59 protein-coding genes (2 of these 59 only partly in view) are annotated in these 56,532 nt (G+C 58.5%); 33 read left to right on the top strand and 26 right to left on the bottom strand.

The window, feature by feature from the left end; genetic code table 11:
* The 3 genes in view from AVI_RS16400 to AVI_RS16410 are tightly spaced (at most 9 nt apart) and all read left to right on the top strand, a layout consistent with a single transcriptional unit that may run on beyond the window.
* A protein-coding gene (locus AVI_RS16400; RefSeq protein ID WP_015917414.1) for a heme biosynthesis protein HemY crosses the window boundary here: on the top strand, window positions 1-1,011 show its 3' portion. The gene continues 570 nt to the left of window position 1, outside the view; only the last 1,011 of its 1,581 coding nucleotides appear in the window; the start codon falls outside the window, past its left edge; it ends in the stop codon at window positions 1,009-1,011.
* 9 nt (window positions 1,012-1,020) lie between these two features.
* Complete coding sequence (locus tag AVI_RS16405; protein ID WP_015917415.1) at window positions 1,021-1,530, top strand: tellurite resistance TerB family protein; 510 nt, start codon at window positions 1,021-1,023, stop codon at window positions 1,528-1,530.
* Window positions 1,523-2,287, top strand: a complete 765-nt coding sequence (locus AVI_RS16410) for a glutamine amidotransferase (protein WP_015917416.1) — start codon at window positions 1,523-1,525, stop codon at window positions 2,285-2,287. The genes AVI_RS16405 and AVI_RS16410 overlap by 8 nt, the downstream gene beginning before the upstream one ends.
* A gap of 6 nt (window positions 2,288-2,293) precedes the next feature.
* Here the strand turns inward: AVI_RS16410 and AVI_RS16415 are convergent, their stop codons facing one another.
* On the bottom strand, window positions 2,294-3,523 hold the full coding sequence (locus AVI_RS16415) for an MFS transporter (protein WP_041697197.1): 1,230 nt from the start codon (window positions 3,521-3,523) through the stop codon (window positions 2,294-2,296).
* Window positions 3,524-3,663: 140 nt separating this feature from the next.
* Between AVI_RS16415 and AVI_RS16420 the strand changes: the two genes are divergently transcribed.
* Complete coding sequence (locus AVI_RS16420; RefSeq protein WP_015917418.1) at window positions 3,664-3,954, top strand: YggT family protein; 291 nt, start codon at window positions 3,664-3,666, stop codon at window positions 3,952-3,954.
* Window positions 3,951-4,265 (top strand): DUF167 domain-containing protein, encoded by a 315-nt coding sequence (locus tag AVI_RS16425; RefSeq protein ID WP_015917419.1) that lies wholly within the window; start codon window positions 3,951-3,953, stop codon window positions 4,263-4,265. Before AVI_RS16420 ends, AVI_RS16425 begins: the two co-directional genes overlap by 4 nt.
* Before the next feature lie 6 nt (window positions 4,266-4,271).
* Here AVI_RS16425 and ppa read toward each other — a convergent pair whose 3' ends face one another.
* The 5 genes from ppa to AVI_RS16450 form a co-directional block, all read right to left on the bottom strand.
* Window positions 4,272-4,805: an inorganic diphosphatase gene (gene ppa / locus AVI_RS16430; protein WP_015917420.1), complete on the bottom strand. Its 534-nt coding sequence runs from the start codon at window positions 4,803-4,805 to the stop codon at window positions 4,272-4,274.
* A 134-nt stretch (window positions 4,806-4,939) separates the two neighbouring features.
* On the bottom strand, window positions 4,940-5,446 hold the full coding sequence (locus AVI_RS16435) for a GNAT family N-acetyltransferase (protein WP_015917421.1): 507 nt from the start codon (window positions 5,444-5,446) through the stop codon (window positions 4,940-4,942).
* Between the two features lie 247 nt (window positions 5,447-5,693).
* Window positions 5,694-7,523, bottom strand: coding sequence for a translational GTPase TypA (gene typA, locus AVI_RS16440; protein ID WP_041698252.1), 1,830 nt, complete (start codon window positions 7,521-7,523; stop codon window positions 5,694-5,696).
* A 159-nt stretch (window positions 7,524-7,682) separates the two neighbouring features.
* A complete protein-coding gene (locus AVI_RS16445; RefSeq protein ID WP_015917423.1) occupies window positions 7,683-9,263 on the bottom strand; it encodes an alkaline phosphatase D family protein in 1,581 nt (526 codons plus the stop codon).
* Window positions 9,264-9,392: 129 nt separating this feature from the next.
* Window positions 9,393-11,477, bottom strand: coding sequence for a M3 family metallopeptidase (locus AVI_RS16450; protein ID WP_015917424.1), 2,085 nt, complete (start codon window positions 11,475-11,477; stop codon window positions 9,393-9,395).
* Window positions 11,478-11,724: 247 nt separating this feature from the next.
* On the opposite strand from AVI_RS16450, the gene AVI_RS16455 reads away from it, so the two are divergent.
* Window positions 11,725-12,903, top strand: coding sequence for a multidrug effflux MFS transporter (locus AVI_RS16455; RefSeq protein WP_015917425.1), 1,179 nt, complete (start codon window positions 11,725-11,727; stop codon window positions 12,901-12,903).
* 46 nt (window positions 12,904-12,949) lie between these two features.
* On the opposite strand, the gene AVI_RS16460 is transcribed toward AVI_RS16455, so the two are convergent.
* Window positions 12,950-14,179 carry an argininosuccinate synthase gene (locus tag AVI_RS16460; RefSeq protein WP_015917426.1) on the bottom strand — a complete coding sequence of 410 codons (1,230 nt, stop codon included), beginning with the start codon at window positions 14,177-14,179 and terminating at the stop codon, window positions 12,950-12,952.
* Window positions 14,180-14,502: 323 nt separating this feature from the next.
* Here AVI_RS16460 and AVI_RS16465 point away from each other — a divergent pair, with 323 nt between their 5' ends.
* The 3 genes from AVI_RS16465 (at window position 14,503) to AVI_RS16475 (ending at window position 17,033) form a co-directional block, all read left to right on the top strand.
* Window positions 14,503-15,357 carry an SDR family NAD(P)-dependent oxidoreductase gene (locus tag AVI_RS16465; protein ID WP_015917427.1) on the top strand — a complete coding sequence of 285 codons (855 nt, stop codon included), beginning with the start codon at window positions 14,503-14,505 and terminating at the stop codon, window positions 15,355-15,357.
* A 137-nt stretch (window positions 15,358-15,494) separates the two neighbouring features.
* Window positions 15,495-16,310 carry a hypothetical protein gene (locus AVI_RS16470; RefSeq protein ID WP_015917428.1) on the top strand — a complete coding sequence of 272 codons (816 nt, stop codon included), beginning with the start codon at window positions 15,495-15,497 and terminating at the stop codon, window positions 16,308-16,310.
* An 81-nt stretch (window positions 16,311-16,391) separates the two neighbouring features.
* The gene (locus tag AVI_RS16475) at window positions 16,392-17,033 is read left to right on the top strand and encodes a LysE family translocator (RefSeq protein WP_015917429.1); all 642 of its coding nucleotides are present in this window, start codon (window positions 16,392-16,394) and stop codon (window positions 17,031-17,033) included.
* A 6-nt stretch (window positions 17,034-17,039) separates the two neighbouring features.
* Here AVI_RS16475 and AVI_RS31725 read toward each other — a convergent pair whose 3' ends face one another.
* The 8 genes from AVI_RS31725 to AVI_RS16510 form a co-directional block, all read right to left on the bottom strand.
* Window positions 17,040-17,168 (bottom strand): hypothetical protein, encoded by a 129-nt coding sequence (locus AVI_RS31725; protein ID WP_272481455.1) that lies wholly within the window; start codon window positions 17,166-17,168, stop codon window positions 17,040-17,042.
* Entirely contained in the window at window positions 17,165-17,389 is a 225-nt protein-coding gene (locus AVI_RS16480; RefSeq protein WP_015917430.1) for a hypothetical protein, read from the bottom strand. Before AVI_RS16480 ends, AVI_RS31725 begins: the two co-directional genes overlap by 4 nt.
* 14 nt (window positions 17,390-17,403) lie before the next feature.
* Window positions 17,404-18,582 (bottom strand): dual-specificity RNA methyltransferase RlmN, encoded by a 1,179-nt coding sequence (rlmN, locus tag AVI_RS16485; protein ID WP_409065482.1) that lies wholly within the window; start codon window positions 18,580-18,582, stop codon window positions 17,404-17,406.
* Between the two features lie 298 nt (window positions 18,583-18,880).
* Complete coding sequence (locus tag AVI_RS16490) at window positions 18,881-19,390, bottom strand: invasion associated locus B family protein (protein ID WP_015917432.1); 510 nt, start codon at window positions 19,388-19,390, stop codon at window positions 18,881-18,883.
* 281 nt (window positions 19,391-19,671) lie between these two features.
* The gene (locus AVI_RS16495; RefSeq protein ID WP_049777323.1) at window positions 19,672-20,097 is read right to left on the bottom strand and encodes a YkvA family protein; all 426 of its coding nucleotides are present in this window, start codon (window positions 20,095-20,097) and stop codon (window positions 19,672-19,674) included.
* Window positions 20,098-20,179: 82 nt separating this feature from the next.
* Window positions 20,180-20,482, bottom strand: coding sequence for a 4a-hydroxytetrahydrobiopterin dehydratase (locus AVI_RS16500; RefSeq protein ID WP_015917434.1), 303 nt, complete (start codon window positions 20,480-20,482; stop codon window positions 20,180-20,182).
* A gap of 115 nt (window positions 20,483-20,597) precedes the next feature.
* The gene (gene thpR / locus AVI_RS16505) at window positions 20,598-21,185 is read right to left on the bottom strand and encodes an RNA 2',3'-cyclic phosphodiesterase (RefSeq protein WP_015917435.1); all 588 of its coding nucleotides are present in this window, start codon (window positions 21,183-21,185) and stop codon (window positions 20,598-20,600) included.
* Window positions 21,186-21,251: 66 nt separating this feature from the next.
* A complete protein-coding gene (locus tag AVI_RS16510) occupies window positions 21,252-21,860 on the bottom strand; it encodes an arylesterase (RefSeq protein ID WP_234895277.1) in 609 nt (202 codons plus the stop codon).
* Window positions 21,861-22,114: 254 nt separating this feature from the next.
* Between AVI_RS16510 and AVI_RS16515 the strand changes: the two genes are divergently transcribed.
* The 4 genes from AVI_RS16515 to AVI_RS16530 all read left to right on the top strand — a co-directional run bounded on the left by AVI_RS16515 (window position 22,115) and on the right by AVI_RS16530 (window position 27,017).
* Entirely contained in the window at window positions 22,115-22,831 is a 717-nt protein-coding gene (locus AVI_RS16515) for an ABC transporter ATP-binding protein (protein WP_041697201.1), read from the top strand.
* Window positions 22,828-25,374 carry an ABC transporter permease gene (locus tag AVI_RS16520; protein WP_015917438.1) on the top strand — a complete coding sequence of 849 codons (2,547 nt, stop codon included), beginning with the start codon at window positions 22,828-22,830 and terminating at the stop codon, window positions 25,372-25,374. Before AVI_RS16515 ends, AVI_RS16520 begins: the two co-directional genes overlap by 4 nt.
* Window positions 25,375-25,562: 188 nt before the next feature.
* Entirely contained in the window at window positions 25,563-26,333 is a 771-nt protein-coding gene (locus tag AVI_RS16525; RefSeq protein WP_015917439.1) for a Bax inhibitor-1/YccA family protein, read from the top strand.
* 126 nt (window positions 26,334-26,459) lie between these two features.
* On the top strand, window positions 26,460-27,017 hold the full coding sequence (locus AVI_RS16530) for a GNAT family N-acetyltransferase (protein WP_041697204.1): 558 nt from the start codon (window positions 26,460-26,462) through the stop codon (window positions 27,015-27,017).
* Between the two features lie 7 nt (window positions 27,018-27,024).
* Here AVI_RS16530 and AVI_RS16535 read toward each other — a convergent pair whose 3' ends face one another.
* From AVI_RS16535 to acnA, 3 genes are all read right to left on the bottom strand, one after another.
* Window positions 27,025-27,444 (bottom strand): DUF2794 domain-containing protein, encoded by a 420-nt coding sequence (locus AVI_RS16535; RefSeq protein WP_015917441.1) that lies wholly within the window; start codon window positions 27,442-27,444, stop codon window positions 27,025-27,027.
* Window positions 27,445-27,774: 330 nt separating this feature from the next.
* A complete protein-coding gene (locus AVI_RS16545) occupies window positions 27,775-28,527 on the bottom strand; it encodes a DUF1223 domain-containing protein (protein WP_139192362.1) in 753 nt (250 codons plus the stop codon).
* Between the two features lie 440 nt (window positions 28,528-28,967).
* Window positions 28,968-31,661 carry an aconitate hydratase AcnA gene (gene acnA / locus AVI_RS16550; protein ID WP_015917443.1) on the bottom strand — a complete coding sequence of 898 codons (2,694 nt, stop codon included), beginning with the start codon at window positions 31,659-31,661 and terminating at the stop codon, window positions 28,968-28,970.
* 251 nt (window positions 31,662-31,912) lie between these two features.
* Here acnA and ccmA point away from each other — a divergent pair, with 251 nt between their 5' ends.
* The 5 genes from ccmA to AVI_RS16575 all read left to right on the top strand — a co-directional run bounded on the left by ccmA (window position 31,913) and on the right by AVI_RS16575 (window position 34,878).
* The gene (gene ccmA / locus AVI_RS16555; protein WP_015917444.1) at window positions 31,913-32,578 is read left to right on the top strand and encodes a heme ABC exporter ATP-binding protein CcmA; all 666 of its coding nucleotides are present in this window, start codon (window positions 31,913-31,915) and stop codon (window positions 32,576-32,578) included.
* Entirely contained in the window at window positions 32,575-33,234 is a 660-nt protein-coding gene (ccmB, locus tag AVI_RS16560; RefSeq protein ID WP_015917445.1) for a heme exporter protein CcmB, read from the top strand. The genes ccmA and ccmB overlap by 4 nt, the downstream gene beginning before the upstream one ends.
* A 68-nt stretch (window positions 33,235-33,302) precedes the next feature.
* Window positions 33,303-34,085: a heme ABC transporter permease gene (locus tag AVI_RS16565; protein ID WP_015917446.1), complete on the top strand. Its 783-nt coding sequence runs from the start codon at window positions 33,303-33,305 to the stop codon at window positions 34,083-34,085.
* Complete coding sequence (gene ccmD, locus AVI_RS16570; RefSeq protein ID WP_015917447.1) at window positions 34,082-34,252, top strand: heme exporter protein CcmD; 171 nt, start codon at window positions 34,082-34,084, stop codon at window positions 34,250-34,252. Before AVI_RS16565 ends, ccmD begins: the two co-directional genes overlap by 4 nt.
* Window positions 34,252-34,878 (top strand): DsbE family thiol:disulfide interchange protein, encoded by a 627-nt coding sequence (locus tag AVI_RS16575; RefSeq protein WP_015917448.1) that lies wholly within the window; start codon window positions 34,252-34,254, stop codon window positions 34,876-34,878. The genes ccmD and AVI_RS16575 overlap by 1 nt, the downstream gene beginning before the upstream one ends.
* Here AVI_RS16575 and AVI_RS16580 read toward each other — a convergent pair.
* The 6 genes from AVI_RS16580 to AVI_RS16605 form a co-directional block, all read right to left on the bottom strand.
* Window positions 34,853-35,443, bottom strand: a complete 591-nt coding sequence (locus AVI_RS16580) for a DUF2585 domain-containing protein (RefSeq protein WP_015917449.1) — start codon at window positions 35,441-35,443, stop codon at window positions 34,853-34,855. The genes AVI_RS16575 and AVI_RS16580 overlap by 26 nt on opposite strands.
* Window positions 35,440-36,090: a septation protein A gene (locus AVI_RS16585; protein ID WP_015917450.1), complete on the bottom strand. Its 651-nt coding sequence runs from the start codon at window positions 36,088-36,090 to the stop codon at window positions 35,440-35,442. The genes AVI_RS16580 and AVI_RS16585 overlap by 4 nt, the downstream gene beginning before the upstream one ends.
* A 73-nt stretch (window positions 36,091-36,163) precedes the next feature.
* Window positions 36,164-37,528, bottom strand: coding sequence for a signal recognition particle-docking protein FtsY (ftsY, locus tag AVI_RS16590; protein WP_015917451.1), 1,365 nt, complete (start codon window positions 37,526-37,528; stop codon window positions 36,164-36,166).
* A gap of 22 nt (window positions 37,529-37,550) precedes the next feature.
* Entirely contained in the window at window positions 37,551-38,825 is a 1,275-nt protein-coding gene (gene mtaB, locus AVI_RS16595; RefSeq protein ID WP_015917452.1) for a tRNA (N(6)-L-threonylcarbamoyladenosine(37)-C(2))-methylthiotransferase MtaB, read from the bottom strand.
* Window positions 38,822-39,733, bottom strand: a complete 912-nt coding sequence (dapF, locus tag AVI_RS16600; RefSeq protein ID WP_015917453.1) for a diaminopimelate epimerase — start codon at window positions 39,731-39,733, stop codon at window positions 38,822-38,824. Before dapF ends, mtaB begins: the two co-directional genes overlap by 4 nt.
* 71 nt (window positions 39,734-39,804) lie before the next feature.
* Entirely contained in the window at window positions 39,805-40,800 is a 996-nt protein-coding gene (locus AVI_RS16605; RefSeq protein ID WP_015917454.1) for an MBL fold metallo-hydrolase, read from the bottom strand.
* Window positions 40,801-40,893: 93 nt separating this feature from the next.
* Between AVI_RS16605 and AVI_RS16610 the strand changes: the two genes are divergently transcribed.
* The 6 genes from AVI_RS16610 (at window position 40,894) to trmD (ending at window position 45,529) form a co-directional block, all read left to right on the top strand.
* A complete protein-coding gene (locus AVI_RS16610) occupies window positions 40,894-41,487 on the top strand; it encodes a hypothetical protein (RefSeq protein WP_041697209.1) in 594 nt (197 codons plus the stop codon).
* A 262-nt stretch (window positions 41,488-41,749) separates the two neighbouring features.
* The gene (gene ffh / locus AVI_RS16615; protein ID WP_015917456.1) at window positions 41,750-43,330 is read left to right on the top strand and encodes a signal recognition particle protein; all 1,581 of its coding nucleotides are present in this window, start codon (window positions 41,750-41,752) and stop codon (window positions 43,328-43,330) included.
* Between the two features lie 12 nt (window positions 43,331-43,342).
* A complete protein-coding gene (locus AVI_RS16620; protein WP_015917457.1) occupies window positions 43,343-43,675 on the top strand; it encodes a chorismate mutase in 333 nt (110 codons plus the stop codon).
* Window positions 43,676-43,739: 64 nt separating this feature from the next.
* A complete protein-coding gene (rpsP, locus tag AVI_RS16625) occupies window positions 43,740-44,111 on the top strand; it encodes a 30S ribosomal protein S16 (RefSeq protein ID WP_015917458.1) in 372 nt (123 codons plus the stop codon).
* A gap of 124 nt (window positions 44,112-44,235) precedes the next feature.
* On the top strand, window positions 44,236-44,808 hold the full coding sequence (rimM, locus tag AVI_RS16630; RefSeq protein ID WP_041697211.1) for a ribosome maturation factor RimM: 573 nt from the start codon (window positions 44,236-44,238) through the stop codon (window positions 44,806-44,808).
* A 1-nt stretch (window position 44,809) separates the two neighbouring features.
* Window positions 44,810-45,529, top strand: coding sequence for a tRNA (guanosine(37)-N1)-methyltransferase TrmD (trmD, locus tag AVI_RS16635; protein WP_041697213.1), 720 nt, complete (start codon window positions 44,810-44,812; stop codon window positions 45,527-45,529).
* On the opposite strand, the gene AVI_RS16640 is transcribed toward trmD, so the two are convergent.
* On the bottom strand, window positions 45,511-46,254 hold the full coding sequence (locus AVI_RS16640; protein WP_015917461.1) for a sulfite exporter TauE/SafE family protein: 744 nt from the start codon (window positions 46,252-46,254) through the stop codon (window positions 45,511-45,513). The two genes, trmD and AVI_RS16640, sit on opposite strands and share 19 nt — an antisense overlap.
* 274 nt (window positions 46,255-46,528) lie before the next feature.
* On the opposite strand from AVI_RS16640, the gene rplS reads away from it, so the two are divergent.
* From rplS to AVI_RS16675, 7 genes are all read left to right on the top strand, one after another.
* The gene (rplS, locus tag AVI_RS16645; protein WP_015917462.1) at window positions 46,529-47,071 is read left to right on the top strand and encodes a 50S ribosomal protein L19; all 543 of its coding nucleotides are present in this window, start codon (window positions 46,529-46,531) and stop codon (window positions 47,069-47,071) included.
* Window positions 47,072-47,321: 250 nt separating this feature from the next.
* The gene (locus AVI_RS16650) at window positions 47,322-47,699 is read left to right on the top strand and encodes a hypothetical protein (protein ID WP_234617682.1); all 378 of its coding nucleotides are present in this window, start codon (window positions 47,322-47,324) and stop codon (window positions 47,697-47,699) included.
* A 237-nt stretch (window positions 47,700-47,936) separates the two neighbouring features.
* Window positions 47,937-49,349, top strand: coding sequence for a PepSY-associated TM helix domain-containing protein (locus AVI_RS16655; protein WP_015917464.1), 1,413 nt, complete (start codon window positions 47,937-47,939; stop codon window positions 49,347-49,349).
* Between the two features lie 64 nt (window positions 49,350-49,413).
* Window positions 49,414-49,791 carry a copper homeostasis periplasmic binding protein CopC gene (copC, locus tag AVI_RS16660; RefSeq protein ID WP_015917465.1) on the top strand — a complete coding sequence of 126 codons (378 nt, stop codon included), beginning with the start codon at window positions 49,414-49,416 and terminating at the stop codon, window positions 49,789-49,791.
* Window positions 49,788-50,666, top strand: a complete 879-nt coding sequence (gene copD, locus AVI_RS16665) for a copper homeostasis membrane protein CopD (RefSeq protein WP_015917466.1) — start codon at window positions 49,788-49,790, stop codon at window positions 50,664-50,666. Before copC ends, copD begins: the two co-directional genes overlap by 4 nt.
* Before the next feature lie 104 nt (window positions 50,667-50,770).
* Window positions 50,771-51,568, top strand: a complete 798-nt coding sequence (locus AVI_RS16670) for a transporter substrate-binding domain-containing protein (protein ID WP_015917467.1) — start codon at window positions 50,771-50,773, stop codon at window positions 51,566-51,568.
* A gap of 17 nt (window positions 51,569-51,585) precedes the next feature.
* Window positions 51,586-52,410: an amino acid ABC transporter permease gene (locus AVI_RS16675; protein WP_015917468.1), complete on the top strand. Its 825-nt coding sequence runs from the start codon at window positions 51,586-51,588 to the stop codon at window positions 52,408-52,410.
* On the opposite strand, the gene AVI_RS16680 is transcribed toward AVI_RS16675, so the two are convergent.
* Entirely contained in the window at window positions 52,407-53,426 is a 1,020-nt protein-coding gene (locus AVI_RS16680; protein WP_041697216.1) for a glycosyltransferase family protein, read from the bottom strand. The two genes, AVI_RS16675 and AVI_RS16680, sit on opposite strands and share 4 nt — an antisense overlap.
* Before the next feature lie 240 nt (window positions 53,427-53,666).
* On the opposite strand from AVI_RS16680, the gene AVI_RS16690 reads away from it, so the two are divergent.
* A complete protein-coding gene (locus AVI_RS16690) occupies window positions 53,667-55,334 on the top strand; it encodes an O-linked N-acetylglucosamine transferase, SPINDLY family protein (RefSeq protein ID WP_041697221.1) in 1,668 nt (555 codons plus the stop codon).
* 308 nt (window positions 55,335-55,642) lie between these two features.
* Window positions 55,643-56,532: the 5' portion of a 3-isopropylmalate dehydratase large subunit gene (gene leuC, locus AVI_RS16700; RefSeq protein ID WP_015917470.1), read on the top strand. 520 nt of this gene lie beyond the right edge of the window; the window shows 890 of its 1,410 coding nt (coding positions 1-890); the start codon lies at window positions 55,643-55,645; its stop codon lies off the right edge, out of view.

Here is a 56,532-nt window from a genome sequence, read left to right on the forward strand (position 1 = left end):
GCCAAGGCCGCCTTGGAATATCGCTGCCAGACCAGTGCCTGGAACGAGGCCATTCATCTTCTGGATCAACAGCGCGTCGCAGGCGTCCTTGCCCGGGCGGAAGCCGACCGGCTGAAAGCCGTGCTGCTGACCGCAAAAGCCATGGACCAGCTGGACGGCGATCCGGCAGCGGCCCGCGACAATGCCATGAATGCGCTGAAACTCGCCAAGGATCTCGTCCCGGCCTCCGTAACCGCCGCCCGCGCCCTGCTGCGGGAGGATAATCTGCGCAAGGCGGGCTCGGTGCTGGAAACCGCCTGGAAGCTTGCTCCCCATCCAGACATCGCAAGCCTGTATGTGCGGGCACGGGGTGGTGACGGCGCGGTTGACCGCTTGAAGCGGGCCGAGCGGCTGGAACAGGTCAAGCCCAACAATGTCTACTCGCTGCTGGTGGTTGCGGAAATGGCGCTTGAGGCGCGGGACTTCACCAAGGCACGCGCCAAGGCCGAAGCGGCAGCCCGGATGCAGGCGAGCGAACGGGTTTTCCTGCTGCTGGCCGATATCGAGGATGCCGAAACCGGCGACCAGGCCCGCATCCGCTACTGGATGGCGCAGGCTCTCAAAGCCCCCCGCGATCCCTCCTGGGTGGCCGATGGCCAGGTCTCGGAAAAATGGCTGCCCTATTCGCCCGTCAGCGGCAGGCTCGACGCCTTCGAATGGAAGATCCCCTACGCCCAGCTCTCTGGACCGGTCGAAGACGGCACAGTGATCAGCGGTGCTGCCGCCTTGGCCGAATTGCCGCCGCTTGGACAGGGCGAAAAACCCGCATCCTCCATTCCGGCACGCAAGATCGACACGCTGCCGGAACAACCTGAGGCCTTGGCTCCCTCATCCAGCCAGCCGACCGCATCGCCAAAGCCTACGCCGAAAAGCCACGAACCGGAGCCGTTCTTCGGCGGCGCACCGGACGACCCGGGCGTGCGCGACGCCAGCCGCAGTTCGGACGAGAAAACCCGGCTCAATCTGTTTTAAGGACCATTCATGCTGGAGCGCCTCAATACTTTTTTCCAAAGCTTTATCGCTGGCGAACAGGACAATGAATTCGACGGCAACGACACGAGGGTGCTGATCGTCGCCCTGTGTTTCCAGGTGATGGAAGCTGACGGAACCATTAGCGCCGCCGAACGGAAGAGCCTGAAAAAGAGCATCAAGGACCATTACGATCTGGATCGCAGCAAAATCGACGCCTTGCTGGAGGCTGGCCAGCAGGCGGAAAGCGAAGCGGTGGACTATTACCGCTTCACCTCTGAATTGAAGCGCCGTCTTGATGAAAACCAGAGGCTGGAACTGGTCAGCGTGCTCTGGGACATCGTGTATGCCGATGGCATGCGCAACGAGATGGAAGATCACATCCTCTGGCGGGTCGCCGACCTGCTTGGCGTCTCGGACCGGGATCGGATTCTCGCCAGACAAAAGGCGGCGGAGCGGGCCGGACAAAATACGGATGGCCAGGCCGGAGATGAAGCAGTCGCCGGAGATGCGGATGCTTGATGATCCGACACGAATACGGCCTGCGCACCGCCCTGTCCTGGTCGTCCTGCATCAGGAGCGATCAAGCGCCGGTCGTGTCGGCCAATTGCTGGTGGAAAAAGGCTTCCCCCTCGACATCCGTCGCCCGGCCCTTGGCGATCCCCTGCCCGACACGCTGAGCGGTCACAGCGGTGCCGTTGTGTTTGGCGGGCCGATGAGTGCCAATGATCCCGATCGTTTCGTGCATGACGAGATCGACTGGCTATCCGTGCCGCTCAAGGAGAATCGGCCCTATCTCGGCATTTGTCTCGGTGCGCAAATGCTGGCCCGGCATCTGGGCGCCAAGGTCAGGGGTCATGACCGGGAACTGGTCGAGATCGGCTGGTATCCGATCCAGCCAACCACCCATGGCCGCTTGCTGATGAAATGGCCGAAAATGGTCTATCATTTTCACCGCGAAGGGTTCGACCTGCCGCATGGCGCAACGCTGCTGGCCACCGGCGATATCTACCCCAATCAGGCGATCCGCTACGGCGAAAAGGCCTTCGGCATCCAATTTCACGCAGAACTGACCCGTGCGATGATGCAGCGCTGGGTGGTGCATGGTGCCTCACGCTTTTCCATGCCCAATGCCCAGGCTGGCCGCGACCATCTGGAAGGACGCATGCTGTTCGATGCCCCGCTCAAAGCCTGGCTATCGGATTTTCTCGATCTGGTCTTTGCCGAGGAACACCAGGCTGCCAACCTGCGTCAAAACACCGATAAACAGCCAGCCTGATCGCAATCAGGTCTTGTCCGGGGCTTCCAGCGTGTCGATGGTGCGCAGTTTCGGAAAGGTCAGCGCCCAGATGATCGAGACGGCCAGCGTTCCGACGCCGCCGATAACCACCGGTCCGATCAGATGCGCCATGGTCCCGGCCCGGAACTCCCCCAGCTCGTTGGAGGCACCGATGAACACCGAATTGACGGCATTGACCCGGCCACGCACCTGATCCGGCGTCCAAAGCGCCAGCAGCGTTTCGCGCACATAGACCGAGATCATGTCGCCCGCACCAAGCACAGCGAGGGCGATGGCTGAAATCCACCAGACTTTGGAAACACCGAAAACAATCGTTGCAATGCCGAAAATTGCCACCCCGACGAACATCAGCAGTCCAGCCTTGTGGCGAATAGGAAAGGTCGCAAGGAAAGTTGCCATCAAGATCCCACCGATACCGGGAGCAGAGCGCAAAATTCCAAGCCCGAGAGGTCCCATGGTCAGGATGTCAGATGCATAGATCGGCATCAGCGCCAGCGCACCGCCCAACAGGACTGCGAAAAGATCCAGTGAAATTGCCCCCAAAACCACTTTCTCATGGCGGATGAACTTAAATCCAGCCAGCAGATACGTCAGGGTCTTTGGCTCATTGGATGTTTTTTTCGCAGACTTTGGCACCAATATAATAAACACCAGACCTGCTGCCATGAACGCAAGTGACACGCCATAAGCAACATTCGCCCCAAACCCATAAAGCAAACCGCCTGCGACCGGCCCCAGGATGGACGCTATCTGCCAGGAAGATGCATTCCAAGCAAAGGAATTGGCGAGGTCCTTTTCAGGCACCATATTGGCCGCCAGGGATTGCACTGCGGGGCCCATAAAAGCCCGCTCAATGCCAAAAATCGTCATAATGATCAAAACGGGAAGGGGCGCAAAAGCGCTGTTGATCGTCATAACCAACAACAGGGCGACACAGGCCGCGCTCACACCCAAACAAATTGCGACGATCATCCGTCGATTGAAATGGTCCGCGACCGTCCCCGTCACAAGCACCAGCAATAGCGCTGGAAGAAACTGCACCAGCCCGATCAGCCCGAGATAGAGCGCATTGCCAGTGACCTCATACATCTGCCAACCCACCGCCACGCTGACGATCTGCATGGCAAAAGCGGCCAGGAAGCGTGCGAAGAAGAATTTCGTATAGGCGGAATGGCGAAAGGCGGCGAAACGATCTTCGGACTGGGAAATGGACATCAGCTATTTTCCTGGCCGGATGGGTCCGGCATTCTCTGCGCAACTTGCGTTAAACATGAATGGCGATAGCTGGCAAGGCGACACTTGCCCGTTTCGGCCTCAATGTCTACATGTCTGTCAACTGACAAATGGAGACAGACATGCTTGCCCTGCTGCAGACGATTGATCTCGCCCTCAATCTTTATACCTGGATCCTGATCGCCAGCGCGATTTTTTCCTGGCTCTACGCTTTCAACGTGATCAATTCCAGCAACCGATTCGTCAACCAGATCGGCCTGTTTCTGTTCAACGTCACGGAACCGGCGCTACGCCCCATCCGCCGTATCATGCCCAATCTTGGCGGCATCGACATTTCGCCGATCATCCTGCTGCTGATCATCTTCTTCATCCGCTCACTGATGTGGAACACGATTGCCCCCATGCTGCTGTGAGCCATTGCTATCGGCGTTTCGATGATCACATTCGCCTTGCCGTCCGGCTGACGCCGAATGGCGGACGTGACGGCATTGATGGCGTAGACGTCAATGCGAATGGCGAAGCCCACTTGAAAGTGCGGGTCAGCGACGTGCCGGAAAAGGGGCGTGCCAACAAGGCATTGATCGCCCTTCTGGCCAAGCGCCTCGGCGTGGCTAAATCCGCCGTCAGCCTGATATCAGGAGATGCCGCCAGACAAAAAATCCTCCGGATCGATGGCGACCCGGAGGATTTGATTGGTAGGCTGGAAACGATCACTGCCGAATGAGGCAAATCACGCTTCTTTCTTGGCGCGCTCAATCGATTCGACAATCAGCTTCTTGGCCACATTGACATCGCCCCAATCGCCGATCTTCACCCATTTGCCGGGCTCCAGATCCTTGTAATGCTCGAAGAAGTGCTTGATCTGAGCCAGCGTGATTTCCGGCAGGTCGGTATAATTCTGCACCTTGTCATAACGACGGGTCAGCTTGGGAACCGGAACGGCCAGGATCTTTTCGTCCATGCCGCCATCATCTTCCATCATCATCACGCCGATTGGGCGGACATTGATGACGCAGCCGGGCACCAGCGGACGGGTATTGCAGATCAACACGTCCAGCGGGTCGCCATCCAGGCACAGCGTATGCGGCACGAAACCGTAATTGCCCGGATAATGCATCGGCGTATAGAGAAAGCGGTCAACAATCAGCGTACCGGCTTCCTTGTCCATCTCATACTTGATCGGCTGGCCACCGACCGGCACCTCAACGATGACGTTGATATCTTCCGGCGGATTCTTGCCGATCGCAATCGCATCAATACGCATGTCTAACCCCATGGGATGGTTGAAATCCCGGGTGTCGTAAAGGGTTTCTTAAACCAAAGCAACCATTTGCGACAGGCGGCCCCAATAAAGGACGCAATCAAGGTAAACATTGCGGGCCTGCGCACCAGAGCCGATCAGGCCCAGACAAAGCCTAGCTTTTTCAAACTGACAGCGTCGAAATCCTCCATGCCCTCCACGCTGTCCGTGCCGCCATTCGAGCGGAAGAAATTGACGGCGCCCGCACAGTCCTCCAGGCACCAGACCACCAGTCCCCGGCAACCAAGTGATTTGAGCAGGCGGCGGCATTCGGTAAACAGCGTGAAACCCAGGCCAACGCCCTGGTATGCCGGCCGCATATAGATCTCGTAGATCTCGCCATCATAAGGAAGGCCCCTGGCCCGGTTGAGGCCGAGCGTCGCATATCCGGCAATCACCCCGCCGATATCCACCACCAGCACTGTCGCCGGTCCATTGGTGGCCTTGCGCCACCATGTCTCGCCACGGCGTTCCATCATCCGGATCAAAGCCTGATGCGGGATAAGACCGCTATAGGTGGACTGCCAGGCTTCCCGATGCGCCTCGGAAAGCGCTCTCCCATCATCCGGCGCAGCCGGACGTACATCAATCGATAACGTCTTCATAACGTCACTCTCATCCGACTGGGGTAATGACAATCAGTGCGGGATCATTCCCGCTGGCAAGTCCGCCCCCTCCTCGTGCTTGCCCCACAACCACGGCTCAGATTAACGCTTTCTTAAACAATCAAGCAAGAGTGGTCCTTGCAAAATTCCAATGATCAAAATCATCTTGAAGGTCTATGCACAAAAAAACCCCGGCCAACAGGCCGGGGTTGATGATCTCTCAGAAATGAAAGAGCAGAAGTGGCAATTAAGCCTGGGCGACGCGGGCCTTGCCGAAGCGCTTGCGGTCGTTGGCGTCCAGGTAGAACTTGCGCAGACGGATCGACTTCGGCGTCACTTCCATCAGCTCGTCGTCCTGAATCCAGGACAGCGCGCGATCCAGCGTCATGCGGATCGGCGGGGTCAGCTTGACGGCTTCGTCCTTGCCGGCAGAGCGGATGTTGGTCAGCTGCTTGCCCTTGAGAACGTTGACTTCCAGATCGTTGTCGCGCGAGTGAATGCCGACGATCATGCCTGCATAAACCTTTTCGCCTGGCTCGATAATCATCGGGCCGCGATCTTCAAGGTTGAACATGGCGTAGGCCACGGCTTCACCGGACTGGTTGGACAACAGAACGCCATTGTTACGGCCGGAGATTTCACCCTTGAACGGCTGGTAGTTGTGGAACAGGCGGTTCATGATCGCCGTACCACGGGTATCCGTCAGCAGTTCCGACTGGTAGCCGATCAGGCCACGGGTGGGCGCATAGAACACCAGACGAACGCGATTGCCGCCGGAAGGCCGCAGCTCGGTCATTTCAGCCTTACGCTCGGACATTTTCTGCACGACAACGCCGGAATGCTCTTCATCGACGTCGATGACGACTTCTTCGATCGGCTCCATCAGGGTGCCGTTCTCGTCCTTGTGCATCACGACGCGCGGACGTGACACAGCCAGTTCGAAGCCTTCACGACGCATGGTTTCGATCAGAACGGCCAGCTGCAATTCGCCACGGCCAGACACGAAGAACGAATCCTTGCCTTCCGATTCTTCAATCTTCAGGGCAACATTGCCTTCGGCTTCCTTGAACAGACGGTCACGGATAACGCGGCTCGTGACCTTGTCACCTTCGGTGCCAGCCAGCGGGCTGTCGTTGACGAGGAAGGACATGGTGACGGTCGGCGGATCGATCGGCTGGGCTTCCAGCGCTTCGGTCACGGACGGATCGCAGAATGTATCGGCAACCGTACCCTTGGACAGACCGGCAATCGCCACGATGTCACCGGCATGGGCTTCATCAATCGCGGTGCGCTCGATACCACGGAACGCGAGGATCTTGGAAATACGACCGGTTTCGATGATCTTGCCGTCCTGGCTCAGAACCTTGACCGACTGGTTCGGCTTGATCGAGCCGGAATGGATACGACCGGTGATGACGCGGCCGAGGAAGGGGTTGGCTTCCAGCAGCGTGCCGATCATGCGGAACGCACCGTCTTCGTCGCCAACGCTCGGCTCAGGAACGTGCTGCAAAACCAGGTCCAGCAACGGGGCGAGGCCCTGATCCTTCGGGCCTTCAGGGGCGATATTCATCCAGCCATCACGACCGGAACCGTAGAGGATCGGGAAGTCGAGCTGCTCGTCGGTGGCGTCGAGGCTGGCGAACAGGTCGAAGACTTCGTTGATGACTTCTTCATGGCGGCCATCGGGACGGTCAATCTTGTTGATCGCAACGATTGGACGAAGACCAACCTTAAGCGCCTTGCCGACCACGAATTTGGTCTGCGGCATCGGGCCTTCCGAGGAGTCGACGAGAACGATAGCGCCGTCCACCATCGACAGGATACGCTCGACTTCGCCGCCGAAGTCGGCGTGGCCGGGGGTATCGACGATGTTGACGCGAACGCCCTTCCATTCAACCGAGGTTGCCTTGGCGAGAATGGTGATGCCGCGCTCTTTTTCCAGATCGTTGCTGTCCATGACGCGCTCTGCAACGCGCTGGTTTTCGCGGAACGAACCGGACTGTTTCAGAAGTTCGTCAACGAGGGTAGTTTTCCCATGGTCAACGTGCGCGATGATCGCGATATTGCGAATCTTCATGATTAGGATCTCTGATGGCTCTGGCGCGAAGTCCATGCCGGTGCCGTTGATGAAACCAAAGACCGCGCCTGTTACTTTGGGGCGCTCATACCCTGTTTTTTGCATTTGCGAAAGAGGCAAAGCGTCTTGATGACGCTCTGCCGCATTTTCACCGCAGAATCAGGCGCTGCGCACCGGATCGAGCACGACCTTGTAAAGCTCATTATCGTCCCGGTCCATCAGCCGCACGCTGAGCTGTTCGCTCACGCCATCGACATCGACGATGCCGAAGAACTGAAGCCCTGCTGACGGCGGCAGGTTCTGGCCCTGCTCCGCCGTCGGTGCCTTGACGAATTTCAGCTCCGGCCCGAAGGTCATGTCCAGATCACTGGGCCCGAACGTGCCTGCATGCAGAGGACCGGAGACAAACTCCCAGAACGGGTCAAAATCCTGGAAAGCCGCCTTGTCAGGATTGTAGTAATGGGCAGCGGTATAATGCACATCCGCTGTCAGCCAGACGGTGTTGCGGATGCCTGTCATCTTCATATGCCGCAGCAGTTCGGCAATTTCCAGCTCACGGCCACGCGGCTCGCCATTATGGCCCTGGGCCACGGCTTCCGTGCCTTTCTTGTTGAGAAAGTCGTCCCAGACGATCAGGCCCAAAGGCATGTCGGCGGCGATGATTTTCCAGGTTGCCTTGGAATTGGTCAGCTCCCGCTTCAGCCAGGCCACTTGCTCGGCCCCGAGGATGCGCGATTCCGGCGTCTGGACCGTTTCCATGCCGTCGTGATTGGAACCACGATAGCTACGCATATCGAGGAAAAACACATCGACCAGCGGACCGTGGGAAATCTTGCGATAAACCCGGCCCGGCTCGGCAGGCGTGTAGCGGATCGGCGTCATTTCATGGAAGGCACGGGCGGCACGCGCCGACAGAAGAGCGATGGATTTTTCGCTATAGCGGCTGTCGGCTGTCAAATCCTTGCCTGAGGACCAGTTGTTCAGAACTTCGTGATCGTCCCACTGGTAATGGGTCGGACAAATAGCCGACAGCTCCAGCACGTTCTTGTCCATCATATTGTATTTCCACTGGCCGCGATATTCGTCCAGCGTTTCTGCCACCTTGCGCTTTTCATCGGTGACCACGACATTTTTCCATTTGGTGCCGTCCTTCAGATCGACCTCTTCCTTGAGGGGACCATCGGCATAGATGGTGTCGCCGGAATGCAGAAAGAAATCCGGCTGATGCTTGGCCATCGTGGCATAGGTCTTCATGCCGGTTTCATCGATGCCCCAGCCCTGGCCCACCGTGTCACCCGACCAGACGAAGCGGACATCACGCCGGGAAGCGGGCGCTGTGCGGAACCGGCCGATGATCGGTTCCGAGACACTGTTGATATGGGAAAGATCAGCCGCCGTGAACCGATAGAAAATCTCCTGATCGGACGGGAGGTCCGCCAAAAGCCGCTTCACCGCATAGTCACTATCCGGCAGCGCATTGAGGGCAGGCAACCGCACCGGATTGGCAAAGCTTTCGGTGGTGGAATATTCCATCATGATCCGCGAAGGGCGGTCTACCCGCGTCCAGATCATCCCGGAATTCAGATCGACATCGCCGGATTGGACACCGTGGGTGAAAACGGGGCGGTCCGCCGCCCGGGCATAAAACGGGAGCGCCAGACCGGACCCGGCAGCAAGCCCGGCAGCACTGGTGCCGAGCAGAAACGAACGGCGGCTCAGCGCCTTGAAGGATGTGGACATCAAACCTCTCCTTGGAAAAACGACGCCGGTTGCATAGAACCGACGTCGGAGCCAAACAGAGAGACATGTCAGGCGCTTAACCGCGCCGTGACAGTTTCGTTAAATTTCCTGCAACAGCAGCCAAAGGGCTTATGCCGCAAGCCCGCGCTTCTTCAACATCGCTTCCGGGCTCGGCAACCGGCCACGGAAAGCCTTGTAGGTTTCTTCCGGGTCCACTGCACCGCCAATGGCGTAGATATTGTCCTTCAGGCGCTCTGCCATATCAGGGTCGAAGGCATTGCCGGTTTCCTCGAAAGCCTCGAAGGCATCGGCATCCAGCACTTCCGACCACATGTAGGAATAATAGCCAGCCGAATAGCCATCGCCGGAAAACACATGTTGGAAATGCGGTGTGGCATGGCGCATGACGATGGAGGACGGCATGCCGATATTTTGGAGAATCTCGGCCTGCACCGCCATCGGATCGGCCACTCGATCCTCCCGGGTGTGAAACGCCATATCGACCAGCGCCGAAGAGGTGAATTCGACCGTATCGAACCCGGCATTGAAGGTTTGCGCTGCCAGAACCTTATCGAGCAAGGCCTGTGGCATGGCCTCACCGGTCTGGTAATGCACGGCATAGGTTTTCAGGATATCCGGCACCGTCAGCCAATGTTCATAGAGCTGCGAGGGCAGTTCGACAAAGTCACGCGACACCGCCGTGCCCGATACTGACGGGTAAGTGACATCAGACAGCATCCCATGCAGGGCATGACCGAATTCATGAAATAGCGTGCGGGCATCGTCCAGCGACAGCAGCGCTGGCTTGCCTTCGGCAGGCTTGGCGAAATTGCAGACATTGTAAATGATCGGCAATTCGCCCTGCGCACCGTTCTTCAGCGGCAGCTTGTGCTGCGACTGGAAGGAGCTCATCCAAGCACCGGAGCGCTTCGAGGACCGGGCGAAATAATCGCCAAGGAACAGCGCCTTCACTGTCCCATCCGCCTCGCGGATTTCAAATACCCGCACATCGGGGTGATAGCCCTTCACGTCCTTCAGCGGCACGGCAGTGATGCCGAACAGCTTTTGCGCCACGGCAAAGCAGGCTTCGATGATTTTTTCCAGTTGCAGATAAGGCTTCAGTTCAGCTTCCGAAAAATTGAACCGCTCGGAGCGCAGCTTCTCGGCATAAAAACGCCAATCCCAGGGCGCAACCGCGTGATTCTTACCGTCCTTGGCAATCAACTCCGCCAATTCCTGCTCTTCGATGGCGGCTTGGGCGACGGCGCGTTCCCAGACCTGCATCAGCAGGCCGTTGACCGCTTCCGGGGTCTTGGCCATGGTATTGTCGAGCTTCAGGGCGGCAAAATTCTTGTAGCCCAATAGCTTGGCCTTTTCCGCCCGAAGCGCCAGGGTTTCGGTAACGATGGCGCGGTTGTCACGTTCACCACCGTTTTCACCACGCGCCACCCAGGCCTTGAAGGCTGTTTCGCGCAGGTCCCGCCGCTCGGAAAAGGTCAGGAAGGGGACGATGACCGAGCGCGACAGCGTCACGGCATAGGATTCCCCCTTGCCACGGGCTTGCGCGGCAGAGGCCATCGCATCCTTCAGAAAATCGGGAATGCCCGCCAGCTCGTCATCGCTGGTCAGCGGCAATGCCCAATCGGTCTCATCGCCCAGCACATTCTGGCCGAAATTGGCACCGAGGCTGGCCAGCCGCTCATTGATCGCCGCCAACCGCTCCTGTTCGGGCTTGGCGAGCTTGGCACCAGCCTTGACGAAGCCTTTCCAGTGCCGCTCCAGCACCCGGGTCTGCTCCAGCGTCAGGCCCAGGCTGTCGCGCTTTTCCCATAAGGCATCGACGCGGGCAAACAGTGCGGCATTCATGCTGATCTTTGAATAGTGGCGCGACATTTTCGGCGCGATCTCGCGCTCCAGCGCCTGGATAACCTGATTGGTATCGGCACCGGCCTTGTTCCAGAACAGCGCCGAGACCCGCGACAGGCCGTCCCCGGCTATCTCCAGCGCAACGATGGTGTTGTCGAATGTCGGCTCCGACGGATAATGGGCGATGGTGTCGATATCAGCGTCGTGTTCAGCCAGCGCCATGTCGAAAGCCGGGACAAAATCCTCATCGCCGATGGCGGTGAAATTCGGCAGGCCATGCGGCCCATTCCATTCGGTGACGGTGGCAAAGGCACCGTTGGGGCCAAGATTACGGTCTGGAAATGTCATCACGAAGCAATCCTTCTCATCAATGACAAAGATATAGGCGATCACTCCCGCTATTGTCACCCCTATGCCCACCTATGTAACCCCTCTGTTGCGCGGATGGGGGCATCAGGGGAAACTCCGATGGCAATGACCAGCGACCGCCCGAACAATTTTCCATTTCAATTGCGCCCCGGCTGGCTTAGCAATGACCCATGCCCGTTGAATATGCCCCCGCCCCATGACGAGATCATCCACCCCGCCGTCCCGGATGAGCGAGAACCGCACCTCCCTGCTTGGTGCGCTGTTGACCATGATCGGGCCGCTGTCCATGGCGATCTACACGCCCGCCATGCCGCAAATGGTCCATGCCTTTTCCACCACGGATGCGGCCATCAAGCTCAGCCTGTCACTCTATTTTGCGGGTTTTGCCTGCGCGCAATTGCTGTCCGGCCCGTGTTCGGATGCGTTCGGACGACGCCATGCAACGCTGGGCTTTCTGGGCATCTACCTCCTCGGCAGCCTGGCCGCCGCCTTTGCGCCCTCTGTCGAGTTCCTGCTGGCCGGGCGCATCATTCAGGGCATCGGCGCATCCGTCGGGGTCACGGTGTCGCGCGCCATGGTCCGCGACCAGTTCGTCGGGGAGCAGGCGTCTCGGATCATCAATATGATCGGCATTATGCTGGCCATCGGACCGGCCATGGGGCCGACCGTCGGTGGGCTGGCACTTGTCGCCTTCGGCTGGCAATCGGTGTTTCTGCTGATGGTCGGGTTTGGGGCGATCAGTATCGTCACGGTCGCTATGCTAATGGCGGAAACGGCGGTGCCGGACCGGCAGATGATCCGCCCGGCACGGCTCATCGCCTCTTACGCAACCTTGATTGCCGACCGGCGGGTGCTATGCTCGGCCCTGGTTCTGGGCGGCTGTGTCGGCGCACTTTATGCGCAATCGACCATGCTGCCTTTCGTCCTGATCAACAAGGTCGGGTTGTCGCCAGCGCAATTCGGTCTTGGCATGTTGATGCAAACCGGCTCCTATTTCGCCGGTTCAGTGGCGCTGCGGCTGGTATCAAAGCATTTGGTGCCCGGTCAGGCGCTACGCTTCGGGCTGGCGCTGGCTGGCTGCGGTGGATTGCTGATCTTTTTGTCCACCCATCTGCTGACCCCGACTTATCTGTCCATCATGGGACCGGTCGCCGTCTGCTCTTTCGGCATGGCCTTCGTCATTCCCGACATCTCCACCGCAGGTCTGTTGCCACATCCAAAACTGGCAGGGTCGGCGGCGGCCCTGATGGGGTTCGTGCAGATGAGCTGCGGTTTCCTGGGCGGCCTTGCCGCTTCCTGGCTCGGCGATCCGCTGACAGCCTTCGGCACCATCATTCCCCTGATGGAATGGATGGCGATTGTCGCCTATGTCGGCTTCCTTCGTGCCTGGAAACAGGTCCAATAAAAAACCGCCGCCAGTCTCCCGGCGACGGTTTCAAATCTTTCAAATCCTATGATGACTTGCCGAGATTGCGCTTGGCCAGCGTGCGCAGACGGAGCGCATTGAGCTTAATGAAGCCCGCTGCATCCTTCTGATCATAGGCGCCCTGGTCGTCTTCGAAGGTGACGAGCTGGTCGGAATAGAGCGACTTTGGCGATTCGCGACCGATGACCATGACATTGCCCTTGTAGAGCTTCAGCGTCACTTCGCCTTCGACATGTTCCTGGCTCTTGTCGATCATCGCCTGCAACATTTCCCGCTCCGGCGAGAACCAGAAACCGTAATAGATCAGCTCAGCATAGCGCGGCATCAGCTCATCCTTGAGATGAGCAGCGCCACGATCCAGCGTGATCGATTCGATGGCGCGGTGGGCCGTCAACAGGATGGTGCCGCCAGGGGTCTCGTAAACACCACGGCTCTTCATGCCGACGAAGCGGTTTTCAACCAGGTCCAGACGGCCAATGCCGTTGTCACGGCCATAGGTGTTGAGTTCGGCCAGCAGCGTCGCCGGGCTCATCCGCACGCCGTTGATCGACACGGCATCGCCCTTTTCAAAGCCAACCTTGATAGTGGTCGCCTTGTCGGGAGCAGCTTCCGGCGAAATCGTGCGCATATGCACATATTCCGGCGCTTCCTGGGACGGGTCTTCCAGAACCTTGCCCTCGGAAGAGGAATGCAACAGGTTGGCATCGACGGAGAACGGCGCTTCGCCCTTCTTGTCCTTGGCGACCGGGATCTGGTTTGCTTCAGCAAAGGCCAGCAAATCGGTGCGGCTCTTGAAAGCCCAATCGCGCCAAGGGGCGATGATCTTGATATCAGGGTTTAGCGCGTAGGCCGAAAGCTCGAAGCGAACCTGGTCATTGCCCTTGCCGGTCGCGCCATGGGCAATGGCGTCGGCGCCGGTCTTCTTGGCAATCTCGATCAGATGCTTGGAAATCAGCGGACGGGCAATCGAAGTGCCGAGCAGGTAGACGCCTTCATAGACGGCATTGGCGCGGAACATCGGGAAGACGAAATCGCGGACGAACTCTTCGCGGACATCCTCGATGAAGATTTCCTTGATGCCCAGCATTTCCGCTTTCTTGCGGGCCGGTTCCAGTTCTTCGCCCTGGCCGAGATCGGCGGTGAATGTCACGACTTCAGCACCGAGTTCGGTCTGGAGCCATTTCAGGATGATCGAGGTATCGAGACCGCCGGAATAGGCGAGAACGACCTTTTTGACGTCTTTCGGAAGTACCATGAGTGCGAAGTCCGTGTGTCTGGGCGAGGCCACTGAACCGGGCCTCCTCGGGTTGGAGGCACTTTTAGCCGGATTGGCGCGCCATGCAAGGGTGAAGCCACCGGACATTCTCGATGCGGGTAGAGGAAAGGCAGGAGGCAGATCAAAAAACCGGGCGTGATTTGACTTGGAGGCCCTCTGTCCCATATGCCGAATGTCGTGAATGCGACAATTCCACGGGCAGATTCAAGCATTTCAGCCAGGAATTGCATAGAAACGATAGAATTGGAAAGGTTCATGCTCTTCCAGCATGGGCCTTTTCCGAGCCATCAAAGGAGCAAGACATGACCGACATTCAATCGGTAATTGCCAAGGGCAAGGTCGCGGTCGTCACCGGGGCAGCCTCCGGCATCGGCCTTGCCGCCGCCAAGGCTTTCGCCAGCCAGGGCATGTGCGTGGTGCTCGCCGATCTCGGCGGAGACGCGCTTGCCCATGCGCGCAGCGAAGTCGCCACAGTCTCGGAAAATCCGGAGAGCGATATCGTCGCCATCGAGACAGACGTCAGCAAGCTGGATGAACTGGAAGCCCTGGAGCGCGCCGTGCTCCAACGCTTCGGGCGTGTCCACCTGCTGATGAACAATGCCGGCATCCAGCCGGGCAGCAGCCTGTTCGGGCCACAGGTCAACTGGGACAATGTGTTTGCTGTCAACCTGATGGGCGTCATCCATGGCACCAGGGTATTCGGGCCTGATATGATCGCCCACAGGGACCCGGCCATCATCATCAATACCGGCTCCAAGCAGGGCATCACCACCCCGCCGGGCGATCCCGCCTATAATGTTGCCAAGGCCGGGGTCAAAGCGTTCACCGAGGCCTTGCAGCATGAACTGCGCAACACGCCGGACTGTAATGTCAGCGCCCATCTGCTGATCCCCGGCTTCGTCTTCACCGGTCTGACTGCTGGCGAGCGGACAACAAAACCTGACGCGGCCTGGACCCCGGAACAGACGGTGGATTTCATGCTGGACAGCCTCAAACGCGGCGATTTCTACATTCTCTGCCCTGACAACGATGTGCAACGGGCCGTGGATGAAAAGCGTATCGCCTGGGCTGCCGGTGACATCATCGAAAACCGTCCACCGCTGTCGCGCTGGCACCCGGATTACGACGAAGCATTCAAGGCACATCTGAAAGGCTGAATGGCCTTTATATGTTAAGCGTCAGGCTGTGACAGTTGGCTCTCGACATCTGCCACGGCCTGGCTAAATTTACGAGAATTCGATTTAAATTTCTCGTTATGCGTGTATAAATATCTCCATTCTTATGGAGGTGTTTCATGACAATTTTTTACGCCTGGGTTAATCCCGCATTTTTCGAAGGCAATCCTCTCGATCACACCTGGGTCACGACCTATGACAACAGGGTTACCCCCTATGCGACAATCGATGCAGTGACACAGGCCGGACAAACCTATTGGTATTGCTGGGGTGATTTTCACGCCACCGGCTCCACCGATGATTATCCAAACGGCCTGCTTGCCCAGCAGGACGGCAACACCGCCGTTGCCAGCTGCCTTGTCGAACCCAATGTCGAGGGATCGCTTTCCAATTCGCCCCCGAACGGAACCATTCTGGTCTATGGTGTGAATGGCGTTTGCCATCAGATTGCCAACCAAGTGCTGTATGCAACGAAAACGGCAACGACAGCGCCTTTGACGGTCAAGGGCGCAGCCGGATATGCCTTGAGTACCTTTCTCTATGGTACCTATGGCACCCGCAAGGCCGCATGGGCAAAGAAGATCGCCACCTGCACAGCGGGTGAGACCAGCGGAGCGATCCGGGAAGAGGATGCGATGAGCGACCTGCCAGACGATTTTCTCGACCATGCCCGCCAGACACTCGGCGACCAGCCCGAAAAGCTGCAAAAACTGCTGGACTTGCGAGACACGGTCGCATCTTACATGGCAATGGACCTGCCAGGCACGGCAGCGCCTTCGATTGAGCTGATCAATGCGCGTAACCAGCATATGCTGGATCAGGCCGCGGACCTTCTCGGAGCTGTGGACTTTGAAAAGGTCTTCGGTATTCATCCCGAAAAACGGGTGAAACTGGTCCATCCATCACAGCTGGAACCCACCAGAGAGCAAAAATAAGCCTCGCATCCGCTTGCTGAAAAGGGATCGCGGATCGTAACATGGCCCGCGATACTTTTTCATATGCCATGCGAGATAGTCATGACCTTCATTCCGGGCCTACCGACCCTTCTAGCCTTCACAGCCGCCTGCCTGTTGCTGGCCGCGACGCCGGGGCCGGACATGACACTCTCCATCAGCCGGGCGCTGCGCGATGGCAAGGCGGCGGGTCTTGCCGTGCTGCTCGGCACCAATCTCGGGATTGCGGTCCATACGATGCTGGTGGCTTTCGGGGTCTCCGCCCTGATCGTTGCTTCGCCAACGGCCTTTCTGATCCTAAAAAGCGGTGGGGCTGCTTATCTGGCCTGGCTCGCCTTTCAGGCGATCCGCCACGGCTCAAAATTCGTCGCCACGCCTGAAGCGGGCGCAAAGGGTAGCGTGAAGGCGGCTTTTCTCAACGGGATCTGGGTCAATCTGCTCAACCCCAAGGTTATCATTTTCTTCATGACCTTCCTGCCGCAATTCGTCACCGCCCATGACCCTGATGTCACAGGCAAGCTGCTGTTCCTCGGTTTCTGGTTCATGCTGGTGTCGCTACCCGTCACGGTCGCCATCGTGCTGGCCGCCGACAAGCTGGCTGGCTGGCTGCAACAAAACCCGAAAGTGCTGAGGGGAATGGATTACACCTTTGCAGGCGTGTTTTCAGTCTTCGCCGCCAAGATCCTGATGACCCAAGCGCGATAAGCCAGATCAATGAACGTGTTTGCGCGATTTTTCAGCGTCAATACGATCCTTGCGGGTGATGAAGAGCATGAAAAAGCCGATCATCAGGCCACCGATGGGCATGATCAACATTGTCAGAAATTGCTCTGTGCTCATGGCTTCAGACCTTTCAATATCTTCCGCGCTAACAAATGTAATGCCACAGACGCTAAAATGCAAATGGAACACACAAGAGCGAGATTTCCGTTCGGACCATGGCCGCTATTGACTGTCGAGATGACAGGCGCAAAACCTCCAACGGCAAAAATCGCGATGGCAACGCCATTGATATAGGTTGCCGTTAGCTTGGTTCGTTCATTGCGAACGGCAATTTCCATCAATCGTCCTCGCCTTAATCATCCTCGCCATGGCCAACGATCATCATCGCCTCATAGGCCAGACGCTCGGTCTTGCGCATCCGTTCCGATTCCGACTTCAACTGTCCGCAGGCCGCCAGAATATCGCGGCCGCGCGGGGTGCGGATCGGTGAGGCATAGCCTGCCGAATTGATGAAATCGGCAAATTTCATGATCTGGTCCCAGTCAGAACACTGGTAATTGGTGCCCGGCCAGGGATTGAAGGGAATGAGATTGATCTTGGACGGAATGCCCTTCAACAGCTGAATCAGGCCCTTGGCATCCTCAAGACTGTCGTTCACATCCTTCAGCATCACATATTCAAAGGTAATGCGCCGGGCATTGGACAGGCCCGGATAATTGCGACAGGCTTCAATCAGGTCTTTCAGCGGATATTTCTTGTTGATCGGCACCAGAAGGTCGCGCAATTCGTCGCGCACCGCATGCAGCGAAATCGCCAGCATCACGCCGATTTCATCGCCGGTGCGGTAGATTTCCGGCACGACGCCGGAGGTCGAAAGCGTGATGCGGCGCTTGGAAAGCGACAACCCATCGCCATCCGAGGCAATCAGCAGCGCCTTTTTCACTTCCTCGAAATTATAAAGCGGCTCGCCCATGCCCATCATCACCATATTGGTGATCTTGCGGCCCTCATTCGGCACCATCGCGCCGACAGGCGCATCGCGGTCGGGAAAATCGCCCAGCCGGTCGCGGGCCAGCAACAGTTGCGACAGCACTTCTTCCGCCGTCAGGTTGCGCACCAGCTTTTGCGTACCGGTGTGACAGAAGGTGCAGGTCAGCGTGCAGCCCACCTGGCTGGAAACGCAGAGCGTCCCCCGGCCCTCTTCCGGAATATAGACGCATTCCACCTCCACCGGACGCCCGGCACCGCGCGGCGGATAGCGCAGCAACCACTTGCGGGTGCCGTCATTGGAGACCTGTTCCTCAACGATTTCAGGCCGGGCAATGGTGAAATGCGCCTTGAGCTTCTCGCGCATGTCCTTGGCGACATTGGTCATCTGGTCGAAATCGGAGACGCCGCGCACATAGATCCAGTTCCACAACTGGGCGACGCGCATCCGCACCTGCTTGTCGGCCACGCCGATCTCGCGCAGCATCTCGCCCATTTCCTCACGGGTCTGGCCGATCAGGGTCGGCTTGGTAGCGCCTGTCATGGCGGCGGGCCGCGCCTGGGGCGTCCGCTCAATGATAATTTCCGTGGCAGCCATCGCTTAACCTCATCAAAACCAAGTGATCGACAGCCTAGCAGCCATAAAATGACGCGGGCCTTCGCACTCTATTTTTCAACTTTGCTGTGTGCAAGAAATCGATAACGCCCCATCATCAGCAGACAACGGCGCGGCAGCCTTCAAGACCGCATTTGCCGGGCCTTTATCATCAAAATGCCGCGACGTCATCCCAAAACGCAAAAAGGCCGGGAGACCCGGCCTTCGTCGCATCATGAAGCAAATATTATTTGCACTTTTCAATGCGTTTCAAGGCATCGGAAATACCCTGAAGCGAATAGGCGTAATTGGTTGGCGTGCCACGACCGGAAACGGCCTGGACGCTCATGGTCTTGCCGACCTTCATCGCGGCGACCAAAGCTGGCTCTTCCGCGGCGTTTTCCACCCAGGCAGCACTGTCTTTGGTAAACATCGTAAAGCTCTTGGCGTCGATCTTCACCGTCACCTTGGAACCGGTCTTCAGCGTGTAGCCCATCATCGCCTGCGGCTCGTAGGAAATGTTCTGGCCGGGACGCTGCGAGACGATGAAGAAAATATCGCCGTGATTGACAGAGGGCGGTTCCTTCGTGGTCGGCACCGACAGCACATAGCAGACCGTGCTATTGCCGGACTTGTAGGAATAAGCACCCCAAGCCTTGAACTGCTCGATCCGCGTCGGGCTTGGCGATTGCGCTGCGGCCACATCGGCGAATGCCAGCATGATTGCGACTGCGGTTGCGATTCTTTTTACAAACATTTTCTTCCTGCCGCTTTTTCGTCGGACGCCAAGACAAACAGTCTCGTGTCCAGCCTCGAAACCTCATTCAATTTGACTTAATTTTGGTTACCAAACCGTCAACGAGACACGAAATGCACAGCTTATAGCCGACAAATCCATGCTTCCAGTCAGTCCTTTTCCGAAAATGGTACAGATTGAAGGCACCGGCAGATCAACCGGCCCTCTGGTAGAACACAAGGAATCAGGCAGGAATTGGACTATGGCGCAAGAGACTGGCGCCATAGTTGAAAATGTCGCAATCAGCCCCGCTCAGCCTGCCCATGTGGTGCGCTTTTTTCCCCACCTTGCACCGGATCGCCGTCATCGGCCAAGACGGCATCGGCTGCATCGTAATGACGTTCCTTGATATGGCCGTTGATCATCGCCAGCGCAGTCGTCAGCACGGCAATGTCGTCGGTAAAGCCGACAAAGGCCAGCATGTCGGGAATGGCATCAAACGGCAGGACGAAATAGCCAAGCGCCGCCAGCAGGATGCCCCGCACCCTAAGCGGCGTCTGCCGATCCGTCGCGCAGTAGAAAGCGGCAATCACATCCCGGGAAAACGGGATGTGACGAATGGCTTTGCGCATCTTCGGCCAGAAGGTGCGGCTCAGCTTTTGCTCCTGCTTTTGCTGTTCGGCTTCATCGCCCGGCAGAAGAATTTCACCAATCTTCACATCGTCCAGTTTCGCCTCGCCCATGACCTTCCTCTTTCTCACTCTCCAACGTGGGGTGTGGACCCTGATATGGGAATGGCGAGTGTTTCTGTCAAACGCGCCGCTTTGCGACCTGGTCCATGGCAGCTGCCAGCTTCAGATCATGCCCGGTCAATCCACCGACATCATGGGTGGTCAACCGCACATCGACACGCCTGTAAACATTGAACCATTCCGGATGATGGCCCATTTTTTCAGCAATGATGGCGCATTCCGTCATGAAGCCGAAGGCTTGCGCAAAATCGTCGAAGGAAAATTCCTTGGTGATCGCGTCGCCCTGTTCAGACAGGCTCCACCCATCCAGATCGCGCAGAGCGCCGGGAATCGCCTCCGGCGCAAGTCGTTCATATCGCATGATCAATTCCAATCTGACCGCCGCAGCATATCACTCGCCGACATGGCGAGGAGCGCTCATCAGACAAGCCATTCGAGCGCAAAAAGTTCCTTTGACGTCCGTTTTCAGATTGGGCTTATCCGTTCAGCGAATGCTCGGCATGTTCTGAAAAACTGACCTCTGAGCGCTCTTCATAGAGGGGGAAGATTTCCTCCTTCAGATAAGGGCCACCCCCCACCGATTCCTTGGAGGACATCAGCACGAATCTTGGAACGAAAAAGGGCGCGGTCTGGAAATTACCGCGCCCTGATAAATAATGAACAACGTCATCCAGTCTCGATGACTTCAGCCGCGCCAGTGTCACATGCGGCATAAACTTTCGGGGGTCGGGTGGCAGCCCCACTCGTTGGCAGATCCGCTCGATTTCGCCCTGGAGCGCCGTCATCTGCGGATGCGGTGTAACACCTGCCCAGATGGAATGCGGTTTTTTCGACCCGAAGGACCCGATGCCGTTCAGACTGAGCTGGAATTCCGGCCGGTCGATGCGATCCAGCCTATCGACGATCTCATCGGCGGTGCGCCCGTCGATATCGCCTATGAACCGAAGGGTGATATGGTAATTTTCCACATCGATCCATCGGGCTCCCGGAAGCCCGCCGCGCAGCAAAGACAGGCTCAAGGCCACGTTGCGCGGAATTTCGAGGGCAGTGAACAATCTCGGCATGGAGAGCTCCCCGAATCTTTTGCAGATGCTAACAACGAATCATGCTTGCAAAGGGTAAGCAAGTCGTTAATTCACCTTATCCTCCAAACCTTTCGCGAAACTCTGGACGGCGGGCAGCATATGCTCGACCATCACCCCCACGCCCTTGGCGTTGGGATGCATGCCATCGCCCAGTTTCAACGTGGCATCAGTCACGACGCCCTCAAGGATAAAGGGATAAAGCGGAATTTTATATTTTTCAGCCAGACGCTGATAGATCGGATTAAACCTCTTGGCATAATCCGCCCCCATATTGGGCGGCGCAATCATCCCCACCAGCAGCACGCCAATCTTGCGGGCCTGCAATTTTTCGATGATCGCCGCCAGGTTTTTTTCACTCTCTTCCGGCGCAATACCGCGCAGCGCATCGTTGGCGCCAAGTTCCAGGATAACGCCCTGCGTTCCATCCGGCACCGACCAGTCAACCCGCGCCAGCCCGCCTTCCGTGGTATCGCCGGACACGCCTGCATTGCCGATACTGACATTCATGCCCTTGTCATGCAGGGCTTTTTCCAGCTGGCTCGTCAAGGCCTCGTCGCCCTGAAGCTGATAGCCGGCCATCAGGCTGTCACCAAGCCCGATCAATTGCACTTGCGCTTCCGCCACCGGCGTATCCCCCGTTGCATCCTCCGGCATGGACTGGTCCGCGGGAGGCTGATCAGGCATGGACTGTTCCGCTGGCTGGCCTTGCGGAGCCTGTTCCTGAGCGACGCTCGGCAGGGCAAAACTACCGCCTGCGAGCAGGCTAGCCACCACTATGACGGCGAATTGAAGGGGGACAGGTTTAAAACCCATGATGGCTTTCCTAAATTCGCGTAGACGATCATGATGCCCGACCGGACATCGCCAAGGCGTTAAAGCCCTTGAACCTCATATAGGACGAAAACCGCGTGAGACAAACCATCATTCAGCTCAGAAAAGCCGATCTCACCCTTGGCAATGCCGCCGCCTCGGTCCACGTCCTCAGGGGTATGGACCTGGATATTTCAGAAGGCGAATCAATCGGCATCGTCGGCCCCTCCGGTTCGGGCAAATCGACGCTGCTGATGGTGCTGGCCGGGCTGGAACGGCTGGACAGCGGCGAAATCCACATCAACGGCACCGCGCTGCATGGCTTGAGTGAAGATGCGCTGGCCGATTTTCGCGGCCGCAATATCGGCATCGTCTTTCAGTCTTTCCACCTGATCGCCAATATGACGGCGCTGGAAAATGTCGCCGTGCCGCTGGAACTGGCCAATATCAAAAATCCTTTCGACATTGCCGCCCGGGAATTGCGCGCCGTCGGCCTAGGCGAGCGGCTCAGCCATTATCCCGGCCAATTGTCCGGTGGCGAACAGCAACGGGTCGCCATTGCCCGCGCCCTTGCCCCCTCACCCGCCGTGGTGATTGCCGATGAGCCAACTGGAAACCTGGATGGCGCAACCGGACGCCAGATTGCCGACCTGCTGTTTGCCAAACAGGCCGAGCGCAAGACCACGCTGGTTCTTGTCACCCACGATACCGCGCTGGCCGGTCGCTGCTCAAGACAGGTCCGGGTCCGCTCAGGCCAGATCGAACCGGATGACAAGGCTGGCAAGACGCTCGCGGACGAGACCGTTTCGGCATGAGCGGATTTTTGCAACGTCTCAGAACCGCCTTGCGTCTCAGCGCCCGCGAAATGCGCGGCGGGTTTGGCGGATTTTATATTTTCCTGGCCTGCATTGCCCTCGGCACGGCAGCGATTGCCGCCGTCAATTCCGTCTCCACATCGATTACCCGGTCCATCGCCAGCCAGGGGCAATCGCTTTTGGGCGGCGACATCCGGTTTGAGCTGAACAACCGGGAGGCCAATGTGGCGGAGAGTGCCTTCCTAAAGGGGCTCGGCACCGTCTCTACCTCCACCGGCCTGCGCTCCATGGCCCGATTGCCGGATGGGTCCGATCAGTCTCTGGCGGAAATCAAGGCTGTCGATAGTGCCTATCCGCTCTATGGTACTTTCGTCTCCACGCCGGACCAGCCCTTGGCTGACCTATTGACAAAAACCGGTGACGCTTATGGCGCAGTGGCAGCCCCTTTGTTGCTCGATCGGCTGGGGATAAAGATCGGCGATAGCCTGCTGGTCGGCTCCGTCCGGCTGGTGATCACCGGCACCATCACCACCGAGCCGGATGCCATTTCCGAAGGCTTCGGCTTTGCGCCGCGCATCATCACCAGCCGCGAAGCGCTTACCGCCTCCGGCTTGATCCAGACCGGTAGCCTTGTAGAACAGGTCTACAAACTCAAGCTGAACCCTGGCAGTCCGTCGCTCGCGGCCATTCAGGATCAGGCCAAGCAGCAATTTCCCGATGCGGGCTGGTCGATCCGCACCAGCGACCGGGCAGCCCCCAATCTGACCGAAAATATCACCCGGTTTTCGCAATTCCTGACACTTGTCGGGCTGACGGCGTTGATCGTTGGCGGTGTCGGCGTCGCCAATGCGGTGCGCGCCTTTCTCGACAGTAAACGCAGCGTCATTGCCACGCTGAAATGCCTGGGCGCACCGGCTTCCGTCGTCGTCATGGTCTATCTGTTCCAGATCCTGATGGTCGCCAGCATCGGCATTGCGCTGGGCCTTGCCATTGGTGCCATCGCCCCCTGGATTGCCAGCTATTATCTCGCGCAATTCCTGCCGATCCAGGCGGATTTCGCCATTTACCCACGCTCGCTGCTGCTGGCCCTGCTGTTTGGTGGGCTGACCACGCTGGCTTTTGCCGTCATGCCGCTCGGCCACGCGCGGCAAGTGCCAACCACGGCGCTGTTTCGCGAGCAAGGCTTCGAGACCCGCCGCCTGCCCTCCTGGCCTTACGTGCTGGTGGCGGGGCTGGCGATCCTCGCCCTTGCCGCACTAGCGATCCTGACCGCCTATGACCGGCGTCTGGCGATATTCTTCCTGATTGCCATGGCCGCCAGCTTCGTGGTGCTGCGGCTGGTCGCTTACGGTGTCGCAGCCCTTGCCCGGAAAAGCCCTCGGCTTCCCTCGCCTGCGCTGCGGCTGGCGGTCGGCAATATCCATCGGCCCGGGGCGCTGACGCCCTCGGTCATTCTGTCGCTTGGCCTTGGCTTAGCACTTCTGGTGACACTGTCGATGATCGACGGCAATCTGCGGCGCAATCTCACGGGTGCGCTCTCTGAAAAAGCCCCGAATTTCTTCTTTGTCGATATCCAGCGCGACCAGCTCGACAGTTTCCGCCAGATCATTGCCCGCGAGGCACCGCAGGGACAGGTTGTTGAAGTGCCGATGTTGCGCGGACGAATCACCGCTTTCAATGGTCAGGACGTTGCCAAGATGAACGTGCCGCCGCAGGGCCGATGGGTCCTGCGCGGCGACCGGGGTATTACCTATGCCACCGACTTGCCGAAAAATGCCACAGTGACGGAGGGGCAATGGTGGACACCGGATTACAAGGGTGAACCGCTGGTGTCTTTCTCAGCCCAAGAAGCCGGCGAACTGGGCCTGAAGCTGGGTGATACAGTAACGGTCAATGTGCTGGGCCGCACCATCACCGCGAAAATCGCCAATTTCCGCAAGGTGGATTGGCAATCCCTGTCGATCAATTTTGTCATGGTGTTTTCGCCCAATACCTTTGCCGGTGCACCCCATGCCTGGATCGCCACCCTGACCGAGCCATCGGCCAGCCCGCAGCAGGAGGCCAGCATCCTGCGCGCTGTCACCAAGGCCTATCCCACGATTACCAGCGTCCGGGTGAAGGATGCGCTGGACATGGTCAATTCGCTGGTTGGCCAGTTGGCCGTCGCCATCCGGGCCGCCGCCGCCATCGCCCTGATTTCCTCCGTTCTGGTGCTGTCGGGTGCGCTTGCGGCAGGCAATCGGGGTCGCACCCATGATGCGGTGGTGCTGAAAACGCTTGGGGCGACCCGCCCGATGCTGATCCGCGCCTTTACCTACGAATATCTGCTGCTTGGCCTTGCCACGGCGATTTTCGCGCTGCTGGCCGGAAGCGTTGCGGGTTGGTATGTGGTCAGCCAGATCATGAAACTGCCCGCCAGCTTCCTTCCCGGGGTCGCCGTTTCCACCGTCGCGCTGGCGCTGGTGACGACGATCGGCATCGGTCTTGCCGGAACATGGCGGGTTCTGGGGCAGAAGGCAGCGCCGGTTCTGCGGGAACTCTGACAGGGATGCGGCCTTGGCCGTTAACCGAACTGGATGACCAGAGGCCACATTACCGAGGTTTAACGCAAAAGCCCTTGTTCTATAGCGTTATTGCTCCCATATTGACGCTACGCATGCTGGAGCCCCGCAGCGGCGCTTGGGACACTGTCCCGCACCGTGAACAATCCGGGGCTTAATGAGAGGAAACCATGTCTGATTTTCGCAATTATCAGGCGCGTACTGGGGTAGGTTCGGCCGAGATGATCGACCAGGGCCTGCGCAGCTACATGCTGAAGGTCTATAACCTGATGGGTCTTGGACTGGCGATTACCGGCGTTGCGGCTTACGTGATCGCCATGCTTGCCACCACGACCGACACATCCCAGGCTGTCGGACAATTCGGCAACGGCATCATGCTGACCAGCCTTGGCGCTGCCATTTACGGTAGCCCGCTGAAATGGGTGATCATGCTGGCTCCTATCGGCCTGGTATTTTTCCTGAGCTTCAAGATCCAGTCGATGAGCGTATCTGCGGCCCGCACCACCTTCCTGGTCTATGCAGGTCTGGTGGGTCTGTCGCTGTCGTCCATCCTGCTGATCTATACCGGCCAGAGCGTGGTACAGACCTTCTTCGTCACGGCTGCATCGTTCGGCGCCCTGTCGCTCTATGGTTACACCACCAAGCGTAGCCTGAGCGCGATGGGTTCGTTCCTGATCATGGGCCTGTTCGGTCTGATCATCGCTTCGCTGGTCAACATCTTCCTTCAGTCTTCGGCGCTGGCCTTTGCTGTTTCGGCTATCGGTGTTGTGATCTTCGCAGGCCTGACCGCCTACGACACGCAGAAGATCAAGGAAATGTATTTCGAGCAGGATGGTGCCGATACGGCTGGCCGCAAGGCTATCCTGGGTGCGCTGACCCTTTACCTCGACTTCATCAACCTGTTCCTGTTCATGCTTCGCTTCATGGGCGACCGTCGTTAACCCGGAACAGCGCAACAGGATAACATCGGGGCGGCCTTCGGGTCGCCCTTTTTCATGCGCCGTCTTGCCGTAAGCGTCTGGCTATGCAAGACGAAATCTACACTGTTTCTCAGCGTAGAAAGTCCTATGCCCGTGCAAATCCGCGCAGCCACTCCAGCCGACATCCCCCACATCACCGAGATTTATAGGCATGCCATTCTAACCGGAAAGGCCAGCTATGAAATCACGCCACCCGACGAAGCCGAGATGGCGCACCGGATGGAAACGATCACCTCTCAGTTCTATCCCTATATCGTCGCTGAGGATGATGATGGCAGTCTGCTCGGCTATGCCTATGCCTCGGCCTTTCGCACTCGGCCCGCCTATCGCTGGCTGGTGGAGGATTCGATTTATCTGGCAGAGGCAGCCCAAGGCAAGGGGATCGGCAAGGCGCTGCTGACCGATCTGGTGGCGCAATGCACAGCACTGGGTTTCCGGCAGATGATCGCGGTAATCGGCGGCGCTAATCCCGCATCAATCGGCGTCCATCGCAGCCTAGGCTTTACCCATGCGGGTGGTATCAACGGCTCCGGCTTCAAGCACGGAACCTGGCTCGACACCGTTTTCATGCAGCGCGCGCTCGGCGAGGGCAACCAAACCCTGCCCGACGAAAAATCCTATCCTGGAAGCCTGTTCAAAGCATAAGGATGCTCTATTCGACCAGTTTTAAAACCTTGTCGAACACTTTCAGCACCTGGCGCAGGTCATGGCCACGCTTCAAGATCATTCCGTGGGTATTGACCACCGAAAAGGCCCCCTGCTTTGCCGCAAGCTTCGGATTTTTCTCGATCCGATACAAAGGCATCTCACCGGAGCGCTTGAATACGGAAAACACCGCCTTGTCTTTCAGGTGGTCGAGCGCGTAATCGCGCCACTCCCCTTCCCCAACCATTCGGCCATAGACCCATAGGATCGCATCCAATTCCGTACGATGAAAAGTGACCGGTAACGGATCAAGATTCTGCTTGTAATCCCTAAGATCCACCACGGGAGCAGGTCTGTTGCCCGGGCGCTGGCCAGTTTCAGGAGTGACGGGCGGGACTTCGCGAGGTAAATCCGGCTGATCGGTCATTGGGGCTCCTTCGTGCTTTTCATGACAAGCCGGTGACAGTTTGCCTGACAGGCATCAAATTGCAAGAGCGTAACTGCGTAAGCGGTTTGCGCCAAAAAGCTCAACCTGTACCATTTCGGAAGGTTTTTTTCCTTCGCCGTATTTCGGTCAAAACAGCGCCCCAATTGCAGACGAGATTGCACCGTCTTCAGTTGACGCGTCAGCGTCAAGGGTCCGGTCTGGCGCATTGACCCCTTACCCCCAGCCCCCCAATGTTCCCGGCCGGACCCGCTGAAGACATAATATTGTATGTGAGACCTGTGGGCGCGCCATGCGCAGACTGTTTGCCAATCAGGGATTGAGCTGCTTAGCACTCTCATTTCCTGCGGATTGAGCCATCACCATCGCTGCGCCGACGATACGGCCGGGCTCTCCATTTTGCGTCGAAGACTGAAGCAAGACTGCAAATCCATCACAATCATTGCTGCGCAGAACCTTGGATGGCAGGGTCAGTTTCAAACTATCGCCATGCCACATGCCGACAGATTGAATGTCGCTGACGCTGTTCCAATAGGTCATGCGCTGGCCCTTGTTTTCACCCTTCAGGACCTCGACATCTTTTCGACGCTTGAAATAGACGACGATCACATCAGCGCGGCCTTGGCCATTGCCGATTGACACAGACAGTGCGTCGCCTTGAATGGCCGCGTCAACCTTGACTGACAATCCATTGCCGCTGGCCCGCAGCCCATCCAGTTTTCCCGAAAGCGTCGCCGCATCGGTACCCTTCATCTGCATCGTGCCATTGACCACAGCCTGGGGCGTATAGACACCGCTTCTGCCGAAGCTTCGTGCATAAGCATATTGGCGGGCAGTATTGCCAGGGGACCCGAGCGTATCGGTCCAACCACGGTAGTTCCAGTAATCGACATGGTAGGCCAATGCGATCACATCAGGTTGTTTGGCGAGCGCTTCAAAGGCACGGTCGGCGGGTGGGCATGACACACAGCCCTGCGACGTAAAAAGCTCGACAACCCCCTTCGGCGAACGCACGTCCTCAGCCTTGACGACTGAGGCACCCGCCAAGCACATCATCAGGCCCATAAGGAGGCCTTTTCCAGGGATTGCCGTAACCTTCATCGAAACCATCGATACTGCCCCATTCTTCAACCCTCCCCTTTATTCAACCCTTAAAGCCCGGCCACAATAGCGCGGCATCGCGCCGATGATCGCAGTCTAAGCGTCTCTAGCCGCCAATCCGATACTGCTCGGACCTGCCCCCCTTTGCAGCCGGTCCTTGCAGCCAGCCCGGCTTACGCTGTCCATACTGCATAAACATGTCAAAGCAATTTAAACCGGTCACATGAACCTGGTCTTAAGCCCCGCCACATCACCGATCTGTCTGCTCATGGTCGAGAGGATAAACAGGACCCGCTTCAACACCAAGTCACGTTGGGGTGAGGGCAACCTTGAAGCGAAGAGAAAACAAAAAAGCCGCCGGCATTTGCGCCGGCGGCTGGTATTTTCAATAGGAATTGACCGAATTAAGCGGCCAGATCGCGCAGAACGGTCTGCAAGATGCCACCGTTATTCACGTAGGTCACTTCGTCAAGCGTATCGATGCGGCAGATCAGCGGCAGATCCTTTACCGTGCCATCGGCATAGGTGATCTTGGCGATCTTCTTCTCGCGTGGCTTGATCTCGCCTTCGAGGCCTTCGATCGTCACGGTCTCGTCGCCCTTCAGGTTGAGGCTGGCCCAGGTGGTGCCGTCCTCGAAGCAGAAAGGTACAATGCCCATGCCGACCAGGTTGGAGCGGTGGATACGCTCGAACGACTGGGCGATCACGGCGCGCACGCCGAGCAGGTTGGTGCCCTTGGCAGCCCAGTCACGCGACGAGCCGTTGCCGTATTCGACGCCTGCAAAGATCACCAGGGGAACGCCCTCGGCCTTGTACTGCATGGCCGCATCGTAAATCGACATCTCTTCCTTGGACGGATAATGGATGGTGTAGCCACCTTCCTTGCCGTTCGGGCCGAGCATGTGGTTGCGGATACGGATATTGGCGAAGGTACCGCGCATCATCACTTCGTGATTGCCGCGACGGGTGCCGTACTGGTTGAAGTCAGCCACGCCAACGCCATGGTCCAGCAGATAAGCGCCAGCAGGCGACGCCGCCTTGATGGAGCCAGCCGGCGAGATATGGTCGGTGGTGATCTTGTCGCCGAACAGACCCAATACGCGAGCATTGGTGATGTTCTTGAGACCGGAGCCGCTCTTGCCCATGCCCACGAAGTAAGGCGGGTTCTGCACATAGGTGGAGTTGTCGTCCCAGGCATAGGTCTGGCCAGCCGGAATCTGAACGGCCTGCCAGTTTTCATCGCCCTTGAACACGTCGGCATATTTGCTTTCATACAGCTCGCGGGTGACGTATTTCAGGATGAATTCCTGGATTTCCTTCGAGGTTGGCCAGATGTCCCGGAGGAAAACCGGATTGCCGTCCTGATCTTCGCCCAAAGGCTCCGTGGTCAGGTCCTTCTGGACTGAACCGGCCAGCGCATAAGCCACAACCAGCGGCGGAGAGGCCAGATAGTTGGCCTGAACGTCCGGCGAGATACGGCCTTCAAAGTTACGGTTGCCCGACAACACGCCAGCGGTGATCAGGCCCTTGTCGTTGATGGTCTTGGAGATCGGCGCTGGCAGCGGGCCAGAGTTGCCGATGCAGGTGGTGCAGCCGAAACCAACGAGGTTGAAGCCAAGCGCATCCAGAGACACTTGCAGACCAGACTTGGACAGGTATTCACCAACAACCTGGCTTCCAGGTGCCAGCGAGGTCTTGACCCAAGGCTTGGACTTCAGGCCCTTGGCAACAGCATTGCGGGCCAGAAGGCCAGCGGCAATCAACACGCTCGGGTTGGAGGTGTTGGTGCAGGAGGTGATAGCGGCAATCGCCACATCGCCATGACCGAGGTCGAAGTCAGTGCCTTCAACCGGATAGCGATTGGAAAGCTGGCCGGGCTTCTTATAGTCGCCTTCCAGAGCCGTTGCGAAGTTTGGCGCAATCGTTTCCAAGGCCAGACGGCCTTCCGGACGCTTTGGACCGGCCATCGACGGCACAACGTCGCCGAGATCGAGTTCCAGCGTGTCGGTGAACACCAGTTCGGAACCGTCGCCATCGCGCCACATGCCCTGCGCCTTGGAATAGGCTTCGACCAGTGCAATCCGGTCCTTGGTGCGGCCCGACATGGTGAGGTAGTTGATGGTTTCGCCGTCAACCGGGAAGAAACCGCAGGTCGCGCCGTATTCTGGGCCCATGTTGCCAATGGTGGCGCGGTCGGCCAAAGACATCGAATCCAGACCGGGGCCGAAGAATTCAACGAACTTGGACACAACGCCCTTCTTGCGCAGCATCTGCACAACGGTCAGCACGAGGTCGGTGGCGGTGACGCCTTCCTTGACCTTGCCAGTCAGCTTGAAGCCGATGACTTCAGGCAGAAGCATGGAAACCGGCTGACCAAGCATGGCCGCTTCCGCTTCGATACCGCCCACGCCCCAGCCCAGAACGCCCAGACCATTGATCATGGTGGTGTGGCTGTCTGTGCCAACGCAGGTGTCAGGATAGGCAGTGGTTTCGCCGTCTTCATCCTTGGTCCAAACGGTCTGGCCGAGATATTCAAGGTTGACTTGGTGACAGATGCCAGTGCCCGGAGGAACAACGCGGAAGTTTTTGAACGCCTGCTGGCCCCACTTGAGGAAGCGGTAACGCTCGCCGTTGCGCTCATATTCCAGCTCAACGTTGCGGGCAAAAGCGGTTGGCGTGCCGAATTCGTCAACAATAACCGAGTGGTCGATGACGAGGTCAACGGGAACCAGCGGGTTGATCTTTTCCGGATCGCCACCCAGCGACACCATGGCATCGCGCATGGCGGCCAGATCGACCACGGCGGGAACGCCGGTGAAGTCCTGCATCAGCACGCGGGCAGGGCGATAAGCGATTTCGTTTTCAGCCGTGCCCTTGTCAACGAGCCAGGCGGCGACGTTTTCAATGTCGGCCTTGGTGACGGAGCGGCCATCTTCGTTGCGCAGCAGGTTTTCCAGCAGCACCTTCATGGAATAGGGCAGTTTGGAGACGCCGGTCAGGCCATTGGCCTCGGCCTTGGGGATACTGTAATAGACATAATCCTTGCCATCGACGGAAAGCGTCGACCGGCAATTGAAACTGTCAAGCGATTTGGACACGGATAGAACCCCGCTGATACTGATAGCCAACACATACGTGCGGACGCCTATGCACTACATGCACATCAGGATGCGGGTGCGACCATTTCCGCTGTCCGCCCGTGAAAATCGCTTTACGCAACATTCAAGTTCGGCGCTAGGATGATGGACACGCCGGTCGCTGGCGTGGTTGCAGGTCTTATAGAGAATTTCCAAGAACTGTTCCAGAGTGTAGAAGGCCAAATGGCACAATTTTTTAAAGGCGATAAGCTTTGCTAAACAAAGGGGAAATCACCCGGCTAAATGCCCTGGAACTGGCCGCAAAACGCGGGGAAGATCTGCTGTTTCGCAACGTCTCCTTCACGCTGTCATCTGGCGAAGCGCTGATCCTGACCGGTCGCAACGGATCGGGAAAATCCACCTTGCTGCGGGTCATCGCCGGCTTCATCCGGCCAGAGCGCGGCTCCGTCCTGTTCGAATCACCTGGCACCGAGCCACGACCGCCCCGCGAGGTCAGCCATTATCTCGGCCATCGCAACGGCATGAAGGCGGAACTGACGGTGGCTGAAAATCTGGAATTCTGGAAGGCATTTCTCGGACAGCCCCAAGGCGGCGCGGGTATCTCCATCGAAGAGGCCGCCGATCAGGTCGGGCTGGGCGGCATCACCCACCTGCCCTATGGCTATCTTTCTGCCGGGCAGCAGCGGCGCTTTGCCATGGCCCGGCTGCTGGTCTCCTACCGGCCGATCTGGATTCTCGATGAGCCGACAGCGGCACTGGACGTGAAGGCCGATGAGATGTTTTCAAGCCTGATCCGCGCCCATCTGGCCCAAGGCGGCATGGTGCTGGCCGCCACCCACCAGCCACTGGGCCTGGAAAGCCCGAAACAGTTGGAAATGAAGGGCTTCGACTACGGCGATCTGGAGGATGCGGCGTGATCGCTCTTTTCCTGCGCGACTTGAAACTGTCGGTCAGGGCGGGCGGCGGCGCGCTGATCGGTGTGCTGTTCTTCCTGACTGTGGTTGCCGTCATTCCCTTTGGCGTCGGACCGGATATGAATCTGCTGGCCCGCATCGGCCCGGCCATTGTCTGGATTGGCGCGCTGCTGTCGGCGTTGCTTGGCCTCGACCGGCTATTTCAGGCCGACCGTGATGACGGTTCGCTGGATCTGCTCCTGATGCAGGAGACACCGCTGGTGCTGACCGTTTTCGTAAAGTGTCTCGCCCATTGGACGGCGACCAGCCTGCCGCTGGTGATCGCTTCGCCGCTGCTGGGCCTGTTCATGAATATGAGCGAAATAGCCATCGGGGCGGTGATGTTGACGCTGCTGGTTGGCTCTCCCGCACTCACCTTCATCGGCGCTGCCGGGGCAGCCGTCGCCGTGGCCCTACCGCGCGGTGGATTGCTGGTGTCGATCCTGGTTCTGCCGCTGGCCATTCCGGTGCTGATTTTCGGTGTCAGCGCCTCCTATGCGGCTGTGGAAGACCCGGCCCCTTTTCTGCCGCCCTTTCTGTTTTTATCGGCACTTACTTTATTCTTCGCTGTCATCGGGCCATCGGCAGCCGCATTGGCGCTTAGAAACACAGCGGATTGATCGTTCTTGACCCCCTGCAATTGATTGCGATCAATTGCAGCAACACCATCCTCAGGGTAGAAAGCAGCATGACCGACAATAGCCTTGCTTCGACCAAGCTTACTGCCCGATTAAACGCGCTGGCCAATCCGACCCGGTTTCTGGCACTGGTAGCGCGTGTCCTGCCATGGATGGCGGGAATAACCGTTATTCTGCTGGCCGTTGGCCTGACGCTCGCCTTTACGACAGAGGGCGACTACCAGCAGGGCGATACGGTGCGGATCATGTATATTCATGTGCCCGCCGCCTGGCTGGCAATGATGTGCTATTCGGTCATGGCGATTTCCGCCATCGGCACGCTGGTCTGGCGTCATCCGCTGGCCGATGTCAGCCATCGGGCTGCGGCCCCGTTGGGGGCAGCCTTCACCTTCATCGCGCTGGTCACCGGCTCGCTCTGGGGGCGACCGATGTGGGGAACATGGTGGGCCTGGGGCGATGCCCGCCTGACCTCGGTGTTCATTCTGTTCCTGATGTATCTGGGCCTGATCGCCCTCAACCGGGCCATGGACGATCCGTCGAAATCGGCGCGGATCAGTTCGGTGCTGATCCTGGTCGGCTTCGTCAATATTCCGATCATCAAATTTTCCGTGGAATGGTGGAATACGCTGCACCAGCCTGCCAGCATCATGAAGCTTGGCGGCCCAAGCGTCGATCCGGAGTTTTTGCGGCCACTGCTGATCATGGCCGTGGCCTTCACGCTGCTGTTCTTCACCCTGCATTTGATGGCGATGCGTAACGAGATCTGGCGGCGGCGAATCATGGCCCAGCGCCGTCTTGCCGCCCGGGTCGCCTCGCAGGAGAGCGCATCATGAAATATGCCTTCTATATCGGCACCGCCTATGGCCTCACCGCCGCCGCCATCCTGTTCATGGTCTTCTGGATCTGGCTGGAGGGGCGCGCGCGTCAGAAAGAATTGAAGGCGCTGGAGGCAGCAGGCATCCGCCGTCGCTCCGATCCATCGACAGAAAAGGCGCTCTGATGGCTGAGAACAGGCTGGAAACCGCTGAAAAGCGCGGGCTTTCCCGTTACCTGCTGGCGGCCATTCCGCTTGCGGTTTTTGCGCTGATCGCCGGTACTGCCGGAAAAATGCTCTATGATCAGGATTTCAACGGCAAGAATGTCAGCGATATTCCATCCGCACTGATCGGCACCAAAGCGCCCACCCTGAACCTGCCGCCGCTGGAGGGCTCCAACCTTCCGGCGCTGACCTCTTCCGCCATCACGGGCAAGCTGACACTGGTCAATGTGTTTGCGTCCTGGTGCATACCTTGCCGCGACGAGCATCCGCTGCTGAAACAGCTGAGCAATGACCCCCGCATCCAGATCGTCGCCATCAACTACAAGGACAAGAGCGATAATGCGCTCAGGTTTTTGGGCGAGCTTGGCAATCCCTACAAGGCCATCGGCATCGACCCGAACGGCAAGGCGGCAATTGACTGGGGCGTCTACGGCATTCCGGAAAGCTATCTTGTCGCCCCGGATGGCACGATTGTTTATAAGCGGGTTGGGCCTTTTGATGCGCAGTCGATAGAAAAGGGTCTTTACCCGGCTATCGATAGGGCGCTTGCCGTCAAAGCCATTACAGAGCCGCCTGCCAGGCCTTGATCGCATCCACCGGCCAGACCAGCATGATGACATTTAGTGTCAGATTGTCGCGGATCAGATACCCCGTCAGCAACTCGAAAAATACGGCAACGACAATCGTTAGCCACACCGGCACACGGGCTGCAAACAGGAAGCCGAGCGCCATGAACACGGTATCCATCGCCGAATTCAGGATGCTGTCGCCTTCATAGCCAACCGCCATGGTCGCAGCCCGGTAACGATTGATGATGACGGGTGAATTTTCCAACAATTCCCAGCCCGACTCGATCAAGGTTGCCAGCGTCAGGCGCTGACCGAACGACCCGCGCCGCAGCACCAGCCAGCCGAGACCATAAAACAGGAATCCGTGGATGATATGCGAGGGCGTGTACCAATCCGCCAAATGTTGGGAATTGCCCGGTGTATTCACCCCCGCCTCGAACAGCTTCACATAGCCGCAGGAGCAAATCCAGATCCGGCCCATGAAATGCTCGGCAAAGATCTGCACGGCCAGAATGATGACGGGAACCACCAGCCAGAACGAGGCGGCATGATGGGTTTTCGGCGCTCCCGCTACAGCCTTCACTTGCCGCCCTCTTCCGCCTTATTTTCCAGGGAATGGCGCATGATCAGCGGCATCTGCGCCAGCGTGAAGAGGATGGTGATCGGCATCGTTCCCCAGACCTTGAAATTCACCCAGACATCATTGGTGAAATTGCGCCAGACCACCTCGTTCAACACCGACAGGAACAGGAAGAAAATACCCCATCGCAGGGTCAACTTGCGCCAGCCCTCGTCATCGAGTTGAAAGGCGGCGTTGAAGACATAGCCGAGCAAGGATTTGCCAAACAGTAATCCACCAAGCAGCACCAGGCCGAACAGTGCATTGACGATGGTCGGCTTCATCTTGATGAATGTGTCGTCCTGGAGCCAAATCGACAGCGATCCGAACACCAGCACCACCACGCCGGACACAAAAGGCATGACCGGCAAATGCTTGAAGACGATTTTGGACACGACCAGCGCCACCACGGTGGCGACCATGAACAGCGCCGTCGCAATCAGCAGCGGCCCGCCGATGGCGGTCAGGGCCGGAAAATGCGCCGCCAGCCATTCGCCGCGCAGATTGCCGAAGAAGAACACCAGCAGAGGCCCAAGCTCCAAAGCCAGCTTCAGCAAGGGGTGATGCTGTTCTGCCGCACTTGGTTGCTGGTCTGCGTTTCCTGCTGTCATGGTATCCTGCTTTGCTCTTCGGGCTCAATACGGTGATTAACGTGAAATTGCGTCGAATTTAAAGGTGGGTGCTTTAGCCTGAGGAGCCAAAACCGGCAATGGCGCGGGCAAAATCCTCGGCCTCGAAGGGTTCGAGATCATCCACGCCTTCGCCAACGCCAATGAAATAGACCGGCAATTTGTGCTTGGCGGCGATGGCGACCAGAATACCGCCGCGCGCTGTGCCATCCAGTTTGGTCATGATCAGGCCGTTAACACCGGCGACATTGCGGAAAATTTCCACCTGGTTCATGGCGTTCTGGCCGGTGGTGGCATCCAGCGTCTGCAACACCGTATGCGGCGCATCCGGGTCGAGCTTGGAGAGAACCCGGACGATCTTTTCCAGCTCATCCATCAACTCGGTCTTGTTCTGCAAGCGACCGGCTGTATCGATAATCAGCACGTCGGATTTCTCCGCCTTGGCCTTCTCGAAAGCATCATAGGCCAGCCCCGCAGCATCGGCGCCCAGCTTGGTGCCGATAAAGGTGGAGCCGGTGCGATCCGCCCAGATCTTCAACTGCTCGATGGCGGCGGCGCGAAAGGTATCGCCCGCCGCCAGCATCACTTTCAGCCCGGAGCCGGACAGTTTGGCGGCCAGCTTGCCGATGGTCGTGGTCTTGCCCGTACCGTTGACGCCAACGACGAGAATGACATGCGGCTTGTGATTGAGGTCCAGTGCCAGCGGCTTGGCCACCGGCTTCAACACCTTGACGATTTCGGCCGCCATGATCCGCGTCACGTCCTCGCCGGTCACATCCTTGCCATAGCGCTCGGACGACAGAGTGCCGGTGACACGCATGGCGGTCTCGACGCCGAGATCGGCCTGGATCAGCAGATCTTCCAGCTCTTCCAGCGTCTCTTCGTCCAGCTTGCGCTTGGTGAACAGTGCTGAGATTTGGCCGGTGAGCTGCGAGGAGGTGCGAAACAGCCCGGCTTTCAGGCGCTGGAACCAGCTCTGTTTCACCTCAGGCGTTTCCGGCTCAGGCTCAGGCTCGACCACGGTCGAAAAGCCCCTGGGCAGCGCGATTTCGGTGCCGGGCGCAGCACCTTCCGCCTCGTCGAGTAACTCGTCGAAGGAAGGCGTCGCGTCAGATGCGTGTTCTTGAGCAGCGTCTTCGGCTTCCAGAAGAGAAAGCGGCAAGAGGCTCAGATCATCCGCCGTCACATCGTCTTCATCAGCCTGATCCTCAGTCAGATCATCGGAAGGCCCGCCTGCCGTATCGACCTCCTCGGCCAAAACAGGATCTTCAGCCAGCGGCAATTGCTCCACACGGTCATGTGGCTCGCTCTCGGCGGCAATGGCAGCTTTTTCCTCGGCGGAAAGCCCGGCATCGACACCTGTTTCGCTTGGCTTGTCCTTGCCAAAGGTGAAGACTTTTTTGATGAATCCAAGCGCCATGATGTTCTTTGCTTTTCGACGTTCAGGCCGCAGCGGCGGCTGACTGTTCAATAATCAGGTGACGTCCATTGTGACCGCCGATCACCGCATCCACAAGGGCACCCGGCAGATGGCCCGGAGCGGCCACCAGGGTGAAGTCCTGCGTATGCGCCATTTCGTTGCGCTCCACCAGCAGCTTTTGCTGTGAACCGACCATGTGTTCAAGATGGGCATGATGCAGCTGTTCGGCAACCGCACGAAGGCTGGCCGCACGCGCTTTCACCAGGGCGCGGTCCAGTTGCGGCATCCGGGCGGCCGGTGTACCGGGCCGGGGGCTATAGGGAAACACATGCAGATGGGCGATGCCGATCTCTTGCGCCAACCGGGCAGAATTTGCCGCCATCTCCTCGGTTTCAGTCGGGAACCCGGCAATCATATCAGCACCGAAGCTGAAATCAGGCCGCAGGACGCGGACCTGTGTCGCAAACCCCAAAGCATCCGCCCGTGAATGGCGGCGCTTCATCCGCTTCAGGATCATGTCGTCACCATGCTGCAACGACAGATGCAGATGCGGCATGAAACGCGGCTCTTCGGCGATCAGATCGAGCAAGTGGCGGTCAACCTCGATACTATCGATGGACGACAGCCGCAGGCGCAGAATGTCAGGCACCTGTTTCAACAGCGTCTTTGCCAATAGGCCAAGGCTGGGCTGGCCGGGCAGATCAGCGCCGTAGCTGGTGGCATCCACGCCGGTCAGCACCACCTCGCGGTAGCCGTTTTCCACCAGCTTGCGGGCCTGTTCCACCACGGCCCCCATTGGCACGGAGCGCGAATTGCCGCGTCCATAGGGGATGATACAGAAGGTGCAGCGATGGTCGCAGCCGTTCTGCACCTGAAGGAAACCGCGCACATGGCCGTCAATATGGCTGACCATCTGCGGCGCGGTCTCTGTCACGCTCATGATATCGTTGACCCGCAGCTTTTCCGCCGCAGCCACGCCGAAATCCGGCAAGGCCCGGTAATGTTCGGCCTTCAGCTTTTCCTCATTGCCCAGCACCAGATCCACTTCCGGCATGGCGGCAAAGCCTGCGGCATCGGTCTGGGCGGCGCAGCCGGTGACGATAATCCGCGCTTGCGGGTTTTCACGCCGAGCCCGGCGAATGGCTTGGCGGGCCTGACGCACCGCCTCGCCCGTCACCGCACAGGTATTGACCAGAATGGCCTGATCAAGGCCCGCCTTTTCGGCCTCGGCCTTCATCACTTCCGATTCGTAGGTATTGAGGCGGCAGCCGAAGGTGATGACGTTTATGTCGCTCACGAGACGGAGGCCTCGTGGCCAGCCTGCTGCTCACGCTGCCAGTCGCCGGTCTGCGGATCGAGCTGTCCAGCCCATTCCCATTCTGCCGCACCGGTCATGATCACATGCCCGTCACGCTCGCGCCATTCGATGTCGAGGGCCTGGCGGTTGGGGCTGGAGGCGACGGTGATCGTCACCTTGCGCTCGGCGCGCCCGGTGCGCGCTGCGGAAACGCCCGCAGCACAAGCGGCGGAACCGCAGGCCAGCGTCAGCCCAGCGCCGCGCTCCCAGGTGCGGGTGGTCATCGTGGTCCTGGATGTGACCTGCGCCAAGGTAATATTGGCCTTTTCGGGAAACAGCGGATGGTTTTCGAGCAGCGGCCCGAACCGTTCCAGATCATAGGACATCGGATCGCGGTCCACCCAGAACACCGCATGCGGATTGCCCATCGACATCACGGCAGGCGAATGCAGCACCGGCGCATCAATCGGCCCGATCTGCAATTCGATCCGGCTGGTATCATGAAACTCTTCCGACAGCGGGATGCGGTTCCAGTCGAACACAGGTGAGCCCATATCCACGGACACCGTCCTATCGTCATGCTCGACAGCATTGAGAATACCGGCCAGCGTCTGGAAGGTGAAAGCCTTCAGGCCGGTTTCCGCCGACAGCGCCTGCACCACACAGCGCGTACCGTTGCCACAGGCCTGCGCCAGCGTGCCATCGCAATTGATAATGTCAATATAGGCGAAGGTGCCCGCCAGCTTCGGATCATGGATCGCCATGATCTGGTCGAAATGGGTTTCAGCGTTACCCGCCAGCGCAATAGCTGCCTGCGGCATGACCCGGTCGGCACGGCCGCGCATGTCAACGACCAGGATCTTGTTGCCAAGCCCGTTCATCTTCGCGAATTCGACCCGATTGCCCATAGCCTTCCTGTCCTGCGGTTGTTGAGCGCTATATGGCGCAATTTCACTGGAATTACCAGTGGCAGCGGGGGTCAACCGGCAGGCACATCAAACACCTGGCCAGCCCGCAAAGGCCGGAACCGTTCGGGCGCAATGCCCGCCGCTTCCAACGCGGTGGCCAGATGGTCCACAGGCTCCGTGATCGGCTCGTCGGTCAGTTGGAACGTTCCGAAATGATGGCCAACGGCAAAAGAGGCATTGCAGAGCGTAAAACCCTCCACCGCTTCCTGCGGGTTCTGATGCTGGCCGCGCATGAACCAGCGCGGCTCATAGGCGCCAATTGGCAGGTTAGCCAGCCGGAACCCTCCATATTTCCGGGCCGCAGCCCGGTAATTGATGCCATCGTGAAAGCCGGTATCGCCGATATGGTAGATCTTGCCGGCAGGCGTTTCGAGCACAAAAGCAGCCCACAGCGCCATGCGCCGATCCCTTGCCCCGCGCGCCGACCAGTGATGGCAGGGTTCTGCGGTGACACGGGTATCGGCGCTGACCGCCAGATGCTGACCCCAATCCAGCACGCTGACATGAGCCAGAGGCACGGCACGGCGAATGGTGACATCATTGCCCAATGGCGTGACGAAATGCGGCGCAAATGCGTGATGCAGGCGCGCCAGCGTCTTTCCGTCGAGATGGTCGTAATGATTATGGGTGATCAACACCACATCAATGGGCGGAAGGTCGTTCAGCCGAATTCCCGGAGCGATCGCTCGCTTCGGCCCGGCAAATGCCACCGGGCTGGCCCGGTCGGACCAGACGGGATCGGTCAGAATATTAAGCCCGCCAACTTGGATCAGCATCGAGGCATGGCCGATCATCGTCACCCGCAGATCTTTGCCATCGACACGCGGCAGTGGCCGAGCCTGCCCTTCCGGCAACTCGACCTGCTTGGGCCAGCGAGCACGCTGCCCATTGAGCTTCCAGCGCATCACGGAGTTAAAGCCGAAGGGCGCGATACCGCCAGGATTGAAAAAACGGGTTCCATCGAAATGATCGGAAACGGGACCGCGATAATAGGGATTTTTTGTCATGACATCTTCAATTGTTAAAATCGATGACTTCCCAGAAAGTCACGATCACCTAGATATGGATTACAACCGTTTTTTGGCAAATAGGACATATGGATGTATTTGATAAAAATAACCGTACTGATTACGTCCTGGGCTTTTGTTTTTGCCCCGCCGACATGGGCGCAAAATATCCCCGCCCCCATTCACGGCGTGACCTTTGAAGAATGGGCAGCCGCCAACGCCCGTATCGCCAACAATATGGACAAAAGCGAGGTTGAGAACATACTGGGCGTGACCGAAACGCAATTTCAGGAGGTCGATGCTGGCTTTACCAAGGCATGGAAAGAATCGCCCGACCCGCAACGCGAATTCTCCCGTCTCTATGGCGAGGCATTTGCCAATCCCAACAGCGGTCGATTTGCCAAGGCCCCGATGCAGGTGGCACAGAAAGGCAAGCTGGCGACCTTTGAAGACTATGCGAGAGTTCAAGGCCACCTGCAAGCGGCTGTCAAATTCGGCATCGACCCACAGAAGGTTCTCGAGGAACACGGCCTTACCGTCTACGAATTCTCGCAGGAAGCCGGACAATGGGTTCAAAAGCTCGCAACCCAGGCAAAAGCCGGTGGAGATGGCCAGTCGATCATGCAGTGGCACGACAGGCTGGCCTTCTATGAAGAACAATACAGCAAGGGTTATGCAAAACCGTGAGGCATACCCTCGCGAAACCCTCATCCGCACTGCTCAAGGCAAAGCATTCTTGACTCCTGCGGCATTTTGCTGTTTACCACTCCCAAATCTGCGACGAGACATGACTCCGAGCCGCCGACCGGGACCCGTAAAGGTATAAAGAGTTCCCGGAGGTCAACACCCGACAGCGCGATGCGCCCTCGGGTGATTTTTGGCTTTGCGTCTTGTTTTCGGCACAGGAAAACCCGAGGTTTGGGGCAACCCAACCCATGAGGATGATGCGATGTTTGAGAACCTGCAGGACCGCCTTGGCTCCATCTTGAATGGACTGACCGGCCGTGGCGCGTTGTCGGAAGCCGATGTTTCCGCCGCCCTGCGGGAGGTTCGCCGCGCCCTGCTGGAAGCCGACGTCGCCTTGGAAGTGGTGCGCAGCTTTACCGACAAGGTGCGGGAAAAGGCGGTTGGTGCCGCCGTTCTGAAAGCCATCAAGCCCGGCCAGATGGTCGTCAAGATCGTCCATGACGAATTGGTCGACATGCTGGGCGCAGAAGGCGTCTCCATCGACCTGCACGCACCGGCCCCGGTTGTCATCATGATGGTCGGCCTCCAAGGCTCGGGCAAGACCACGACGACCGGCAAGATCGCCAAGCGGTTGACCGACCGCGATCGCAAAAAGGTCCTGATGGCCTCGCTGGACACCCGCCGTCCCGCCGCCCAGGAACAATTGCGGCAATTGGGCGTGCAGACCGGCGTCGATACGCTGCCGATCATTGTAGGCCAGTCGCCGACCGATATTGCCAGCCGCGCCGTGCAGGCGGCCAAGCTCGGCGGCCATGACGTCGTCATCCTCGATACCGCAGGCCGTACGCATATCGACGAGCCCTTGATGGTCGAAATGGCCGACATCAAGAAGAATGCCAAGCCGCACGAAATTCTGCTGGTTGCCGATGCGCTGACCGGTCAGGACGCCGTCAATCTCGCCCGCAATTTCGATGAGCGCGTCGGCATTACCGGCCTGGTCCTGACCCGTATGGACGGCGATGGCCGTGGCGGCGCGGCCCTGTCCATGCGCGCCGTCACCGGCAAGCCGATCAAGCTGATCGGCGTCGGCGAAAAGATGACGGAACTGGACGAGTTCCATCCGCGCCGGATTGCCGACCGCATTCTCGGCATGGGCGATATCGTTTCGCTGGTCGAAAAGGCCGCTGAAAATATTGACGCCGAAAAGGCCGCCGCCATGGCCGCCAAGATGGCCAAGGGCAAGTTCGATCTCGACGACCTCGCCGACCAGCTGCGCCAGATGCAGAAAATGGGCGGCATGGGCGGCATTATGGGCCTGATGCCCGGCATGGCCGGAATGAAGGACAAGATGGCCGCCTCAGGCATGGACGACAAGATGTTCGGTCGCCAGATCGCCATCATCTCGTCGATGACCAAGGCCGAGCGCACCAATCCCGACATTCTCAAGCATTCCCGCAAGAAGCGCATTGCCAAGGGCTCCGGCACCGATGCGTCCGAGATCAACAAGCTTTTGAAAATGCACCGCCAGATGGCCGACATGATGAAAATGATGGGCGGCAAGAAGGGCGGCGGCATGATGAAGCAGCTGATGGGCGGTCTGGCCGGCAAAATGGGCATGGGTGGAATGGGCGGGATGGGCGGGATGGGTGGCATGCCGGATCTCAGCTCCATGGACCCCAAGCAGCTGGAAGCGCTGGCACGCCAGGCTGAAGCCGCCGGTATCAAGCCGCCTCCGGGCCTGGGTGGTAGCATGGGTGGCGGGCTTCCCGGCCTGGGTGGTGGAAAATTGCCTGGACTTGGTGGAGGCTTTCCCGGCCTTCCCGGTCTCCCAAAGAAGAAGTGAGGATAGCTGCCGATGTCCCTTCCCGTGTTTGATACCGCCATCAGACAGGAACTTGCCGGTTACCGCCAGTCGATTGACAATATCGACGCGGCACTGGTGCATATGCTGGCCGAACGCTTCCGCTGCACACAGGCAGTCGGCGTGCTGAAAGCCAAATACGACCTTCCAGCCGCCGATCCAGCGCGGGAGGAATACCAGATTGAACGTTTGCGGCAGCTTGCCAAGGACGCCCAACTCGACCCGGATTTTGCCGAGACTTTCCTGAATTTCATCATCAAGGAAGTTATCCGGCATCATGAAGCCATTGCGGCTGAACATAGCAGTCAAACGGAACAGACCGCCTGACGGCGGCCTCAACAACAGACCGGACGCCACAGACCGCGCCGGTTAAAAACCAAGGAGTATACCCATGTCCCTCAAGATTCGTCTCGCCCGTGGCGGTTCCAAGAAGCGTCCTTACTACCAGATCGTCATCGCCGACGCCCGCAGCCCGCGCGATGGCCGTTTCCTGGAAAAGGTTGGTTCCTGGAACCCGATGCTCGGCAAGGACAATGAAAAGCGCGTTGAACTGAACGCCGACCGTATCAAGGAATGGATTGCCAAGGGCGCACAGCCGACCGACCGCGTTCTGAAGTTCCTCGCAGAAGCTGGCCTGGCTGAACGCGCTGCACGCAGCAACCCTGAAAAGGCAAAGCCCGGCAAGCGCGCTGTCGAGCGTCTGGCTGAAAAGAAGCAGAAGGCTGATGCCCTGGCTGCTGCAACTGCCGAAGCCGCTGAATAATCGGTTTGAAATGATTTGACCGACGGGCGGCATGGTTTCATGTCGCCCGTTTGTCGTTTATTCTTCCTCCGCGTCTACCCATTTTCAAACAGCCCCCGACTGTCGCCAAGGACCTTCATCCGCCATGACCAAGCTTGAAAATCCCGTGCTGATGGCCGTTATCGGTGCCGCCCAGGGCCTCCGTGGCGAAGTGCGGGTGAAGTCCTTCACCGCCGATCCGATGGCGCTTGGCGATTACGGCAAACTGCATGCCGGAGATGGCCGGGTCTTTGAGGTGCTGGATATTCGTGAGGCGAAAACCGTTGTCGTGGTGCGCTTTCGCGGCGTCAATGACCGCAATGCCGCCGAAGCCTTGAACGGGCTGGAACTGTTTATCGAGCGCAGTGCGCTGCCCGATGAAGAACTTGATGATGACGAATTCTACTATGCCGACCTGGAGGGTCTGGCGGTGGTGGATGCTGAAGGCAATAGCTACGGCACCGTGACGGCGGTATTCGATTTCGGCGCAGGCGATCTGCTGGAAGTAAAAGGACCGGGCAAGCGCCCCGTTCTTGTGCCATTTTCCGAGGCCGCCGTGCTGCAAATCGATCTGGAGGAAGGCAAGCTGTTGATCGACCCGGAAGCAGCAGGCCTGAAGGACGACGGGAGCGAGGAACCGTTCAGCGCCGATGGCAAGCCGAAGAGCGGCGGCCGCTGATATGACCTTTCAGGCAACTGTGCTGACGCTCTACCCGGAGATGTTTCCCGGGCATCTCGGCGTGTCGCTGGCAGGCCGAGCGCTGGAGCGCGGCCAATGGGCCATGGAGGCGGTGCAGATCCGCGATTTTGCCAGTGACAAGCACCGTAGCGTTGATGATACGCCCGCCGGTGGTGGGGCAGGCATGGTGCTGAAGCCGGATGTGCTGGCCAAAGCCATAGACAGTCTGGGAAACGATGACCGCCCCCGCCTGCTGATGAGCCCACGGGGCAGGCCGCTCACCCAGAAACGGGTCCGCGAAATCGCTGGCGGTAGCGGCGTGGTGATCGTCTGCGGACGATTTGAGGGTGTCGACCAGCGGGTCATTGAGGCCCGCAATCTGGAGGAAGTCTCCATCGGCGATTATATTCTCTCAGGCGGAGAGCCAGCGGCCCTGACGCTTCTGGATGCCGTGGTGCGTATCATCCCAGGCGTGATGGGCAATGACCTGTCCGGCCTGCATGAAAGCTTCGAGGGCGGATTGCTGGAACATCCGCATTATACCCGCCCGCAAGTCTTCGAGGGACGCGAGATCCCGGCGGTGCTGACCTCGGGCAATCACGGTGCCATCGAGGCCTGGCGCCAGGAGCAATCTGAGACACTGACCCGCGAGCGGCGACCCGATTTGCTTTCTCAGCCCTCAGCAAATCAACCCCAGGCCAATCAGCCTTTAAAAAAGTAATAGATCGCCAGCGACAGGCCAGCGGCGATCACCAGCCAGCGCAGCAATGTCTGCGGCGCACGTTTGGCCATGTGCACGCCAGCATAGCCACCCAATGCCGCCGCAGGCAGCATAATGCCCGCATGCAGCCACGACACTGCGCCAGCCGTTGCAAACACCAGGATGGCAATCGCGGCGATGACAATAGCCAGCAGGTTTTTCAGCGCATTCAGGTGGTGGTAATCGCCGCCGCTGGCAAATTGCAGCGAGGCCAGCATCATGATGCCCATGCCCGCCCCGAAAAATCCGCCATAGATAGAGGTGATGCCCTGCAACAGCAATCCGAGCAGGTTGGCGGGGTGCTGCTGATCAGCCTTGCGCCTCAGCCGGGGACCAAGCGCAAACACCAGCGTTGCCATCAGCAACAGCCAAGGCACCAGGCGGCTAAAGGTGGGATTGGAGAGGGAAATCAGGATCAGCGCGCCGACCAGCGAACCAACGGCTGAGATGAACGACAGCAGCGCAGCACTTTTCCAATGGGCAGCGATTTCACGCCGATAGGCGAGCGTCGAGGTGATATAGCCGGGAAACTGGATGATGGAGGAGGTCGCATTGGCCGTGACCGATGGCAGGCCCGCCAAAGTCAGCACCCCGAAGGTCAGAAACGTGCCGCCACCGGCAATGGCATTGACCACCGCCGAGAAAAACCCGGCGACAAACATCAGACTGATGATTTCGATTGACATGAATTGCTCCCCCCGCGCCGTTATTGCAAGAGGCTGCGGCCCGCGCAAGCCGATCACCCGAGCAAAATTCTTGGGAGCAAGGGATGACAAGCCGGACCGATTGGTATAAGGGCAGGCGCAGAAACGGGTGTAATCCCGTCGACGAGACTGAAAAGACCGAAAACAAAGAACTGCGAAACCGCTCCCGCCGCAAGGCGTCATCCCGAGGCTTTGGACCCAAGGACGAATGATGAGCGCTCTGGCTGTTTCAGAAGAACTTGAAAAGGTTAAACCGATGAACATCATTCAGCAGCTGGAAGCCGAACAGGCCGCCACGATCGAAGCCAAGCGCACCCTGCCGGAATTTTCTCCTGGCGATACGCTGCGCGTCAACGTCCGCGTCACGGAAGGCAACCGTACCCGCGTACAGGCCTATGAAGGCGTTTGCATTGCCCGCTCCGGCGGCAGCATCAACGAAAGCTTCACCGTTCGCAAGATTTCCTACGGCGAAGGCGTCGAGCGCGTTTTCCCGGTCTATTCGCCGCTGGTCGAAAGCGTCGAAGTGGTCCGTCGCGGTAAGGTCCGTCGCGCCAAGCTTTACTACCTGCGCGACCGTCGCGGCAAATCCGCTCGTATCGTTGAAAACACCGGCACCCGCGCCCGCAAGCTGAACGACTCCGAGCGTGCAGCACTTGCCGAGGAAAAGGCACGCCTGGAAGCCGAAAAAGTTGCAGCAGCACAGGCTCTCGCCGCTGAAAAGGCCGCAGCAGAAGCCGCTGAAAAGGCTGCCGCCGCTGAAGCCGAAGCTGCAAAGGCTGCCGAAGGTTCGGCTGAATAAGTCTGGCATAGTCTTTCTGAAAAAGGCGGTCTTCGGGCCGCCTTTTTTGTTGCCATCCGCTCATTCAACACATTGGCAACACAGGGGCAGCACAGGAATAACCCTGCGGCCACGCGACGCAGGGCCGTTGCCAGATAATGATCTTGAAACATTGCGGTCTCCCGCTTACTGCTGATCAGGCTGTGGCGGTTCGGCAAGCACCGGCACGATCAAGGGAAAGCGGATGCGCGCAAGGCGGATGACATGGCAAATGGCGGTGCACGTCTGGTGCATGATCGCTGTTGTCGCGATTGGCTTTGCCCATAAAGCCCCTCAGGCTTTTGCAACACCGCAAATCCCAACGGAATTTGCCGCCTATACCCTCCCGGATGGTTCGCTACCGGTCCTGTGCATCTCCAGCCAAACCTCCTTTGCGCCTGAAGATCACGGCAAAGCCCACGGGCATCTATCCCAAAGCGGCTGCGAAGCCTGCCGTATCGGCGCCTCCATCCTGCTGCCCATGCCTGCGGATACGATTGGCGTGGCGGCCCGAGCCAGCCTTGAAACGGCAAGTCCGCCTGTTCAAGCACCGGTTATCGCCCGGCTCTTTCCCCCCAATAGCGCGCCCCGCGCCCCACCCCTTGGCTAACATCTGATCCGGCCATGCTTCTGTTGCGCCCTGCCTCTCTTGCAGCACGGCGAGGAACGCATGGCCATCACCGGCAGCAGGGTTTGGTCAACAGGGTTTTTCCTTCGACTGACGCTCAGCTCCATCAGATTTCATGCCTATGGCCCTGCGGGCTTTGCCGGATCACATGCGTTTGCAGGTCCGCCCGTTGCATGTCCAGCAACCCAAGCCATCAGGCATCCTTCCAAGGTTTCAACCATGTCCACCATCACATCCCTGCCGGTCGAAAAGCCGGTAGCAGCCTCGACCCGAGGATTTTATTTTGCCGCCTGGCGCTGGCATTTCTATGCAGGGCTCTATGTCGCCCCTTTCCTGATTGTGCTGGCCGTGACCGGGCTGATCATGATGTGGAGCGCCACCCTGGTCGGACGCGACGGAGAAAAGGCTTTCACCGTCACCCCCACATCTGCCCAGACGCTTGTGTCGCAACAGGCAGATGCCGCACTGTCCGCCATTCCGGGAGGGGTTATCGCTCAATATATCGCGCCAGCCACACCAGAAAGTGTGGCGGTTTTCCGGGTTAACCGGGGCCAAGAGTCGATGATGGTCGCCATCAATCCTTATGACGCGCAAGTGCTGGGTCAATGGAGCCGCCGCACCGCGCTCTACGACCTGGCCGAAAGCATTCACGGCGACCTGCTGATTGGCACACTCGGCGACAGGCTGATCGAAATCGCCGCCGGGTTCGGCGTGGTGCTGATCATCACCGGGCTTTACATGTGGTGGCCGCGTCAAGGCGAGAGCTATTTGCGACTGCTCATTCCAAGCTTTGCCGAAAAGGGTCGCCAGCTGTGGAAATCCCTGCACCGCACCATAGGCTTTTACGCCTCGATCCTGCTTCTGGTCTTTCTGGTCTCGGGTTTGAGTTGGGCAGGCATCTGGGGGGAAAAATTCACTCAGGCCTGGAGCACCTTCCCGATTGGCAAATGGAGCGATGCTCCATTATCCGATGCGACCCATGCCACCATGAACCATGGCAGTATCAAGGATGTTCCCTGGACGCTGGAACAGGCCCCCATGCCGATGTCCGGCTCCGCCGCCGGTCATGCCGGCCTGCCGGGTGGACAGACGGTGACGCTGGACAATGTCATCGCCTTTGCCCGCGCCATCGGCTTCGATCACCGCTTCCAGCTGAATTTCCCCAAGGACGAAACCGGCGTCTGGAGTATTTCGCGCGATACGATGAGCAATGACAGCACCAACCCGCTGTTGGACCGCACCGTGCATATCGACCGCTATAGCGGCAAGGTGCTGGCCGATATCAAATATGAAAACTATGGTCTGGCTGGCAAGGCCATGGCCGTGGGCGTTTCCTTTCACATGGGTACGATTGGCCTGTGGAATCTGGCACTGGTCACCGTTTACTGTCTGGCGGTGATTTTCCTCAGCGTCAGCGGCATCGTTATGTGGTGGATACGCCGTCCGAAAGGCGCGTCACGGCTGATGGCGCCCGCCTATCCATCCGACATGCGCCTCTGGAAAACCGGAGCGATCGTCATGCTGCTCACCTCCCTGCTGTTTCCGCTGACGGGCGCGGCGCTGCTGGCTGTCATCCTGCTCGATATGGTGCTGATCCGCCGGATCAGGCCGTTGAAAAGGGCATTGAGCTAAACCGAAACTCAAAGGCGGCGCATCGAAAGCCGCCAGCAATCCATCCCACCCAAAACCAAAGGACATGATCATGACTGTCACATCCAGAACACTGGCCACATTTGCCCTCTTCGGCGCCCTGGCCCTGGCAGGCCAAGCCTTCGCCCACGCTCATCTGGCCAGTGTCGCCCCGGCGGACAAGGCGACCATTGCCAGCGCTCCGAAAACCATCGACCTCAGCTTTACCGAAGGGCTTGAGCCGAAATTTTCCGGCGTCGACATCACCGGCCCGCAACAGCAAAAGATCAAGACCGGTGAAGCCGTGGTCAGCAAGGACGGCAAGGGCCTGAGCGTTCCGCTCAGTGAGCCGCTTGCTCCTGGCGCCTATAGTGTCGAATGGCATGTTCTGTCGGTCGATGGTCATAAGTCCAACGGTACGACCAGCTTTACCGTCAAGCCGTGACACCCGAACAGGTCAACATCCTCTGCCGCCTGGTGTTCGACGCCTGCGCGCTCTTCCTCTGGGGCGCGCATGGTTTTCTGTGGCTCGCCGTGCCGAAAAACCTTTCGGCAGGCATCGCGCAGCACCTTGCCCGGTTTTATCAGCCTGCCCTCTGGTTGCTGGCAATAGCCGGAACTGGCAAGATCGCCGCCCAGAGTGCCATGCTCGGTGATGGTTGGCAGAACGTGACCTCGACATTGATGATTGACCTGCTAACAGCCACGCAAAGCGGCAGGGCGTTCGGGCTTCAGGCCGGGCTCGCCCTGGTGCTGGTCCTTGGCTATTATACATTACCCCGCCATCGTGGGCCTGTCGTAACGCTGCTGGGTGCACCCCTGTTGATGAGCCTTAGCCTCAGCGGCCATGCGGTGGCGCAAGGAGGCTTGCTCGGCCTGCTGCACCGCGCCAATCATAGCCTGCATCTGCTATCCGCAAGCCTGTGGCTTGGTGCCTTACCGCCCGTTCTGTTGCTATTAAACGCCATGCAGGATCCTCGAACCCGGACACCGGCCCTGACTGCGTTGATGCGATTTTCCACCATCGGCCATGTCGCCGTGGCACTGACGCTGGTCAGCGGGATGCTGAATGTCTGGCTGATCACTGGTCTGTCACTCGACATGGCGGCATCCTATCAACAAGGGCTGGCCCTAAAAATCGCCGCCGTCGCCGCCATGGTGACGATTGCTATCGTCAATCGCTATGTTTTCGTGCCGCAACTGCATCGAAACCCGGTTCAGGCCTTGCGGGCCATCAGGATTGGCACGTTGGCGGAATGCGCACTTGGCCTGATCGCCGTGGCACTGGTGTCCGCCTTTGGAACGATGCAGCCTGGATAACGGCGCAATTGCAACACTCCCAGGACAGAGGTCATGCTGTAATCCCTTGAAATGCATGGATCACCTGTGACAGTGTCTTGCCAACCCGATCCAGGAGATATTTCATGTCTTTGCGCCGCGCCATCCTTGCCGGTCTTTCCGCACTTTTTCTTGCTCCCTTCGCCGCTACTGCCGCCGATCTGCCGGATCTGGGCGGCAAGACCGTTGTCGTCGTCACGGAAAATGCCTATCCGCCGCTGCAATTTGTCGATCCGAAGAGCGGCAAGGCGATAGGTTGGGAATATGACGCCATGAACGAGATCGCCAAGCGGCTGAATGTCAAGGTCGAGTATCAGAATACCTCCTGGGATGCTATGATCCAGGCAGTGTCCGACGGCCAGTATAATATCGGCATGACCGGCATCACCATCAAGGAAGATCGCAAGGAAAAGGTCGATTTCTCCGATCCCTATATGCGCTCGCAACAATTGATGCTGGTGCGCAGCGATGAGGCCCGTTTTACCGATGCCAAGAGCTTCAAGGCCTTCGAAAAGGGCCTGATCGCCGCGCAGCCAGGCACAAGCCCGTTCTACACCGCCGTCTATGAAGTGCTTGACGGCAACGAACAGAACCCACGTATCAAACTGTTCGAAACCTTCGGCGCGACCGTACAGGCCCTAAAAACCGGCGATGTCGATCTGGTTCTGACCGACAGCACCGCTGGCAAAGGCTATGTCGATGCCTCCGGTGGCGCCTTGAAAATCATCGGCGAACCGCTGGGTACGGAAGATTTCGGCTTCATCTTTCCAAAGGGTTCGGATCTGGTCAAGCCGGTCAATGCCGCCATCGCCGCCCTGAAGGCCGATGGCACGTTCGACGCCTTGAACAAGAAATGGTTCCTCGATTACAAGCTGGGTGATTGACGGCCAGGCGTCTTTCCATGGCCTTTCAGACCCTTCCGAACGGTAGCAAGCAGGATTTCCCCTGGTGGCTGGTGGCGCTTGGCCTGCTGGCGCTAGCGCTGGCCATCACCATCGCCGTCAACGACCTCTATAGCCAGGTGTTCGAAACCGTCTCACGCGGTATCGGCGTCACCGTTTTCGTCACGCTTACTGGTTTTGCCCTTGCCTCCTTGCTTGGCCTGCTGATTGCGCTGGCGGGCATGGCCGATAGCATCGTGCTGCGTCAGGCCGCGCGATTCTATATCGAGATCGTCAGGGGCATTCCGGTCCTGGTCCTGCTGTTTTACGTGGCCTTCGTCGGCGCGCCCGGCTTCGTTGCTCTCTATAATACCCTCACCGCCCCGCTTGTTTCCACCGGCTGGCTGGAACCGCTTCAAGTGCGCGATGTCTCGCTGATGTGGCGGGCGATTTTTGCGCTTTGCATCGGTTATTCGGCCTTCATCGCCGAAATCTTCAGAGCCGGCATCGAATCCATCGACAAGGGACAGATCGAGGCCGCCAAATCGCTGGGACTGAACCGGACGCAACGGTTTCGCCTGGTGATACTGCCTCAAGCCATACGGGTGATTTTCCCGCCGCTCTCCAACGACTTTGTCGCCATGGTCAAGGATTCATCGCTGGTCTCGGTGCTGGGCGTCGCCGATATCAGCCAGGCAGGAAAGATCTATGCCTCCGGGTCCTTCCGGTTTTTCGAGACCTATTCCATCGTCGCCTATATTTACCTGATCCTCACCATCGGCCTGTCCCTCATCCTGCGGCGCGTGGAAAAGCGGATGCGGTCCCGCGATGGCCAGCGAACCTAGATGTCGCCAATCACCGCCCGATACCGGCGATACTCCTCGGCAAGACCAGGTCTCAGACTGTCGGCCACCGGCAGGATCGTCGCAAAGAGCGTTTCCGGATCGGCGATAGTGCCAAGTGCCAAAACCGCATCCTTGACCACTTGCGGATAAAGATCCGGCTGGCGGGCCACTCGATTGCAGAATACCTGCAAATTGAACCGGATATTGGCGCTGATCGCATCAGCACGGTCGGCGGCGGCCAAAGGCAGGTCGCGCCAGCCAAACAGGCTATGCATATCCAGAAACAACAGAAATTCATGATAATAGCGCGCCGTTTCCGGCAGACCGACTTGCAACAGCAGCGTGTCAAACGAGGTGTCCAAACCTGCGGCAGACTTCCATTGCCCGAGATCATAGCAATAGATCAAAGCCGGATCATACAACACCTTGCCACAACACAGAAACGTAGCGACGAAACTCCAGTCGCAATAGGCGCCCCGCGTCGGATGATGCGCATTGAAAGTCTTCAGGACCCCTGTAAATAGCCTAGTGCGAAAAATGCTGTAATAAAGCGCATTATTGCCACCGGTCTTATTGACATACTGCTGTATCCGCCCCGATGGCGTCTCCGCATCCAGATTGGTCGTGACCACATCGGCCACACCCGCATCGTCGCGCCATATCATCGTTTGCGGTCGCACACCGATCACATCCTGCGGCAGAGAGGAAAGATCCGCCACCGGCAGGCCGTCGAGAACATAAATCGTGTCATCATCAGCAAACGGCATGAGAAACGGTGTTTCCACGTGGTTGAGCGCGTTGACCAGATTGGCGACGGCATCTTCTGCGGTGGAATGCAGGTAACGGACGCGCGCGCCCAGGCTTTGCAGCCATTCCGCCTTGGCCGGATCGCCGGAATTGTCGGACACGATCAGCACGGCATCCAGCTTTTCCGCATAGATCAACGCACTTTCCAGGGAAAATCGGCTCTTCTCCAGCGACCGGCGACTTGGAACAACAATTGAAAGCTGGGACATGCAGGATTTTCCGAAAACAGGGCAGCAGAATTTTACAAGAGAGGATGCATTAGCATCTTCGAGACTTTGTATTCGCATAGAGAAGCAGTGTTTCCCCAGGCTGGATGGCTTGTACGCCGCACCATGCAGAAAACTAGCTGCCCCTTTGCAGTCCGATGCTGCAAGCCTGAACGAAAGACAAGCCCTGCGCCAGACCAACGGTATATCGCCGAGCGATCAACAGGAGTGACAGCAGACGCAATGTCCGACAATCTTGCCGCAGCATTGGCGCTTTACGCCTCCGGAAACCTGCCGGACGCTTATACCGCGTTGAAAAGCACTCTGGCCAAAAGCCCGGCTCCGGGGCCGAAAGCCTTGCTGGTCATGGCGCAGTGCTGTGCCAAGCTCGACCATTTCACCGAAGCCGCCGTCTTTTACCGGCAGGCCGCAAAGATCTTGCCTGATCAAGCTCTCACCCTGATCACACTCGCAGAAAAAATGGAGCGGTCCGGGATTGAAAAGGCAAGTGCGCTGGAAATCCAGACCCTCGAAACATCCAGACGGGCCATTCGCTCCGGTCCGTTTGATGTCCAATCCTGGAAAACCTATCGGACGGCTTTGAGGCACACGCTCAATATCGACGAAATGCGCATGAGCGACCAGGCGGTTCGGGACCGGTTGAACCGGCAGGAGGAGAACTATTATTCGGTCGATAGCCAAACCGTGCATCTGAGCTGGTGCGATGACGAGACTTTGAACAGCCGCTGGAACAATGACTTGCCAGCTCCTATCTCGGCTTCGCAAGAGTGGAAAAAACCGGCTGGCGAGACACTCAAACTCGCCTATCTGCTTGCCGATGGGCCAAGCGACGACCCACTTCGCAGGCTTACCCTGTCGCTTGCCGCCCGACACAACCCGACCGATTTCGACGTTCTGCTGATTTGCAACGAGCCGCCGGGACCGGACGAATTGAATGCAGAGATGACGGCTCTCAGCCTCAAGGATCTCTGTGAGGATACGGCCGTGGCCGCTCTGCGCGCCGCTGACATCGATATCCTGATCGATCCGCTTGGCCATGGCGACGGTGGCCGCCCTGATCTGCTGCGGCACCGGATCGCGCCGCTGCATCTGGCAATGGCCGGTCACCCGGGGGCAAGGACCGGGCTTATATGCGACTATATGCTCGCAAACACCGCAGTTCTGCCGAAGGACGACCTCCGCCTCCATGGCCGGGCGATCTGCCATCTGCCGGAGACTTTTCTCGTCAGTTCTCCCATGCAACAGCCGCCTTCGCTGTCGCGCCAGCAGTTCGACCTGCCTGAAGACGGAGTGGTCTTCGCGGCTTTTCATCCCACCGAACAGATATCTCCACGAACCGCCGATCTCTGGGTCAATATTCTGCGGCAGACGGAAAATAGCCTGCTATGGATATCCTGCGGCAATTACGCCCGAAACAATTTCAGCACCTGGATGAACCGTCAGGGCATAGCCGAAAACCGATTGGTTTTTCGCAACCCCGCCAGGCCCATGGAGCAAGTTGGCTGGATGACCCTCGCCGACATCGCCCTCGATTCTTTCCCTTATAACGACGGATTTTCGACGCTTGCCGCCTTGCAGGCCGGTTTACCCGTGCCAACTTTTTCGGGCGGAAATTTCGCCAGTCGTGTCACGGCAAGCCTATTGCAGGCTTGTGGGCTAGAAAAGCTGATTGCCCGAGACGCCGATGCCTATGTGGCTCTGTGTATCGATCTGGCCCGCGATAAGAGCGCCCGCAACGCCTTGAAACAGACTATTCGCGCACAGGGTCCAAGATCGCCTCTGTTTGATATCACAGGCTTTATCCGCCACTTGGAAGCCGCCTATCACACCATGGCAGCGCGGGCCGCAACGGGCCTTGAGCCGCAGGATTTTTCAGTTCCAGTCCTCTAAACGTTGCTGGCGGCCTTCCTGAAACCCAAGGCAAAGCCTTCAATCTTTGAATTGCCGTTTCGCTTGAAAACTGGTATCAGACAGCCATGGGATCTAAATTCGGATGTCTCGCGCCTGACATATTCGTGCTGCAAGACCACAAGCGTCTTCCGGCACGTTTCTTTGCGCGCGTTGCCGGAGCGCTTGGCAATCAGCTGACTTAAGTCGCTCCTCGCGGTGCGGCCTGCAACTGCGATAGTCTTGCAAACACTCTTTGACACGGTCATATGACCCCAATCCCTTTTCAACCCTTCGACGGATGAACAGCCATGAGCGCACCCCGTACCCTCTACGACAAGATTTTCGATGACCATCTGGTGGATCGCCAGGATGACGGCACCTGTCTTCTCTATATCGATCGCCACCTCGTGCACGAGGTGACAAGCCCGCAGGCCTTTGAAGGTCTGCGCATGGCTGGCCGCAAGGTGCATGCACCAACCCGCACTCTGGCCGTTGTTGACCATAACGTACCGACCACGCCGGACCGGGCCGAAGGCATCAAGAACGAGGAAAGCCGCATCCAGGTCGAGGCCTTGGCCAAGAATGCCGCGGATTTCGGCGTCGAATATTATTCCGAAAAAGACAAGCGCCAGGGCATCGTGCATATCGTCGGCCCTGAACAGGGCTTCACCCTGCCTGGCATGACCATCGTCTGCGGCGACAGCCATACCTCGACCCACGGAGCCTTCGGCGCCCTGGCGCATGGCATCGGCACGTCGGAAGTGGAACATGTTCTGGCCACCCAGACCTTGATCCAGAAGAAAGCCAAGAACATGCTGGTGCGTGTCGATGGCAAGCTGCCCGCAGGTGTGACCGCCAAGGACATCATTCTTGCCATCATCGGTGAAATCGGCACCGCTGGCGGCACCGGCCACGTCATCGAATTTGCCGGTGAAGCTATCGAGGCCCTGTCGATGGAAGGCCGCATGACCGTCTGCAACATGACGATCGAAGGCGGCGCCCGCGCTGGCCTGATTGCGCCTGACGAAAAGACCTTCGAATATATCAAGGGCAAGCCCCGCGCGCCGAAGGGTGAAGAGCTGGAGATGGCGCTTCAATACTGGAAGACGCTGCATACCGATGAAGGCGCACATTTCGACCGCACCGTCGTGCTGGATGCCGCCAACCTGCCGCCCATCGTCTCCTGGGGTTCTTCGCC

The organism is Allorhizobium ampelinum S4, assembly GCF_000016285.1.
In the GTDB taxonomy this organism is placed as follows: Bacteria; Pseudomonadota; Alphaproteobacteria; order Rhizobiales; family Rhizobiaceae; genus Allorhizobium; species Allorhizobium ampelinum.

Bases quoted from the DNA above. Each gene is read 5' to 3' on its own strand.
- AVI_RS16545 (WP_139192362.1), bottom strand. From the start codon at position 28,527: ATGGGCCTGATGATGTGCTTGGCGGGTGCCTCAGTCGTCAAGGCTGAG.
- rplS (WP_015917462.1), top strand. From the start codon at position 46,529: ATGAACATCATTCAGCAGCTGGAAGCCGAACAGGCCGCCACGATCGAA.
- AVI_RS16675 (WP_015917468.1), top strand. From the start codon at position 51,586: ATGGCCTTTCAGACCCTTCCGAACGGTAGCAAGCAGGATTTCCCCTGG.
- rlmN (WP_409065482.1), bottom strand. From the start codon at position 18,582: ATGACAGGCGCTACCAAGCCGACCCTGATCGGCCAGACCCGTGAGGAA.
- AVI_RS16480 (WP_015917430.1), bottom strand. From the start codon at position 17,389: ATGGAAATTGCCGTTCGCAATGAACGAACCAAGCTAACGGCAACCTAT.
- AVI_RS31725 (WP_272481455.1), bottom strand. From the start codon at position 17,168: ATGAGCACAGAGCAATTTCTGACAATGTTGATCATGCCCATCGGTGGC.
- AVI_RS16450 (WP_015917424.1), bottom strand. From the start codon at position 11,477: ATGACATTTCCAGACCGTAATCTTGGCCCCAACGGTGCCTTTGCCACC.
- AVI_RS16460 (WP_015917426.1), bottom strand. From the start codon at position 14,179: ATGGTACTTCCGAAAGACGTCAAAAAGGTCGTTCTCGCCTATTCCGGC.
- rimM (WP_041697211.1), top strand. From the start codon at position 44,236: ATGACCAAGCTTGAAAATCCCGTGCTGATGGCCGTTATCGGTGCCGCC.
- AVI_RS16585 (WP_015917450.1), bottom strand. From the start codon at position 36,090: ATGACAGCAGGAAACGCAGACCAGCAACCAAGTGCGGCAGAACAGCAT.
- AVI_RS16575 (WP_015917448.1), top strand. From the start codon at position 34,252: ATGGCTGAGAACAGGCTGGAAACCGCTGAAAAGCGCGGGCTTTCCCGT.
- AVI_RS16650 (WP_234617682.1), top strand. From the start codon at position 47,322: ATGGCGGTGCACGTCTGGTGCATGATCGCTGTTGTCGCGATTGGCTTT.
- AVI_RS16415 (WP_041697197.1), bottom strand. From the start codon at position 3,523: ATGTCCATTTCCCAGTCCGAAGATCGTTTCGCCGCCTTTCGCCATTCC.
- copC (WP_015917465.1), top strand. From the start codon at position 49,414: ATGATCATGACTGTCACATCCAGAACACTGGCCACATTTGCCCTCTTC.
- AVI_RS16475 (WP_015917429.1), top strand. From the start codon at position 16,392: ATGACCTTCATTCCGGGCCTACCGACCCTTCTAGCCTTCACAGCCGCC.
- AVI_RS16520 (WP_015917438.1), top strand. From the start codon at position 22,828: ATGAGCGGATTTTTGCAACGTCTCAGAACCGCCTTGCGTCTCAGCGCC.
- AVI_RS16610 (WP_041697209.1), top strand. From the start codon at position 40,894: ATGTATTTGATAAAAATAACCGTACTGATTACGTCCTGGGCTTTTGTT.
- AVI_RS16605 (WP_015917454.1), bottom strand. From the start codon at position 40,800: ATGACAAAAAATCCCTATTATCGCGGTCCCGTTTCCGATCATTTCGAT.
- AVI_RS16445 (WP_015917423.1), bottom strand. From the start codon at position 9,263: ATGTCCACATCCTTCAAGGCGCTGAGCCGCCGTTCGTTTCTGCTCGGC.
- dapF (WP_015917453.1), bottom strand. From the start codon at position 39,733: ATGGGCAATCGGGTCGAATTCGCGAAGATGAACGGGCTTGGCAACAAG.
- AVI_RS16670 (WP_015917467.1), top strand. From the start codon at position 50,771: ATGTCTTTGCGCCGCGCCATCCTTGCCGGTCTTTCCGCACTTTTTCTT.
- typA (WP_041698252.1), bottom strand. From the start codon at position 7,523: ATGAAGATTCGCAATATCGCGATCATCGCGCACGTTGACCATGGGAAA.
- trmD (WP_041697213.1), top strand. From the start codon at position 44,810: ATGACCTTTCAGGCAACTGTGCTGACGCTCTACCCGGAGATGTTTCCC.
- rpsP (WP_015917458.1), top strand. From the start codon at position 43,740: ATGTCCCTCAAGATTCGTCTCGCCCGTGGCGGTTCCAAGAAGCGTCCT.
- AVI_RS16525 (WP_015917439.1), top strand. From the start codon at position 25,563: ATGTCTGATTTTCGCAATTATCAGGCGCGTACTGGGGTAGGTTCGGCC.
- AVI_RS16500 (WP_015917434.1), bottom strand. From the start codon at position 20,482: ATGCGATATGAACGACTTGCGCCGGAGGCGATTCCCGGCGCTCTGCGC.
- AVI_RS16435 (WP_015917421.1), bottom strand. From the start codon at position 5,446: ATGAAGACGTTATCGATTGATGTACGTCCGGCTGCGCCGGATGATGGG.
- ccmD (WP_015917447.1), top strand. From the start codon at position 34,082: ATGAAATATGCCTTCTATATCGGCACCGCCTATGGCCTCACCGCCGCC.
- ppa (WP_015917420.1), bottom strand. From the start codon at position 4,805: ATGCGTATTGATGCGATTGCGATCGGCAAGAATCCGCCGGAAGATATC.
- AVI_RS16655 (WP_015917464.1), top strand. From the start codon at position 47,937: ATGTCCACCATCACATCCCTGCCGGTCGAAAAGCCGGTAGCAGCCTCG.
- AVI_RS16405 (WP_015917415.1), top strand. From the start codon at position 1,021: ATGCTGGAGCGCCTCAATACTTTTTTCCAAAGCTTTATCGCTGGCGAA.
- AVI_RS16410 (WP_015917416.1), top strand. From the start codon at position 1,523: ATGCTTGATGATCCGACACGAATACGGCCTGCGCACCGCCCTGTCCTG.
- AVI_RS16465 (WP_015917427.1), top strand. From the start codon at position 14,503: ATGACCGACATTCAATCGGTAATTGCCAAGGGCAAGGTCGCGGTCGTC.
- thpR (WP_015917435.1), bottom strand. From the start codon at position 21,185: ATGCCGAGATTGTTCACTGCCCTCGAAATTCCGCGCAACGTGGCCTTG.
- AVI_RS16620 (WP_015917457.1), top strand. From the start codon at position 43,343: ATGTCCCTTCCCGTGTTTGATACCGCCATCAGACAGGAACTTGCCGGT.
- AVI_RS16455 (WP_015917425.1), top strand. From the start codon at position 11,725: ATGAGCGAGAACCGCACCTCCCTGCTTGGTGCGCTGTTGACCATGATC.
- AVI_RS16420 (WP_015917418.1), top strand. From the start codon at position 3,664: ATGCTTGCCCTGCTGCAGACGATTGATCTCGCCCTCAATCTTTATACC.
- AVI_RS16470 (WP_015917428.1), top strand. From the start codon at position 15,495: ATGACAATTTTTTACGCCTGGGTTAATCCCGCATTTTTCGAAGGCAAT.
- ftsY (WP_015917451.1), bottom strand. From the start codon at position 37,528: ATGGCGCTTGGATTCATCAAAAAAGTCTTCACCTTTGGCAAGGACAAG.
- AVI_RS16510 (WP_234895277.1), bottom strand. From the start codon at position 21,860: ATGCCGGAGGATGCAACGGGGGATACGCCGGTGGCGGAAGCGCAAGTG.
- ffh (WP_015917456.1), top strand. From the start codon at position 41,750: ATGTTTGAGAACCTGCAGGACCGCCTTGGCTCCATCTTGAATGGACTG.
- AVI_RS16530 (WP_041697204.1), top strand. From the start codon at position 26,460: ATGCCCGTGCAAATCCGCGCAGCCACTCCAGCCGACATCCCCCACATC.
- AVI_RS16565 (WP_015917446.1), top strand. From the start codon at position 33,303: ATGACCGACAATAGCCTTGCTTCGACCAAGCTTACTGCCCGATTAAAC.
- AVI_RS16680 (WP_041697216.1), bottom strand. From the start codon at position 53,426: ATGTCCCAGCTTTCAATTGTTGTTCCAAGTCGCCGGTCGCTGGAGAAG.
- AVI_RS16490 (WP_015917432.1), bottom strand. From the start codon at position 19,390: ATGTTTGTAAAAAGAATCGCAACCGCAGTCGCAATCATGCTGGCATTC.
- AVI_RS16640 (WP_015917461.1), bottom strand. From the start codon at position 46,254: ATGTCAATCGAAATCATCAGTCTGATGTTTGTCGCCGGGTTTTTCTCG.
- AVI_RS16535 (WP_015917441.1), bottom strand. From the start codon at position 27,444: ATGACCGATCAGCCGGATTTACCTCGCGAAGTCCCGCCCGTCACTCCT.
- AVI_RS16690 (WP_041697221.1), top strand. From the start codon at position 53,667: ATGTCCGACAATCTTGCCGCAGCATTGGCGCTTTACGCCTCCGGAAAC.